This is a genomic window from Morganella morganii, assembly GCF_019243775.1.
Taxonomy (GTDB): domain Bacteria; phylum Pseudomonadota; class Gammaproteobacteria; order Enterobacterales; family Enterobacteriaceae; genus Morganella; species Morganella morganii.
The window spans coordinates 2,356,918-2,414,588 of sequence record NZ_CP069157.1; the positions used below are offsets into that span (position 1 = coordinate 2,356,918).

General features: G+C 49.0%; 50 protein-coding genes and 2 pseudogenes (2 of these 52 only partly in view). 19 read left to right on the forward strand and 33 right to left on the reverse strand.

The features are described from left to right. From JL661_RS11455 to purL, 6 genes are all read right to left on the reverse strand, one after another. Positions 1-664, reverse strand: the 5' portion of a protein-coding gene (locus JL661_RS11455; protein WP_004241960.1) for a sensor histidine kinase. The gene continues 776 nt to the left of window position 1, outside the view; the window shows 664 of its 1,440 coding nt (coding positions 1-664); its start codon is at positions 662-664; the stop codon falls past the left edge of the window. 622 nt (positions 665-1,286) lie between these two features. After that, the gene (gene tolA / locus JL661_RS11460; RefSeq protein ID WP_004236952.1) at positions 1,287-2,000 is read right to left on the reverse strand and encodes a cell envelope integrity protein TolA; all 714 of its coding nucleotides are present in this window, start codon (positions 1,998-2,000) and stop codon (positions 1,287-1,289) included. Between the two features lie 3 nt (positions 2,001-2,003). Then, positions 2,004-4,802 carry a M16 family metallopeptidase gene (locus JL661_RS11465; protein ID WP_062772459.1) on the reverse strand — a complete coding sequence of 933 codons (2,799 nt, stop codon included), beginning with the start codon at positions 4,800-4,802 and terminating at the stop codon, positions 2,004-2,006. Then, positions 4,799-6,469: an ABC transporter ATP-binding protein/permease gene (locus JL661_RS11470; protein ID WP_223302377.1), complete on the reverse strand. Its 1,671-nt coding sequence runs from the start codon at positions 6,467-6,469 to the stop codon at positions 4,799-4,801. The genes JL661_RS11465 and JL661_RS11470 overlap by 4 nt, the downstream gene beginning before the upstream one ends. A gap of 65 nt (positions 6,470-6,534) precedes the next feature. Further along, entirely contained in the window at positions 6,535-8,886 is a 2,352-nt protein-coding gene (locus JL661_RS11475; RefSeq protein ID WP_062772457.1) for a TonB-dependent receptor plug domain-containing protein, read from the reverse strand. Between the two features lie 374 nt (positions 8,887-9,260). Beyond that, on the reverse strand, positions 9,261-13,148 hold the full coding sequence (gene purL / locus JL661_RS11480) for a phosphoribosylformylglycinamidine synthase (RefSeq protein WP_062772643.1): 3,888 nt from the start codon (positions 13,146-13,148) through the stop codon (positions 9,261-9,263). A gap of 261 nt (positions 13,149-13,409) precedes the next feature. Here purL and mltF point away from each other — a divergent pair. Further along, a pseudogene (mltF, locus tag JL661_RS11485) lies at positions 13,410-14,850 on the forward strand (membrane-bound lytic murein transglycosylase MltF). Here the strand turns inward: mltF and tadA are convergent. The 3 genes from tadA to JL661_RS11500 form a co-directional block, all read right to left on the reverse strand. Next, the gene (gene tadA, locus JL661_RS11490; RefSeq protein ID WP_004236960.1) at positions 14,851-15,336 is read right to left on the reverse strand and encodes a tRNA adenosine(34) deaminase TadA; all 486 of its coding nucleotides are present in this window, start codon (positions 15,334-15,336) and stop codon (positions 14,851-14,853) included. A gap of 107 nt (positions 15,337-15,443) precedes the next feature. Then, the gene (gene leuE, locus JL661_RS11495; RefSeq protein ID WP_004236962.1) at positions 15,444-16,082 is read right to left on the reverse strand and encodes a leucine efflux protein LeuE; all 639 of its coding nucleotides are present in this window, start codon (positions 16,080-16,082) and stop codon (positions 15,444-15,446) included. A gap of 98 nt (positions 16,083-16,180) precedes the next feature. Continuing rightward, complete coding sequence (locus JL661_RS11500; RefSeq protein ID WP_062772454.1) at positions 16,181-17,659, reverse strand: MFS transporter; 1,479 nt, start codon at positions 17,657-17,659, stop codon at positions 16,181-16,183. 144 nt (positions 17,660-17,803) lie between these two features. Between JL661_RS11500 and JL661_RS11505 the strand changes: the two genes are divergently transcribed. Next, on the forward strand, positions 17,804-18,397 hold the full coding sequence (locus tag JL661_RS11505) for a TetR/AcrR family transcriptional regulator (protein ID WP_004236965.1): 594 nt from the start codon (positions 17,804-17,806) through the stop codon (positions 18,395-18,397). 67 nt (positions 18,398-18,464) lie between these two features. On the opposite strand, the gene map is transcribed toward JL661_RS11505, so the two are convergent. The 3 genes from map to trpS all read right to left on the reverse strand — a co-directional run bounded on the left by map (position 18,465) and on the right by trpS (position 20,571). Beyond that, a complete protein-coding gene (map, locus tag JL661_RS11510; RefSeq protein ID WP_004236966.1) occupies positions 18,465-19,241 on the reverse strand; it encodes a type I methionyl aminopeptidase in 777 nt (258 codons plus the stop codon). Beyond that, a complete protein-coding gene (locus JL661_RS11515; RefSeq protein ID WP_004241949.1) occupies positions 19,234-19,440 on the reverse strand; it encodes a ParD-like family protein in 207 nt (68 codons plus the stop codon). The genes map and JL661_RS11515 overlap by 8 nt, the downstream gene beginning before the upstream one ends. Before the next feature lie 117 nt (positions 19,441-19,557). Continuing rightward, complete coding sequence (gene trpS, locus JL661_RS11520; RefSeq protein ID WP_036418495.1) at positions 19,558-20,571, reverse strand: tryptophan--tRNA ligase; 1,014 nt, start codon at positions 20,569-20,571, stop codon at positions 19,558-19,560. Between the two features lie 449 nt (positions 20,572-21,020). On the opposite strand from trpS, the gene JL661_RS18740 reads away from it, so the two are divergent. Next, positions 21,021-21,098: a hypothetical protein gene (locus JL661_RS18740; RefSeq protein WP_463844058.1), complete on the forward strand. Its 78-nt coding sequence runs from the start codon at positions 21,021-21,023 to the stop codon at positions 21,096-21,098. 871 nt (positions 21,099-21,969) lie between these two features. On the opposite strand, the gene JL661_RS11525 is transcribed toward JL661_RS18740, so the two are convergent. Continuing rightward, a complete protein-coding gene (locus tag JL661_RS11525; RefSeq protein WP_004236972.1) occupies positions 21,970-22,182 on the reverse strand; it encodes a hypothetical protein in 213 nt (70 codons plus the stop codon). Between the two features lie 616 nt (positions 22,183-22,798). Further along, a complete protein-coding gene (locus JL661_RS11530; protein ID WP_004241939.1) occupies positions 22,799-23,698 on the reverse strand; it encodes a DMT family transporter in 900 nt (299 codons plus the stop codon). A 133-nt stretch (positions 23,699-23,831) separates the two neighbouring features. Here JL661_RS11530 and JL661_RS11535 point away from each other — a divergent pair, with 133 nt between their 5' ends. Continuing rightward, positions 23,832-24,347, forward strand: coding sequence for a type VI secretion system baseplate subunit TssF (locus JL661_RS11535; protein WP_225310101.1), 516 nt, complete (start codon positions 23,832-23,834; stop codon positions 24,345-24,347). A 147-nt stretch (positions 24,348-24,494) separates the two neighbouring features. Here JL661_RS11535 and JL661_RS11540 read toward each other — a convergent pair whose 3' ends face one another. After that, a complete protein-coding gene (locus tag JL661_RS11540; RefSeq protein WP_004236976.1) occupies positions 24,495-24,833 on the reverse strand; it encodes a hypothetical protein in 339 nt (112 codons plus the stop codon). Between the two features lie 561 nt (positions 24,834-25,394). Here JL661_RS11540 and JL661_RS11545 point away from each other — a divergent pair. Continuing rightward, on the forward strand, positions 25,395-25,775 hold the full coding sequence (locus JL661_RS11545) for a VOC family protein (RefSeq protein ID WP_036418490.1): 381 nt from the start codon (positions 25,395-25,397) through the stop codon (positions 25,773-25,775). Positions 25,776-25,819: 44 nt separating this feature from the next. On the opposite strand, the gene JL661_RS18430 is transcribed toward JL661_RS11545, so the two are convergent. Both JL661_RS18430 and JL661_RS11550 read right to left on the reverse strand, forming a co-directional pair. Continuing rightward, on the reverse strand, positions 25,820-25,981 hold the full coding sequence (locus JL661_RS18430) for a DUF1240 domain-containing protein (protein ID WP_311409808.1): 162 nt from the start codon (positions 25,979-25,981) through the stop codon (positions 25,820-25,822). Then, positions 25,914-26,240: a hypothetical protein gene (locus JL661_RS11550; protein WP_062772451.1), complete on the reverse strand. Its 327-nt coding sequence runs from the start codon at positions 26,238-26,240 to the stop codon at positions 25,914-25,916. The genes JL661_RS18430 and JL661_RS11550 overlap by 68 nt, the downstream gene beginning before the upstream one ends. Positions 26,241-26,526: 286 nt before the next feature. Between JL661_RS11550 and JL661_RS11555 the strand changes: the two genes are divergently transcribed. Continuing rightward, on the forward strand, positions 26,527-26,787 hold the full coding sequence (locus JL661_RS11555; RefSeq protein ID WP_015422607.1) for a YfhL family 4Fe-4S dicluster ferredoxin: 261 nt from the start codon (positions 26,527-26,529) through the stop codon (positions 26,785-26,787). 31 nt (positions 26,788-26,818) lie between these two features. Here JL661_RS11555 and acpS read toward each other — a convergent pair whose 3' ends face one another. The 7 genes and pseudogenes from acpS to lepA all read right to left on the reverse strand — a co-directional run bounded on the left by acpS (position 26,819) and on the right by lepA (position 33,315). Then, positions 26,819-27,205, reverse strand: coding sequence for a holo-ACP synthase (acpS, locus tag JL661_RS11560; RefSeq protein WP_004236981.1), 387 nt, complete (start codon positions 27,203-27,205; stop codon positions 26,819-26,821). Further along, on the reverse strand, positions 27,205-27,936 hold the full coding sequence (pdxJ, locus tag JL661_RS11565) for a pyridoxine 5'-phosphate synthase (RefSeq protein ID WP_004236982.1): 732 nt from the start codon (positions 27,934-27,936) through the stop codon (positions 27,205-27,207). The genes acpS and pdxJ overlap by 1 nt, the downstream gene beginning before the upstream one ends. An 89-nt stretch (positions 27,937-28,025) precedes the next feature. Further along, positions 28,026-28,730: pseudogene (recO, locus tag JL661_RS11570) on the reverse strand (DNA repair protein RecO); the annotation flags it as partial. A gap of 7 nt (positions 28,731-28,737) precedes the next feature. Continuing rightward, a complete protein-coding gene (gene era / locus JL661_RS11575) occupies positions 28,738-29,646 on the reverse strand; it encodes a GTPase Era (protein ID WP_004236984.1) in 909 nt (302 codons plus the stop codon). Continuing rightward, entirely contained in the window at positions 29,643-30,323 is a 681-nt protein-coding gene (gene rnc / locus JL661_RS11580; RefSeq protein WP_004236985.1) for a ribonuclease III, read from the reverse strand. The genes era and rnc overlap by 4 nt, the downstream gene beginning before the upstream one ends. A 178-nt stretch (positions 30,324-30,501) precedes the next feature. Then, on the reverse strand, positions 30,502-31,494 hold the full coding sequence (lepB, locus tag JL661_RS11585) for a signal peptidase I (protein WP_004236987.1): 993 nt from the start codon (positions 31,492-31,494) through the stop codon (positions 30,502-30,504). Positions 31,495-31,521: 27 nt separating this feature from the next. Further along, entirely contained in the window at positions 31,522-33,315 is a 1,794-nt protein-coding gene (lepA, locus tag JL661_RS11590; RefSeq protein WP_032098592.1) for a translation elongation factor 4, read from the reverse strand. A 530-nt stretch (positions 33,316-33,845) separates the two neighbouring features. Between lepA and JL661_RS18435 the strand changes: the two genes are divergently transcribed. From JL661_RS18435 to JL661_RS18455, 5 genes are all read left to right on the forward strand, one after another. Next, positions 33,846-35,084, forward strand: coding sequence for a Tc toxin subunit A (locus JL661_RS18435; RefSeq protein WP_247718661.1), 1,239 nt, complete (start codon positions 33,846-33,848; stop codon positions 35,082-35,084). 146 nt (positions 35,085-35,230) lie between these two features. Further along, positions 35,231-37,162, forward strand: a complete 1,932-nt coding sequence (locus JL661_RS18440) for a neuraminidase-like domain-containing protein (RefSeq protein WP_247718662.1) — start codon at positions 35,231-35,233, stop codon at positions 37,160-37,162. Further along, positions 37,065-37,907, forward strand: a complete 843-nt coding sequence (locus JL661_RS18445) for a neuraminidase-like domain-containing protein (protein WP_247718663.1) — start codon at positions 37,065-37,067, stop codon at positions 37,905-37,907. Before JL661_RS18440 ends, JL661_RS18445 begins: the two co-directional genes overlap by 98 nt. Further along, on the forward strand, positions 37,891-38,175 hold the full coding sequence (locus tag JL661_RS18450; RefSeq protein ID WP_247718664.1) for a hypothetical protein: 285 nt from the start codon (positions 37,891-37,893) through the stop codon (positions 38,173-38,175). The genes JL661_RS18445 and JL661_RS18450 overlap by 17 nt, the downstream gene beginning before the upstream one ends. Before the next feature lie 346 nt (positions 38,176-38,521). Then, positions 38,522-41,260 (forward strand): Tc toxin subunit A-related protein, encoded by a 2,739-nt coding sequence (locus JL661_RS18455; protein WP_247718665.1) that lies wholly within the window; start codon positions 38,522-38,524, stop codon positions 41,258-41,260. A 96-nt stretch (positions 41,261-41,356) separates the two neighbouring features. Here the strand turns inward: JL661_RS18455 and JL661_RS11600 are convergent, their stop codons facing one another. From JL661_RS11600 to JL661_RS11625, 6 genes are all read right to left on the reverse strand, one after another. Continuing rightward, a complete protein-coding gene (locus tag JL661_RS11600) occupies positions 41,357-41,731 on the reverse strand; it encodes a hypothetical protein (protein WP_004241910.1) in 375 nt (124 codons plus the stop codon). A 396-nt stretch (positions 41,732-42,127) separates the two neighbouring features. Continuing rightward, entirely contained in the window at positions 42,128-42,595 is a 468-nt protein-coding gene (gene rseC / locus JL661_RS11605) for a SoxR-reducing system protein RseC (RefSeq protein WP_004241908.1), read from the reverse strand. Between the two features lies 1 nt (position 42,596). Next, positions 42,597-43,550: a sigma-E factor regulatory protein RseB gene (rseB, locus tag JL661_RS11610; protein ID WP_004241907.1), complete on the reverse strand. Its 954-nt coding sequence runs from the start codon at positions 43,548-43,550 to the stop codon at positions 42,597-42,599. Between the two features lie 2 nt (positions 43,551-43,552). Continuing rightward, complete coding sequence (gene rseA, locus JL661_RS11615) at positions 43,553-44,188, reverse strand: anti-sigma-E factor RseA (protein WP_062772445.1); 636 nt, start codon at positions 44,186-44,188, stop codon at positions 43,553-43,555. A gap of 31 nt (positions 44,189-44,219) precedes the next feature. Then, entirely contained in the window at positions 44,220-44,798 is a 579-nt protein-coding gene (rpoE, locus tag JL661_RS11620; RefSeq protein ID WP_004236997.1) for an RNA polymerase sigma factor RpoE, read from the reverse strand. A gap of 348 nt (positions 44,799-45,146) precedes the next feature. Further along, positions 45,147-45,890: a tRNA1(Val) (adenine(37)-N6)-methyltransferase gene (locus tag JL661_RS11625; protein ID WP_036414317.1), complete on the reverse strand. Its 744-nt coding sequence runs from the start codon at positions 45,888-45,890 to the stop codon at positions 45,147-45,149. Between the two features lie 150 nt (positions 45,891-46,040). On the opposite strand from JL661_RS11625, the gene srmB reads away from it, so the two are divergent. Continuing rightward, positions 46,041-47,387 (forward strand): ATP-dependent RNA helicase SrmB, encoded by a 1,347-nt coding sequence (srmB, locus tag JL661_RS11630; protein ID WP_004236999.1) that lies wholly within the window; start codon positions 46,041-46,043, stop codon positions 47,385-47,387. A 58-nt stretch (positions 47,388-47,445) separates the two neighbouring features. Here the strand turns inward: srmB and JL661_RS11635 are convergent, their stop codons facing one another. After that, on the reverse strand, positions 47,446-48,267 hold the full coding sequence (locus JL661_RS11635; protein WP_036416897.1) for a Tle-like phospholipase domain-containing protein: 822 nt from the start codon (positions 48,265-48,267) through the stop codon (positions 47,446-47,448). Positions 48,268-48,425: 158 nt separating this feature from the next. Next, a complete protein-coding gene (gene grcA / locus JL661_RS11640; RefSeq protein ID WP_004237002.1) occupies positions 48,426-48,809 on the reverse strand; it encodes an autonomous glycyl radical cofactor GrcA in 384 nt (127 codons plus the stop codon). A 344-nt stretch (positions 48,810-49,153) separates the two neighbouring features. On the opposite strand from grcA, the gene ung reads away from it, so the two are divergent. Beyond that, on the forward strand, positions 49,154-49,852 hold the full coding sequence (ung, locus tag JL661_RS11645) for a uracil-DNA glycosylase (protein WP_036416902.1): 699 nt from the start codon (positions 49,154-49,156) through the stop codon (positions 49,850-49,852). 219 nt (positions 49,853-50,071) lie between these two features. Here the strand turns inward: ung and grpE are convergent, their stop codons facing one another. Further along, complete coding sequence (gene grpE / locus JL661_RS11650; RefSeq protein ID WP_004237004.1) at positions 50,072-50,650, reverse strand: nucleotide exchange factor GrpE; 579 nt, start codon at positions 50,648-50,650, stop codon at positions 50,072-50,074. A gap of 100 nt (positions 50,651-50,750) precedes the next feature. On the opposite strand from grpE, the gene nadK reads away from it, so the two are divergent. From nadK to JL661_RS11680, 6 genes are all read left to right on the forward strand, one after another. Next, positions 50,751-51,650: an NAD(+) kinase gene (gene nadK, locus JL661_RS11655; protein WP_004237006.1), complete on the forward strand. Its 900-nt coding sequence runs from the start codon at positions 50,751-50,753 to the stop codon at positions 51,648-51,650. 88 nt (positions 51,651-51,738) lie between these two features. Beyond that, positions 51,739-53,400: a DNA repair protein RecN gene (gene recN / locus JL661_RS11660; protein ID WP_062772442.1), complete on the forward strand. Its 1,662-nt coding sequence runs from the start codon at positions 51,739-51,741 to the stop codon at positions 53,398-53,400. A 122-nt stretch (positions 53,401-53,522) separates the two neighbouring features. Further along, positions 53,523-53,909: an outer membrane protein assembly factor BamE gene (gene bamE, locus JL661_RS11665; RefSeq protein WP_004241898.1), complete on the forward strand. Its 387-nt coding sequence runs from the start codon at positions 53,523-53,525 to the stop codon at positions 53,907-53,909. Positions 53,910-54,337: 428 nt separating this feature from the next. Continuing rightward, complete coding sequence (locus JL661_RS11670; RefSeq protein WP_004241895.1) at positions 54,338-55,609, forward strand: MFS transporter; 1,272 nt, start codon at positions 54,338-54,340, stop codon at positions 55,607-55,609. Positions 55,610-55,840: 231 nt separating this feature from the next. After that, positions 55,841-57,235, forward strand: coding sequence for a DNA translocase FtsK (locus tag JL661_RS11675; protein WP_151298170.1), 1,395 nt, complete (start codon positions 55,841-55,843; stop codon positions 57,233-57,235). A 39-nt stretch (positions 57,236-57,274) separates the two neighbouring features. Beyond that, positions 57,275-57,671, forward strand: partial view of a DUF6896 domain-containing protein gene (locus tag JL661_RS11680; RefSeq protein ID WP_062772436.1) — the beginning only. The gene runs 599 nt beyond the window's last position; 397 of the gene's 996 nt are visible here — the first part of the coding sequence; it begins with the start codon at positions 57,275-57,277; its stop codon lies off the right edge, out of view.

Here is a 57,671-nt window from a genome sequence, read left to right on the forward strand (position 1 = left end):
GTATCAGGTTGCGCCCTTCCCCCAGGCGGTTAACCATCCGCTCAATCACTTTTACCGGCCCGATAATCATGCGGGTAAACAGAATGATAAGGCCGGTGCTCAGGACAAACACCAGCAGGCTCTGCCAGCCGAATGACTGGCCTTTGCGGGCGATGGCATTCTGAAGTTCCTCACCGCGCCGGAAATTCGCCTCACGGATAGCCTGCACCAGATCAGCGTTACTGCGGGCAAAGGCTTCCAGGTGAGTGGTCATCGCCGCAACCGGCTCGCCGTTTTCACACTGCAGGACAGACAACTGTCCGAGGCTGCCGGCGATATCATCAGTATAACGCGGATCCGGGGTGGATTGTTTCTGGCGGGCGAGATAGTCCTCATAGCGGAGATACTGTTTGTGCCAGACATTTTTCAGGGTTTCATTACCCAGCACACAGTACTGGCGGTAGCTGCGCTCCATTTCCAGCGCCAGGCTCGACATTTCCTCACTGCGCCGCGCATCCTGTACAGTTGAGATACTGATTTGCGCCGCCTGATTACTCAGCTCATCAAAGCTCTGATACGCCTGCCATGCCAGTCCCAGCAACGGCAGCAATACCAGACAGAATGCCACCACAACCAACTGACGCAGCGAGCGCGGAAATAATCGCCATTTTTTCAAGATTGTCATCTCTTAACCTGTTGTCATGTGCATGATGCTAACCGGATCCGGGATAAGAGAAAAGGATCAGGATGCATCTGTGCGAAAAAGAGAACAGAAAGAATGCAGGGAAGGTATAAAATGATGACGGGACGACAGTTTCCTGCCGTCCCGTCAGTGAGATTAAGGTGGTGCCTCACTCAACGTGTCGCCCTGTGTCTGATAAAGCTTGCGCAGTTATCGGTATTAACGGACGGTAGGCACCTTACTCTGGCATCATTCCCGGGCTTATGTGGCATGTTTCCGCCATATTGCGGGCCGACATAAAAAATTGAATGAGCAACTGCAGAAGATATTGCAACTGATGTGCCAACTTTGAAAAATAAAATTCAATACACTGTTATTAAAGGGAAAATATTTTTATCTCCTGATAAAAATAGTCCGGAATACCGTTATCAGTGTATTACCTTCCGGTTTATTCCCTGTTTTACAAAAAAACGTCTCTGATTTGCGACAGTCTTTTTTGCTCTTTTTTACCTCTTTAAATATCAATGCATTAGATGTCTCCTTTTGGAGACATTAAAAATGATGACTGTCGTTATTTTATGACACAGGTGATTTTTTATACCGGACATGCAAACAAACACGCAGTTTACTTAATAAAATCCACCGTCAGGACAATGCTTTTGTCCAACCCCGGCGGCGGAATTCCTACCGGCTGATATTTACTGACCGCACTGAGCGCAATTTTATCCAGTATCCGGTTCCCCGAACTTCTGATCACCACGGGGTCAGAAAGTGTACCGGTTCCGGAAATACTGACATTAATATCAACGGCTGCGCTGACCTTTCTGATTCTGGCAGGATAATAAATATACCGCAGGATCTCTCTGCGCATTTTTTCCCGGTATAACCACAGCTCGTCGTCACTCCGCTGCCCGGCAACGGTATCGGCTGTTGTCAGGTTATGATTTCCGGCCGACAGAGATGACTGTAAACCGGTATCCGGAACCTCTGCCGGTTTATGCACATCTTTATCATGCCGCGGTGCAGTAACCGGCTTTTTAATTTTCTGCCGCAGTTTATTCTCACGTTTTTTTCTGTTTTTTTCCGCCTGCCATTCTGATTTTTTATCCGCTGCCGGGCTTATCACCGGTAACAGGCTTTTCTCGCTCTGTTCCGGTATATCCGGAGAGTGTTCCTCCGCCTTTTCCGGCGCAGGCAGCAATAACATGGCACTGCGGTTATCCGTCCTTATATTGCCGTTTTCCGCATAATCAGTCTGGCTGATACAGAATAAAAAAATAAGCAGTCCGCCGTGAAGACACAGAGAAAAGAATAAACCGGCCAGTTTGCAGCGATTCATTGATTACTCCGCAGGCAGTAATACCGCATGGAATTTTCCGGCATGACGTAAAAAGTCCTGTAAAACCATTTCAGTCTCTTCCGGAGATGCCTTTTCATTTGCCCGCAGTGAAGCGCCGATTAATAACGGGCCGCCGGTCAGCATATAACTGCGTTCAATATCTTCCAGTATGCCGGTCACCGAATTATGGGTTCGCTCAAGAATATTGCGGCTCTGAACGATTTTATTTCTGAATACCTGCCGATCAATCCCGTTGTGCTCAAATTCCGTCAGTACGCGTTCACTCAGGGCAATCAGTTCATCCACCCGTTCCGGTGCACAGGTGAACATGATCCGTCCCTCATCCTGTATTTCAGACGGGTTGTGCCAGAACCATGCGGTGACACTGTAAACACCTGATGCTTCCTCACGTAATTTTTCCCGCAGTTTTTCCTGAATCACCTCACCGCCGATCTCCAGATAATAGGCATTATCCGGCCGCCAGCCATTTTTGCGGACAAGATAGATCTCCACTTCAGCCCGCGGCTCCTGCAATCCCCTGACAATTAATGGTGTTTCCGGTGTTCCGGCTTCAATCGCAACGGGTTCTCTGCCATCCTTTTTTACACCAACAGATGCCAGATATTTTCCTGCAATTTTTTCCGCATCGCGGGGCTGAATATCACCGGTAATAAAATACGTAAAATCGGTTTTATTACTGATATAACGTTCATACAATTGCGTCAGTTTTTCCGCACTCAGTACGTCAAGATCCTGCTGTGTAGCATCATATATGGTATGTTTACCCGGATAACGCAGTGATGATATTTTCTGCATAAAGAGATGCTGACTGTCTTTATTATTCTCAGCCAGCTGTTTATCCATTTCCGATTTATATTTACGCCATACTTTTTCCGTTACCCGGCTTTCATTTAATTTCAGATGAAAAAGCGTCAGAATTTTTTCAAGATTATCCGTCTCTGCCCAGCCGGAAAAACCCTGCTGATGCTCATCCAGTAATGTTGACATTACCACCGGACTCTTATTAAAAACAGCCTGTAATGCGGATAGCGGATAACGGCCAAAACCGGTTTCATCCGTCAGGCTGACGGCAATCCGCAGCGCATGATAATCGTCATCCGGTACTGACCGTAATCCGCCGGGTGTCAGCGCCTTAAAGAACACTTTTCCCGGATTATCATTATTGTACTGATAGATTAACCGGCTGCCGTTACTCAGCTGATATTCCCTGATATTATATTCTTCAGCCGTTCTGATAAGTTTCACACTACCGGCCGTGACATTAATATCCGGTAGTTCTGTTATTTGTTCTGCGGCCGGGTCCCATTTTTTCTGTGGTAGCCGGTGACTTTCAATCCAGTTTTTTTCCAGTGCTGCCGCATCCATGGCCTGCGGCTGTATTTTCTCCGGATGCGTTATCATCACCAACCGGGATTTCACGGCTGTCATAGTATGAAATGCGCTGTTCACATCGGCTAAGGTGATATTTTTCAGATAATAGCGATTGAGAAGAAATTTATCATTCTGCCCTGCAAGCAGCTGATGACTGGCTGCCGCCGTCATCATATCCGCCGCAAGATCAATACTGTAAATGGTTTTATCTTTCTGTTTTTCATTAAGGCGGGTTAACCGCTTAAGCTCTTCATCCAGTTCAGCCTGTGTAAAACCCTGCTGCTCAACAGTAGCTAGAAAATTAAAAATACTCAGTGTGGCTTCATCATATTTTTCATCTGATAATTGCAGGGAAAATACAGATTGTATGGTTTCCCGTCCGGTCGCTGAAGAGTAATAATTCGCGGTACTGATAAACTCATCATTCTCTTTTTCCAGGTGTTGTAACCGGATATTTATCAGCCGGGTCATAATCTGATTAACCAGATCATCCTTATAACGGGCCAGTGAATAATCCTCCTGATAAGGACTGAAAAAACTGATTTCCACCGCCGGTGTCCGGATTTCATCTTCATGAACAAAAGCCGTACGCCAGTGTTCCGGCAACGGTACAGAATAATCAATCATCTCAGGCGGATCTGTTCTGACCGGAAGCATCGTTAATTTTGTTTTCAGCAGAGACAGGATGTGTTGTTTATTAATATCCCCGGCGACTACCAGAGACATATTATCCGGTCTGTACCAGCGATAATAAAAATCAGCCACCCGTTTACGGCTGACATTCTGTATTGTTTCCGCATCCCCGATAGGGTCACGTAATGCATAGCGCGACCCCGCCATCTCAATGGCGCTCTTTTTATCCCCCAGCCGCAGCATAGCTCCCAGTCTGGCGCGCCACTCTTCCAGAACAACGCCCCTTTCTGCATCCAGGTCCGCCTGATTTATGGTTACCCGCCCTGCCCAGTCAGCAACAATATCCAGCGCAAGGTTAATTTTTACCGGGTCATTGTCCGGCAGATTTAATGTGTAGACCGTATTTTCAAAATCCGTGAATGCATTAATATCAATACCGAATTTTAATCCCGCTTTTTCCAGGTCACGGATCAGCTTATTACCGGGGAAATGCGTTGTTCCGTTAAATGCCATATGTTCGACAATATGTGCAACGCCTCTCTGGTCATCATCCTCATTCATTGATCCGGCATTAACAACCAGCCGGATATACACTTTTTTCTCCGGTGTACTGTTTTCCGCCAGAAAATAACGAAATCCGTTATTCAGCGTGCCGGTTTCTATTGCCGGGTCATACCGGAGTGTTTTCATTTTCAGCAGGTCATTAACCTGTGTCTGCTGACCGGAACAGGCGGACAAAATAAATAACATGCCGGTTATCAGTAGTATTCTTTTCATAAAATCAACCCGGGCTTATCATTTCTCACGTCTTCCCTGTGAGATATTTCGATAATATGACTGTGAGCCAGTTTTTCCCTGAGTAACCGGCTCAGTGTTTTATAATTTTCCTCATCGAGTGCGGATAAGGCCTCATCGAGAAACAGCCAGGCCGGTTTTTGTATCAGACACCGCGCCAGCATTATTTTCTGAAGTTCTCCGCCGGATAATGTGTGCTGCCAGTTTTTCCCGGTATCCAGTTCAGGAATAAAATGACTGAGTCCCACATCCGTTAATGCACCGGCCAGCAATGCATCGTCATATTCCCCGTGAATATGGGGATATATTAAAATTTCCCGCAATGTGGCTTCCGGTAAATACGGTTTCTGGGGAATAAACATGCAGTTATTATCCGGAGGCATGGATAATGAACCTTTATAATGCGGCCATAATCCGGCGAGTGTGCGCAGGAATGTACTTTTCCCGCATCCCGACGGGCCTGTTATTGAGCTGCTGTCCGGAAAGGCACCGGACATATTTTCCTGAACCGGGCGGTTATCCGGTAAAAATACTGATAACTCAGACCATTCGGGAGAATCAGACTGACGGATTGTGCCGGTGCCGGTAATAGAATCCAGCTGCGAACTGAATGTCACCAAGCGCCCGGTGACTGCCCGCCAGTTTGCCACTGACTCATAAGAATCGACAAACCAGCTGAATGCTTCCTGTACCCGGTAAAATCCGGTTGCGGTCTGCATCATATCCCCGAGTTGCAGGCTGCCGCTCATCAGCCGCGGCGATGCCACCAGATACGGGAAAATGCGGGCGACCTCATTATATCCGCTGTTAAAGGCCTGATATTTCATTTTCATTCCGGTCAGATATTGCCAGTTCTGCCATATTTTCCCGAATAACCGTTTTGATGAGGATAATTCCGCCTTTTCACCGCGCAGAAAACTGATCGATTCCGCGTATTCTTTTACCCGCATCAGATGAAAACGAAAATCGGCTTCACATTTTTCCTGCTGAAATGTCAGCGGGATCAGTTTTCTGGTAATTTTATGGGTGAGCCATGTACCGATAACGGAATACAATATTGCCACCCATACCATATATCCCGGTATTACCCATGTCATTCCGCCCAGTTCAAATGTCAGTGTTCCGGAAAGATTCCATAAAATAACGGTAAAAGACACCAGACTGGTGATAGTCCGCAGTAATCCCAGTCCCAGCTGCAATGTCTGATCGCAAAATTCTTTTATATCCTGAGCAATACGCTGATCCGGATTATCACTCTCTTTGTATAAAAGCTGATGCCGGTAAATACGCTTATGGCTCAGCCACTGCGTAAGAAACCGCTCTGTCAGCCAGCCCCGCCAGCGGATACGTAATGTCCGGCGCAAATATTCTTCAATAAGATCGACAGAAGAATAAACCACCATGATCAGAACAAACTGACTCAGCATCGGCCAGAAATTATCCCAGTCCTTATTCTGCATAAGATTAAAAAAATCACGGTTCCAGTCGCTGTATTTCACTGCAATTTCAACAACAATATAATTAAGTGCAATAACAGAAATAATCAGCGGCCAGGCTATTTTCCATTCCCGGCTTTTCCAATACGGACAGGCCAGGCTCCAGACCTGTTTGATAAATTTATTTTTATTTAATTCAGATTTACTATTCATACTGTGTTTTGTCATGGGCTGCCGGCAGAAAACAGAATTTCCGCCGGCAGTTTCTTATGTCTCAATTAAAATTCATAACCGACTTCAAGCCAGAATTCACGTCCCGGAGTATAAATTCCGTACTCATTTGAACTGTAGCCTTTATTTTCCATTTTCCTGACCTGGTTCAGCACATTGAGTACTTCGGCACGGAAATAAAGCTGATGTGAACCGTAAATAGCCGGCTGCCAGCTCAGGCTGGTATCCCATTGAGTATGTGTTCCGAAGTTCTGCGTTTTATAAACAGTAATATCATCCGTACTGTTGGTTTCTGCATAAGAATGGACCGGTGCTTTAATATAAAATTTATTCGACCAGGTAATATTATTATCCGGGATCTTCATATCAACACCCAGACGGACCATCCACTCCTCTTCATTATTATTGACTTCTTTTTCCATCTGAGCACGGGACATCAGACGTCCATCAAGAATAACCGCCTCATCCGGATCTAATGTTTTCTCAAGATCGGCTCTGCCGGTATTCAGCCAGTCAGCACCTAATGTGGTATTCCACTCTGTCGCACCAAGAGTCCACGGTGTTTTATTGGTTATTTGCAGCGTATAAATCTGAGCATTAAAATCATCGCCGTTGGTGAATGAATCAACTTTCTTATCATCCTGAGTACTGCGCTTAACCACAATCCGCTGCTTATACTTTCTGTATGTATAATCTGCGGAAATACGCCAGTTATTCCAGTCCTGATTAACCCCGAAGTTCAATTCATCGGAATGCGGCGTACTTAAATGTGTCAGTGAACGGTAATCCCGGGTACGATCCTGATTCAGTTCCAGTATTTTCCCGGATAACTTCATCGTGGCAAATGAACGTCCGTAATAACGATTAAGTCCGAACTTAAACCGGGTATCCGGTAATGCCTGCCAGTAAGCCGTAAAACGGGGAGCGATATTTGTGTTACTTAAATAATTATCCCGTTCCAGGCGCAAACCGGGACGGAATGTGAAATCACCGGTTTTAATCGTGTCCTGAGCATAAAGTGCATAATTCTGATGAGAGGTATTTACGGTTCCTTTTGACGCGGTCAGTTCACTTAAAAGAACATCCCGGCCGGTACTGTCAATAAATGATACCGTTGAGTGAACATCTTCATCCCGCTTAAACGCATATGCCGTATGATGGTAATCTGCCCCTGTATTGAAAACGTGCTCTGTATTTCCGAAGAATACGGGGTCAGCATTATAATCCAGAATTAAATTGATATTTTCCTGCGTCAGCTGACTGTTACCATAACCGCCTTCTTCAAAATCAAGACCGGTATCCAGGTCAGTCACCACACTGGCTTCGGTACTGTTGGAACGGCGTTTATCGGAAAACTTGTCATATGCTGCCGTTGATGTCAGTTTACCGCCCGGCACAGACTGAATATACCGGATCGTCGTACCGTAAGCCTGATGGGTATCATTGACGTTATTATCAATATTATTGGCGTAAAACTTACCCTCTTTATAATCTGACATGCGGAACCCGGCTTCCAGTGTCCGGCCGGTATCCGGTGTCCAGTTAAAATTGACCAGCATATTATCGGAACGGCGGGTGTGATTACGGTTATCCGTCTCTCCTTTCGAATTCAGCATCCGGGTCTGGCGGATATCAGAATCACGGCGGCTGAAGCCGAATACCATACCGGTATTCTCCGTTAATCCGTATTCCGCCGTCAGATTAAAGAATTCCTTTTTATAAACGGGCTGAAATTCTGCATTCATTCCGTTGGGGACTTTTTTATCCAGCGCGTCTTTTACAGCCTCATCCGCTTTTAATGATGCCCAGGAGGACCGGGTGGTACGGTAACTGACTGATGCGTGATTTTCCCCGCTGTACTGCCGGGTTTCCGCCACAACTGCCCCGCCGGTAAATCCGCCCAGGTTTGCCGGAACGTTATTACTGTAAACCGTTATTCCCGAAAGTAGTTTCGCATCAAAGAAATAAGCCTGCTCTGAACTCTTATTCGGATTGACGCCCATGGTGCCATCAAATAAGGAGGAAGCCGGGTCAATATCGTTATTAATATTCACCCCGTCTATCATATACGCCGTCTGTTCTAAAGGCGCACCGTTAATGGAAACAGAGAGCGGTTTAATTTCACCATTGGTAAATCCTGTTTCTGATTTACTCTCCACACGGGCACCAGGGACGGCTTTCAAATAATCACTCAGGTTACTATTAGATGATGGTGAATCCTTTATTTCCTGCTCTGTTATCGTTTGAGACGACAGAGGATCATCTGTCTCTGCGTGTGCATCCGATTTAACCGCAACCTTAATATGGTTATCGGGGTTATATTGAGCTGCATGTGTATAAAAACTACAAAATGAACTGCCTGTAATAGCTGCAATAAGTAATTTGTCTTTATTTTTCATTTGGTTAACTTTATTTGAAAGCAAATGATATCTATTCGCATTATCATTATTGTTTGCAAATGCTAACATGGTGAAACTACGTATTCAACGAAAAAAATGATAATGAAACTATGTTTCATCACATTACTGATAAAATCATTATTGAATATAATTGGATGGCAATATCGATACAGTGGAATTTTAAACTGGCTAAAATACTATTTTTAAATAGATTATCTTATTATTTATGTTTGTATTCAGGCGGGAACTAATTAATAACGATTATCAATACTGTTCAGCAACTGACAGAAGCAGAGAGGATTTATTATTGCGGTAATATTATTGTGGTAAGTAAAAAAAGCGGGTAAAACTGAAAAGTTATACCCGCGTGTTTATCAGCCTAATTGTTTGCGGGCATTACGGAAGATCCGCAACCACGGTCCGTCCTCTCCCCAGTTTTCCGGATGCCAGGAGTTGCTGACGGTACGGAAAACACGCTCCGGATGCGGCATCATAATAGTGGTACGTCCGTCATCGGTCGTGACTGCAGTGATACCGTCCGGTGAGCCGTTCGGGTTGGCCGGATAGCGTTCAGTGACCTGTCCGTAGTTATCCACATATTGCAGCGCCACCAGGCCGCGTTCCGTCAGCGCCTGCTGATGTGCTGCATCACGGAATTCCGCCAGCCCTTCGCCGTGAGAGACCGCAATCGGCATCCGCGAACCGGCCATGCCGCTCAGCAGCAGTGACGGGCTTTGTGCCACTTCGACCAGACTGAAACGCGCTTCAAAACGTTCAGAGCGGTTACGGGTAAAGCGCGGCCATAAATCCGCCCCCGGAATCAGATCCCGCAGGTTTGACATCATCTGACAGCCGTTACAGACCCCGAGTGATAAGGTATCCGGACGCGCAAAGAACTGCGCAAATTCATCCCGTACCTGCGGATTGAACAGAATCGATTTCGCCCAGCCTTCACCGGCACCCAGTACGTCCCCGTAAGAGAAGCCGCCGCAGGCAACCAGCGCCTGAAAACTGTCCAGCGGAAGATGCCCGTTCAGCAGGTCGCTCATATGCACATCGATGGCATCAAACCCGGCACGGTGGAAGGCCGCCGCCATTTCCACATGGGAGTTAACCCCCTGCTCACGCAGCACCGCGACACGCGGACGCACACCTTTTACAATATACGGCGCGGCGATATCGTCATTCTGATCGAACGTCAGTACCACATTAAGGCCGGGGTCTGTCAGATCCTGCTTGGCTTCATGCTCTTCATCCGCACAGGTAGGGTTATCACGCTGACGCTGCATCTGCCAGGTGGTTTCCGCCCACATGATCCGCAGTTCACGGCAGGACTGGTGATAGACTTCTGTATTATGGCTGCGGACAACAAAATCATCCCCCGGTACAGCTTCACCGAGAACATGCAGCATATCTGCCAGACCGGCATCGGTGAAGGCCTGCACTACACCATCCAGATCTGCTTCACGCACCTGGAGCACAGCGCCCGGCTCTTCGGTAAACAGTGCGCCAAGGATATCCTCATCAAATGCACTGATATCCGCATTCACACCACAGTGTCCGGCAAAGGCCATTTCCGCCAGGGTGACAAACAGGCCGCCGTCTGAACGGTCATGATACGCCAGCAGTTTTTCATCCCGCACCAGGGTCTGCATGGTGTCAAAGAATGCACGCAGTGCCTGCGGATTGCGCAGATCCGCGCCTTTCTGTCCCAGCTGACGATATACCTGCGCCAGCGCGGTTGCGCCGAGGGTATTACGGCCTTCCCCCAGATCCACCAGCAGCAGACGGTTCGGCACATCACTCCGCAGTTGCGGAGTAACGGTCCGGCGCACATCATCCACACGGGCAAATGCCGTGATCACCAGCGACAGCGGCGAGGTCATCTCGCGCTCTTCGCCCTGCTCGTTCCAGCGGGTTTTCATCGACATGGAATCTTTACCGACCGGGATCGTCAGGCCGAGCGCCGGACATAACTCCTCACCCACCGCTTTCACCGCCGCGTATAACCCGGCATCTTCGCCCGGATGTCCGGCTGCGGCCATCCAGTTGGCGGATAATTTAATCCGCTTAATATCGCCAATCTGCACACCGGCAATGTTCAGCAGCGCTTCCGCCACCGCCATACGCGCTGAAGCGGCAAAATCAAGCAGAGCAACCGGCGCACGTTCACCGATGGACATTGCCTCGCCGTAGTAACTGTCGAGGCTGGCGGTAGTCACCGCGCAATCTGCTACCGGGATCTGCCACGGACCGACCATCTGATCACGGGAAACCATGCCGGTTACCGTACGGTCACCGATGGTGATCAGGAAGGTTTTTTCCGCTACCGCCGGTAAGTGCAGCACGCGTTTTACCGCTTCATGCAAATTAATATCACGGCGGTCAATCGGTGTGCCATCCGCAGTCAGTGTGGTGACATCGCGGCGCATTTTCGGGGTTTTACCCAGCAGGATATCCAGCGGCATATCAATCGGCTGATTATCAAAATGGCTGTCATTCAGGATCAGGTCACGCTTTTCTGTCGCCTCACCAATCACGGCATACGGCGCGCGCTCGCGCTGACAGAGTGCCTCAAACAGCGGCAGTTGCTCAGGCGAGACTGCCAGCACATAGCGTTCCTGGGATTCGTTACACCAGATTTCCAGCGGGCTCATACCCAGCTCATCACTGAGGATATCGCGCAGCTCGAAACGCCCGCCGCGCCCGCCGTCACTGACCAGCTCCGGCATGGCGTTGGACAAACCGCCCGCACCGACATCATGGATAAACAGAATCGGGTTGTTATCCCCCAGTTGCCAGCAGGCATCGATCACTTCCTGGCAGCGGCGCTCCATTTCCGGGTTATCGCGCTGCACAGAGGCAAAATCCAGGTCCGCATCCGACTGACCGGATGTCATGGAAGATGCCGCACCACCGCCCAGGCCGATATTCATCGACGGGCCGCCTAATACAATCAGTTTCGCCCCCGGCGGGATCTCTCCTTTCTGCACGTGATCAGCACGGATATTACCGATACCGCCCGCCAGCATAATGGGTTTATGGTAACCGCGCAGTTCCTCGCCGTTGTGGCTGCTGACTTTCTCTTCATAGGTCCGGAAATAGCCGAGCAGTGCCGGACGGCCGAATTCGTTATTAAATGCCGCGCCGCCGAGCGGACCTTCAGTCATGATGTCATAGGCGCTGACAATGCGGTCCGGTCTGCCGAAATCCTGCTCCCAAGGCTGAGTAAAGCCCGGGATACGCAGGTTGGAGACAGAAAAACCGGTTAATCCCGCTTTTGGCTTGGCGCCGCGCCCGGTCGCGCCTTCGTCACGAATTTCACCGCCGGAGCCGGTTGCCGCCCCCGGCCACGGGGAAATGGCGGTCGGGTGGTTATGGGTTTCCACTTTCATCAGGATATGGGTTTCTTCCTGATGATACTGATAACTGCGGTCTTCCCCCTGCGGGAAGAAACGCCCGGCAGAGGAGCCTTCCATCACCGCCGCATTATCTTTATAGGCGGACAGCACATGATCCGGTGTCTGCTCGAAGGTATTTTTAATCATCTTAAACAGGGATTTCGGCTGTTCTTCGCCGTCAATCACCCAGTCAGCATTAAAAATCTTGTGGCGGCAGTGCTCAGAGTTTGCCTGGGCAAACATATAGAGTTCCGCATCGGACGGATTGCGGCCGAGTTTCGTGAATGCATCCGCCAGATAATCGATTTCATCTTCCGCCAGCGCCAGCCCCAGCGAAATGTTGGCTTTTTCCAGTGCCGCGCGGCCCTGACCCGCGAGGTCAATCACGGTCAGCGGTGCCGGTTCATGACGGGCAAACAGCGCCTGTGCCTGTGACAGTTCACTGAAAACCGTTTCTGTCATGCGGTCATGCAACAGCGCACTCAGTTGCTGATGTTCATTCTCTGTCAGCCCTGTGGTAGTAATATAGTAGGCGATTCCCCGCTCCAGCCGGGTAACGGCTGACAGACCGCAGTTATGCGCGATATCCGTGGCTTTCGATGACCAGGGAGATAATGTTCCCGGGCGCGGCGTGACAAGAAACAGGATCCCTTCCGGCGCATGTTCCGCCAGCGACGGGCCGTAGCGGAGCAACTGCTGTAATTTGGAGTGCTCATCGTCGGTCAGGGGTGCGGAAAGATCAGCAAAATGCACATATTCCGCATAGATGTTGGTCACCGGCAGGTGGTGTTCAGTGAACGCGCTGATAAATTTTGATACGCGAAACGCAGATAACACAGGTGAGCCACGCAAAATTTCCATAGTTGTCAGTTCTCTCTTTTTAACACGCAGAGCCATCGGCCCGGAGGGGAAACGGGCACATTATAGAGCAATACTGACGCCGACGAAACCGTTTGCGTGACGTTTTTTCCCGGGGGGATTTTTTCCGGATTTCAGCCCCGGAAAACGGAATAAAGTTGCACAGTGACAAAATGTTGAGCAAAATGTCCGATTACTGGAAATATAACCATGGTAATTTATGCCTCAGAATGAATCCTTTTGTGTAACCGGTGAGATGCGCCTTTGGTACATAAAAAGCTAAATTATGTCGTTATCGTCGTCGTCGCGCTGTTCGCGGCGGCGCTGATCGCCATCAATATCAGCTGGCCATCGCAGCAGCCGCAGCTCAACCGTATTCTCGCGCGGGGGGGAACTGCGTGTCAGCGCAGTGGCATCACCGCTTATCAGCTTTAATAAGCAGGGACAGGCCAGCGGTTTTGATTACGAACTGGCGCAGCGTTTCGCGGACTACCTCGGGGTAAAACTGGTGGTGCGGGAACGCGACGGTGTCAATGACCTGTTCAGCGACCTTGCCAATAATGATGCCGATCTGCTCGCCGCCGGGCTTATCTATAATGAAGACCGCCTGGACAACGCGCTGAGCGGCCCGACATATTACACCGTCGCACAGCAGCTTCTCTACCGCATGGGTAACAAACGTCCGCGGGATTTGGGCGATCTCGGCTCTCCGGTCTGGGTCACAGCCGGCAGTGCTCACGCCCGCCTGCTCCGCCAGCTCAAAGCAGATAAATATCCGGATCTGGATATCCGTGAAATTGCCGATAAAAACAGCAGCCATCTGCTTCAGCGACTGGCAAAAGGTGAGATTGATTATGTCGTCAGCGATTCTGTCAGCGTGGCACAGGAACAGCATATTCATCCGAATGTCACGGTGGCCTTTGAGGTCACAGAAAACCAGCCGCTGACCTGGTATCTGAAACGCAGTGAAGACAGCAGCCTGAATGCCGCCCTGCTCGATTTTTTCAACCAGACACGGGAAACCGACACCCTGGCGCGTCTGGAAGAGAAGTATTTCAGCCACATGAATCAGTTTAATTATGTGGATACCAAAACCTTTATTAATGCCATCAACACCCAACTGGCCACTTACCGCCCGCTGTTTGAAAAGTACGCGGGGAAAATGGACTGGCAGGTACTGGCTGCGATAGCCTGGCAGGAATCACACTGGAACCCGACCGCCACCTCACCGACCGGCGTGCGCGGCATTATGATGCTGACCCGGCCGACGGCGGATTTCTTCGGGATTGAGGATCGCCTTGACCCGGAGCAGAGCATCAAGGGCGGCGGGACATATATAAATTACCTGATGGACAAACTGCCGGATTCCATCCCCGATGATGAAAAAATCTGGTTTGCCCTCGCCGCTTATAATATGGGCTACGGTCATATGCTGGATGTCCGCAAACTGACCGAGATGCAGGGGGCGGATCCGGACAGTTGGCTGGATGTGAAATCCCGTCTGCCGCTGCTGAGCAAAAAAGCCTATTATCAGTCTCTGCCGTACGGCTATGCGCGCGGTTACGAAGCTTACCGCTATGTGGAAGGGGTGCGTCGTTACCAGCTCAGTTTACAGGGCTATCTCGATTTACATCAGGAAGAGCTGCTGTTACAGCAGCCGCAGGAAGAAACGGCAGAGATTCTGACCTCTGCCGCACCAAACTGATCACTCATTCTCTGATTTCTGACTTTCCGCATGCTGTTTTTTCAGGGCTTTTTTCTCCGCACGGCGGTGGCGGAAAAATTCACTGAGCATTGCCGAACACTCCTCCCCCAGCACGCCCCCTGTCACTTCCATATAATGATTGAGACGCGGTAAGGTCAGCAAATCAATAAATGACCCCGCAGCACCGGTTTTCGGCTCTGCCGCGCCGTACACCAGACGTTTGATCCGGCTGTGGATCAGTGCCCCGGCACACATCATGCAGGGTTCGAGGGTGACATACAGTGTGGCATCGGTAAGACGGTAATTTTCCAGCACCGCCCCGGCCCCGCGCAACGTAACAATTTCAGCGTGGGCTGTCGGGTCATGGCTGAGGATCGGCTGATTGAAACCACCGGCAATGCGCTGATTATCTTTCACCAGCACAGCCCCGACCGGGATCTCTCCGGCCAGCGCCGCCTCTTCTGCCAGCGCCAGCGCCTGCCTCATCCAGAATTCATCATTATTATAAGGTGTTGTACTGTCAGTCACGTGGATACCTGCTTATTTAAAATCAGGCACAGTATAGCGTCACTTTTGTCAGGCAGGCAGTTTCTTTACGCCGTAAACAGCGCCAGTTTGGCGGCAAAGCCCATAAAAAACAGTCCGATGGTGCTGTTGCCCACTTTTGCCGCCTGTTTTTTGTGGCGGAAGAACTGTGATAATTTAGTGCCGCTGTAAATTAAAAAGGAGAGATACAAAAAACTGACCGTTTCCAGAATCAGCGCCAGCACGCCATAACTCACCGCCGGATGAGAATAATTAAAATCAATAAACTGGATAAAGAAAGAGACATAAAACAGAATCGCTTTCGGGTTTGTCAGGCTCAGGATCAGGGCTTTATTAAAGGCATTTTCCGCTTTCAGCGGCTTATCCTCATGATGCCCCTTCTTCTGCATAAAAGTGGCATAGAGGATTTTCAGTCCCAGATACAATAAATACGCAGCACCGAGGTAACGCACGGCGGTAAATAATGCCGGAGAGGCTTTAATCACTGAGGCCACGCCCAGAAATGACAACATGATCAGTACCGCATCACCGGTAAATACGCCCAGTGCGGCCTGGTAACCTTTTTTATATCCGAATGTCGCACTGGATTTAAGGACATACAGTGAGTTCGGCCCCGGCACAAGGATAATAAAAATAACGCCGATAATATAAGTACCGATATTCAGTATGCCCAGATTTTCAAACATAACGCCTCCGTGGTGTGTGCAAATTTACTGCTGATTTTTATTATTTTGTGTTCAGATTAATAAATCACAAAATACATGCCACGGATATACCCACTCTGTTATAAGGTTATTTTCCCGTTTTCCTGCGGCATTTTGCGGCCGCGGGGATAAAATATCAGGATAAATACCCATACTGCCGATAATGCTGCGCCTGCCATTGCCAGATTAAACCCGCCCGCAAAGGCTTCATAAACTGTATTCTGCACGGCAACTGTCAGTTCTCCGCTCAGTGCGCCGGTAATAAGCTGCTCTGCAGACGGCAGCTGACGGTGCTGCGCAATACTGACCGCCCGCTGTATCATCAGTGTACCAAGCAGTGCCACCCCCAGCGTCATACCGGTCTGGCGCATCATATTCAGTGTCGCCGATGCCACGCCGGAACGCGCCGGATCAGCGGCATGCATAATCAGCGCCCCGGTGGCGGGAATCGATAATCCCATACCGGTGCCGAGCATAAACAGCATCAGCCCTGTCAGCGGATACGGCGTATACGGCGTCAGTAAAGTCATCAGCCCGCAGGCCGCTGCGGTCAGCAGCAGACCGGTGCCGAGGATCAGCCGGATACTCAGTTTGCGGGCGATCCGCCCGAAAGAGAATGCAAACAGCGCCATGGCGATAAATTCCGGCGACATCCGCCATCCTGCTTCAAGGGCATTCCAGCCCTGCGCTTTCTGTAAAAACAGCGCGATAAAAAACACATTGGTGTAAGCCGCAAAACCAATCACAAACGAGGCCAGATTATAGTGCAGATACTCGCGGCGTCCGAAATCCGCCAGCGGCAGCAGCGGTTTTGCCACCCGGCTTTCGGTGTACAGAAATAATAAAAGAAAAATAATTCCGCCGGTGACAGTTAACAGCGTCAGCGGATGCAGCCAGCCATGAATACCCGCCTCTGTCAGCCCGTATGTCACACAGCCCAGCGCTGCGATACTGAGTAACTGCCCTGCCGGATCAAACGCCGCTTTCTCCGGATCCGCACTTTCACGGATGCCGTACTGCCCGAGCAGAAACGTGATTATACCAACCGGAATATTGATCAGAAAAATGCCTTCCCAGCGGGTGGTATGCACCAGCACGCCGCCGAGGATCGGTCCGGTAATCAGTGACAGCGCACTGACCGATGACCAGATACCAATCACACGGATCCGCTGCTGATTATCCGCAAAAGTATGCGTGATCAGCGACAAGGCTCCGGGGATCAGTAACGCCGCCGCTATCCCCTGTACCACCCGTCCTGATAGCAGCAACGGCAGCGTATCCGCCAGTGCACAAAGCAGTGAGCCAAAGGTAAAAATCAGTACTCCCGCCAGCCACATCTTTTTGCGCCCGTAACGGTCACTCAGCGGACCGGCGGACAGGATAAGGGCGGATAAGCACAATGTATAAGCATCTATCAGCCACTGTAATGACACCATCGGTGCATCCAAATCATGCTGAATGGCCGGCAGTGCCACATTCACGATACTGATATCCAGCGTTGCCATAAAAGTACCCAGGCAAATCGCGGTAGTAACGGCAAAATAACGAAGTCTGTTCATAGTGTTCTCCTTTCACAGAGGCAGAATACACATTGACTGACCGACGGTCAATCAAAATGAGAACGTATTTCATTTGCGCATTTTTTTCGCCTTCATACCCCGGAAATGGCATAATGAGGGTTTTCCGTTATACAAGGCACGTTTATGACTCAGTCAGCAGAACACAAACCCCGTTTTAAACCTGCCGATGTCCGGATCAATGAACTGATGGATGCCGCCGAATCACTGTTTCTCGAAAAGGGATTTGATGCCACTACGGTCAGTGACATTGTGGCGCGGGCCGGTGTCGCCAAGGGAACCTATTACCACTATTTTGCCGCCAAACCGGACATTTACGAGGCATTACGCCACCGTTATATGGACTGGTTTCTGTCACAGACTCAGCAGGCGATGGATGCCTGTGCGGCAGGTGATGCGGATGCCAGACTGGCAGCCTGGTGTGATCGTTCTGTCACGGCCTATACTGAAAAACAGGAACTGCATGATGTCCTGTTCCATCAGGGATTTCACCAGCAGGGCAATGACCATGAAAATGCAGTGCTGAATCAGCTGCTTGCCCTGATTGCGGAAGGTGAGAAGCACAGTCACTGGCGGGTGGCACATCCGGATATCACGGCCATGATTATTTATCACGGTATGCATGCGGCGGTGGATACCCTGCCGCAGTCCGGACACTACACCGCACAGACGCTGGGCGGCGTGCTGTATGAACAGTTTCTGCGCTTTCTGAAGGCCTGATCTGCTCTGATAAAAAAAGCCGGTCGCAGCCGGGCTTTGCACACTCTGTTGTTTATACAGATAAAAATCAGCGTAATGTTTCATCCGCACGCAGAGTTAACACTTCATAGCCGGTCGCGGTCACCAGAATGGTGTGTTCGGACTGCGCGGATAATTTTTTATCCCGCGTCACCACCGTCCAGCCATCTTTTTTGGTTTTGATTTTCGCGCCGCCCTGGTTAATCATCGGTTCGATGGTAAAGGTCATCCCCTCTTTCAGTTCCGTTCCTTTACCGCGCACACCATAGTGCAGCACCTGCGGGGCTTCATGCATCTCACGGCCGATACCGTGACCGCAATACTCGCGCACCACGCTGTAGCCGCGTGATTCCGCGTAATGCTGAATAGCTGAACCGATATCCCCCAGCGTCGCGCCCGGTTTCACCTGCTGAATACCTTCCCACATGGCATCATAGGTGGTTTTCACCAGTTTACGGGCCAGCGGCGATGCTTCCGGCATCACATACATTTTACTGGAATCGGCAATAAAGCCGTTCTTTTCCAGTGTGATATCCACGTTAATGATATCTTTATCTTTCACCAGTTCGTCCGCTTTCGGAACGCCGTGGCACACCACTTCATTCAGCGAGGTATTCAGCACATACTGAAACCCGTACTGTCCTTTACTGGCAGGGCGTGACTGAAGGGTATTCACAATATAATCTTCAACTTTGTCATTAATCGCCAGCGTGGAAACACCCGGTTTAATGAAATCGTCCAGCATGGCAAAAACGCTTGCCAGCAGACGGCCTGATTCCCGCATCAGCTCAATTTCTTCAGGTGTTTTTATAACGATACTACTCATGCTGTTCTCCTTTCCGGCTGACAGACTCTTTTTCCAGCATTTCGCTGACAAGCATTGTGAAGGTTTTATCCGGATTCATTTCAGCCTGCATTCCGATTTTGATCCAGAATTCTGCCTGAGCATTGATAGAGCGCGACATCACTGTGCTCGCCCGGCGCAGATATTCATGTAATTCATCGGAGATTTTAACAATACCCACGTGAAATCCTTAACTGATAAACCATATATAAAACAGATATGGTTCATATAGTAGACCTCCCGCAAACGGGAATCAATCGCATCCTGCTTATTCAGCATAATCCGCAAAAAATGCGGTTCAAAAAATAAGCAGCCCCATTCCTCTTTTTACCTGATCCAGCGTCTGCTGTGTCACTTCCCGCGCTTTTTCTGTCCCGCGGCGGATAACCGAAAGCAGATAAGGTTTATCCGCCATCAGCCGCGCCCGCTCCTCACGGATCGGTGCCAGCAGTGCCTGCAGGCATTCGTTCAGCACTGATTTGCACTCCCTGTCGCCTAAACCGCCCGCCTGATAACGGGCTTTCATCTCAGCAACCAGGGCTGTATCCGGATGAAACGCATCAAGATACGCAAACACCACATTGCCCTCAATCCGGCCGGGATCAGACACCCGCAGATGCTGCGGATCGGTAAACATAGCATTGACGGCACGCGTCAGGTCATCCGCACTGACAGAGAGATTAATGGCATTTCCCAGTGATTTGGACATCTTACCGTTACCGTCAATCCCCGGCAGGCGGCCGGTTTTACCGACTTCAGCACGGCAGTGAACCAGTAATTCCTGCCCGGTAACATGATTGATTTTGCTGACAATCTCATTGGTTTGTTCAATCATCGGCAGTTGATCTTCCCCGACCGGCACCAGATCAGCTTTAAACGCAGTGATATCCGCCGCCTGGCTGACCGGATAAATCAGAAATCCGGCCGGCAGTGTACGGGAGAACTGCTTCTGAATGATTTCCTGTTTAACCGTCGGATTCCGCTCCAGCCGGGAAACGGTCACCAGATTGAGATACAGCAGTGTCAGTTCAGCCAGTGCGGGCAGCGCCGATTGCAGACAAATCACCGAACGGGCGGGATCGATGCCTGCCGCCAGGTAATCCGCCGCTACATCATAAAAATAACGGTTTACTTTTTCGGGTTGCGCACCGTTATCCGTCAGTCCCTGCATATCCGCCATCAGAATATACTGCACGGCAGAATGCTGAAGTCTGACCCGCTGTTGCAGCGAGCCGGTATAGTGTCCGAGGTGTAACGGCCCGGTGATACGGTCGCCGGTCAGAATAACGGATTGGGTGTGATGAACAGACATACGATTTCCTCTTTTATTGTGATCAGAGGCCGCCGGGGTGAATGCAATATGTCTGAAATGAAATCGCCGCACTCCGGCGGCGATTTTTGCAATTAAAACTGAATAACAAAACCGGCGCCGCATGTTGTGCGCCACCAGAAAGCATTGTGTGATAAACAGCCTGGAATTTTATTATTCATCATGCTGACAATGTACAACCTTTATATCTTATTGCCACTCTTTTTTTTGCTGCGACGGATATTTTCATTTCTGCTGTTTTTATTTACATACTTTATTCTTTGTCAGCACACCCCGGACAAAGATGACAAATCATGACAATAAATCAGTTTTCTTTCATTGAGTTACCGGCTTTATCAGGTAGAATCAGTCAGTGAAGACACATTATGATTTATTACCTTCCGCCGGAGAATGTTTATCGGATCAGACTAAAGTTATATTAAGGAGAATATATGTTTTTACTGACACTCGGATTTATTATCTTATCCTGTCTGTTTGCCACCGTCATGAGCCCGAAATGGGATGATTAAATGAACGCAGACGTATTGTCTCTCTGAACGCCTTTCAGTGTTATATCAAAACTGAAAGGCGTTTTTATTTATGATGCTGTGCAATACTCTGTTCTCCCTTTCCTTCCCGGCAAAAGTACATTTTTTTGATCAGTCATTTTTTGACTAATTCATATAATTTAACTATCTTTAAGATGTTACCAAGCTGAAAGTAACGCCTGACGCCTCTGAACCGGTTTCGTTTGTTCAGAGAATTTTTTATTTCCCGCGAAAAAACCTGATCAACACCCTGTCAATATATTGTATTTGCTGGATAAATCACGTCGCAACACATAAACCCGGCCTGATATAAACAACTACGTGTAAATACTAAAAATAACCGTAAATACATTTTTATGCTGTACATCTTCCGTACAGCGACTATATTGATAAGCAATTTTAATTAATTGATATTCACATTACTGACCTGCTCCTGACTGTGCAGGTACACGTTCTGACATGATTTACCCGCACACTAACCTGTGCGGGTATTTTTTTATCCCCGGACGACTGACAGCAGCAGGATTTTTTCCCCGTCAGCGCGGCTTCCTGTACCGGCGGACAAGCCACCGTGCCGTAAGAACAAAATACACAGCAGTCTCCCGGAAGCGGTTATGGTGTGACACCGTATAAAACAACACCTGCCACCAGTTTCCCTGTAACGGCCTTGTGTTGTGCTTTTGTTTAGACAGCTCCCTTTATTATACACACATGAACTTTCCATACTGTTCATGATTATCATACCTATATCCTTTCCGCCCGGTCACGTTTTGTGTCCGGGTTTTTTTATTCTTTTCACTTTCTTCCGGGCACAAAAAAGGTCACCGCAGTGACCTTATTTATTATCTTTGTATCAGCGGGGAATTTTAATGATCCCGCCAATGAAAACACCGACGATAAACGGGAATCCCCCGAAGCCCAGACCGATTCCCCCGCCGATAATCAACTGACCACCGGTTTTTTCCGGTGTTACCGACGGAGAAACATCACCGCTTCCCGGCCGGAGAAAATCAGCGATTCCGCTGCCGATGACAGCGTCACACTCACGAACAGATAATTCTTTCATACGGATATCCTTATCAATAAAAAAGTCATATAGCGACACACAGGTTTACAGATAACGTCATGGTATGTGCATATATACTCCATATTATTTAAATCTTAATCAAGAATTCCTTTTTTACATCATGAAAAACAGAGAATAATCCGTATATACCGGTATTCATGCTAACTAATCCGTGGTCTTATTTATTATTCACAGCGACAATATAATCAGACATTACCTATCACCCCTCTTCAATAAAAAATAATTTCATTATTTATCTTACACTTCAATTTTAATTACTGACTGTTATTAAATAACACATTACTTACACGGACTGAATCGTTCTTTATTAGCCTGAGACAGTTCCAATGCCGCAAAAGCTTTGGCTTTTTCATCATACTGATCACTTTTCAGTACATCAGAGGCCAGAGTTTCAATATCGCTCTGGTTTGTTTTTTAGTATTTGATTGTACCAGTACCGATGTGGCCAGTTTCTTTATCATAGGAGATGGATTTTTATGTCCCGGCACCCGGCCGCCTGTGATATTAATTTTTAAAATAATCGGGATTAATGACACTCCATTATTATTTACCAATGGAAATAAATAAAAAATAACAAGCATCATCCCCCTTTACTTTACCCCTGTTTTTTCGCAGAAGAACAAAAATAAATTCCGGAAATAATTAAAGCACCACTTAAAAAATGGAAACTGTGTAATTTTTCACTGAGGAAAAGAACACCAAAGAAACCGCCACTCAGTGGGATCAGGTGAGAGAAAATCTCCCCTCTTGTTGCACCGATAGTCAGGATACCTTTATTCCACAGCAGGTATGATAGCCAAGACGGAAAAATAACCAGATAGGCAAGCCCGGATATAAACAGCGGCGAGGCATAATTTCCCATATTGCTGATCTGAAAATCATGTGAAAACAGATAAATAATCAGTATTGGTAACATCATCAGGCTGCCGGTCACCGAGCTGATGGCCACAAATGCATTACCTTTCACCTCACGGGGTTTCAGTCTTAAAAAAGCACAATACAACGCCCAGCTGATGGCGGACCCCAGTGCCCACAAATCTCCTTTATTCAGATGACTGATCACTTCTGAAAAATTCAGATTACCTTTAAATATCAGATAAATCACACCTAACGTACTCAATAATACGCCGATATAATTTTTCCCCTGAATTTTTTCTTTAAACACCAGCGCATTGATCAGTAAAACAATTGACGGCGTTGCCGACATATAAATAGCAGCATTAAGTGCTGTGGTATATTGCAGACCAATATACAATGTGACCGGGAATAAAACCTGTCCGCATAATGACAGAAACAGAATTATCCCTTTTGCCTTTTTCATGAATTCCCACTGCTGTTTCACCTGACTGAAATACAGCGTCATCAGTAAAACCGCCGTCACCAGCCAGCGCAGTTGCGATAAAATCACCGGGTCGGCTTCTGTCACCAAAAGATGCCCGACAACATAGTTCCCGCCCCAGAAACACGCCGCCAGCGTTAAGAATAAATAAGGCATATCCCGCTCCCGCCTGGCCAATATTTATCCGACCGTAACATGGTGACCACAAAGCAGACTTGTTATTTATCAAAATAGTTATGGTTTTTAAAATAATTTTTAATGAATGTGGCCAGGAGTGGCCGCCGGTTCTGTGCCCGGAGATGTCATAATCATATTCCGCCCGCTGCTGCCGGATCTGCTGGAAGCCACCGGCATCACACAATGCACGCCGTGCTACCCGCCGATAACGGATAATCACGCTTACTGGAATCTGCTGTCACACTACAGTGCCAACAGCTTTATGCTGTCGTCAGTGGATTCGGTAAAACAGCTGATCAGCGACTATGTGCTGTATCAGGATACAGACCGGCAGCGCTGCAAACAGATAAACCAGCTGCTGAGCGGTATTCACGCGGTTGATTCAGTACTGGATGACCGCCTTGTCCGGGGAAAACCTTACCGCTGTCTGGATCTGACAATGACTCTTGATCCGCATAAATATGACAATACCGGCGATGCCTTTATGTTTGTCATGCACTTATATCATTTCTTCCCGTTCTGCCTGTCAGAAAATATGATGCTGAAAATGAATGTGCAATTTACCGATAATGATACGGTCTGGCATTTGGCGCCTTATTTACTGAACGGGTATAAATCACTGATTTAAACATGTGCATCTGAGGGAAGTAGCTGAAATAAACGGGCCGCTATCACAGATTAACAGCCCGTTTTCAGAGGCAGGAATTAACAGCGTATTTATTCGTCAACCGCCAGCGCCGGCGCTGAAAGAAGCAGGCACAGAGGTAACAGTAAATTAATTTTTATTTTCATCATCATCCGTACTGTTATTTGAGTAGTTACTCCGGACATCTGCCAGCATTTTTTCCTTGGCAAAATCTTCTTCCAGCGCATTCATGCAGTAGTTGATATAGAAGTATTGAAATAAAAATGTCCAGAATCCGTTAAGACGCAGAGAAATGCCGAATTCTTTTGCTGCATAATATTCTAAAGCGCTCTTCATCTTAAATGCCCAGACAATCCAGAAAACAGTCATCCCGATTGTGATGATAGTACCCAATATATCATAAATATTGTTTGATTCAGCGATATACCCGTAATTATAGGCATCACTCATAAAGCTGAATACATCCATAAAGACACCCCCATTGCAATCGCCAGATAAATGAACACTGAACTTTCAAATGGTTTCATTTTCAGCTCTGAATTAAAGGCATCAGTATTTTTTCAGGCCCACATTATCGGATAAATACCCGCAGTTAATATGCTGAGCAATACAAATTTACCGGTTCCCTGATTTGTGATTGACTTCAATGTGTTGATATTTTTCATTGCATACCTGTTGCTTTGAGTGAAGAATATACAGGAAGTCCCTGTTCTGTTGATTCATACCGATATAAATTGTGTCAGCAATTCCTGCCACAACTGTGCAAGATAATTTTTTCACTGTTACAATATATTTTATTCTGCAAATGTTACACTTCCGGCAATAAATAATAAAGCCACAGCAATACTTCGGCCCTTTATTCCGGAAAAACAAATAACATCAAAATAATGATTTACCAATCACATCAGATCATTATTATTTTTTTATAAAAATACACAGGTAACCCCGGTGGCACTATTCCGGATTTATCACTGCTGACAATTTCTGTCATTCAACGGGGCTATGATATGAAAAACCACAGGAGGCAGCATGTTTAAACCAAACAGCATTATTCTGTACGTCAGCGACGTTGAGAAAAGTACCCGTTTTTACACCAGACTTCTTAATGCAGAGCCTGTTGAACAATACAGTGAATTTTCTGTTTTTGCCTTATCGGACGATATGATATTAGGACTTCAGGCAAAATCCGGTATCGACCCTGCACCACAACCACATATTGGCGGTACGGAAATATGCATGTCAGATATCAGTAACCGGGAAGTTGATGTGATTTTTCGCAAATGGAGTGAACTGGATGCGAAGATTATTATGAAACCCGCAATGCTGGATTTCGGCTACACTTTCGTGGCAACCGACCCCGACGGACATCGCCTGAGAGTCTGTGCGACTGACACCACAAATATTGATTGATGATAATCTGTGATCTGAAAAAATAACAGGGAATACACTCCCTGTTATTTTTTGCACAAACCAGTATCAGCAACATAAACCGTTGATGACCTGAATGAGGCTTTCGGGCATTCGATATATCCCTCAGATATAAGTTTTTTATCCATGTACATCGGACCGATTATTAATAAAATAAAATGAAAAAATAGCCAAAGAAAGGAATATATAAAATAACACTTTGAAAAATTTATGCTTTTTAAGAAATTTTTCTTTATTTAAAAAAATCATGATACTGCCTGATGCAAAGTACAGTAACAATGGTACAGAAAGTATAAAAAACTGACCAATATGAACCTTGATAATATCTTTTTTATTTATATAGTCTGAAAAGTACACTACCGATAACCATATATAAACAGCAGATAGCACAATCAGCAATAATACCGAGAACGCTATATTATATTTTTTCTTCACCAGCTCATCCATGTCTCTGTTCCCTGAAAATGTACATCTATGATGAAAATCATGTCCTGACTCAGTATACCGGTACATTAATTTAATTCTGTGCACAACTCAGCTTTTAAGGCCACTTTATCTCCGTTCCGGAAATTTTTGGGCATACTGTCATCTGTAACAGCTTTACCGGGTGTTACCAACCGATAAAAGCCGCTATAATCAGTTCCGGGAACACTGCCGGAAGCGGCAGAGAGTAACGTATAAGTGCAAGATATAAGTTACTGAATTTTAAATAATTTATATGGTGATAGCGACTATGGCGTTACTGATTACCGAACGTTGCATAAACTGCGATATGTGCGAACCTGAGTGCCCTAATGAAGCAATTTCAATGGGGGATTCTATCTATGAAATTAATCCTGATTTATGTACTGAGTGTGTCGGGCATTATGATAAACCGACCTGCCAGTCAGTCTGTCCGATTACCAACACCATTATTATCGATCCTGAGCATACCGAAACACAGGAAATGCTGTGGGATAAGTTTGTGCTGATGTATCACGCCGATAAGATTTAAGCGTAATGATGCGCCCGCAGAGGGCGCAATTTCAGGTGTTTGTTTCGAGAATAACCGTAGCACAAGCGTAATGACGCTCGTCGGCAATAGAGACATGGTAGTGTGTGACTTCACGGGCGGCAGCCAGTTCTCCGGCATAGCCGAGAAAGGTCAGATTAGGTTTGCCGAGTGAATCATTACTGACTTCAAACTGGTTAAACGCCAGCCCCTGACGGATCCCGGTGCCCAGTGCTTTGGATGCCGCTTCTTTAACCGCAAACCGCTTGGCCAGAAAGCGCACCGGCTGTTTATGCTGCCGGTACACGTCCCATTCCGCGTCACTGAGGATCCGTTTTGCAAAGCGGTCGCCGGAACGCCCGATAACCGCTTCAATACGACTTATTTCAACAATATCTGTACCAATGCCGACAATTGCCATTAACGACGGGCTTCCCGCAGCAGGGTTTTCATATCCGCAACAGCAGCAGCCAGTCCGCTGAAGACCGCACGGCCGATGATCGCATGGCCGATATTCAGCTCATAAATCGCCGGCAGTGCCGCAACACGCTGGACGTTGTGATAGTTCAGACCGTGTCCGGCATTCACTTTCAGGCCCTTACCAGCCGCATAGGCAACCGCATCTTTGATACGGATAAATTCTTTGTCTTCTTCCTGAGACGTTTCCGCGTCCGCATAAGCACCGGTGTGGATCTCAATAAACGGCGCGCCGACATCGTCCGCAGCATCAATCTGGGTATGGTCAGGGTCGATAAACAGGGAGACTTTAATTCCGGCTTCAGTCAGACGTTTCACCGCACGGGCGATTTTTTCTTTCTGACCGGCAACATCCAGACCGCCTTCCGTAGTAACTTCCTGACGCTTTTCCGGTACCAGACAGCAGAATGCCGGTCTGATACGGCAGGCGATATCGACCATTTCATCAGTGACCGCCATTTCCAGGTTCATACGGGTCTGAATGGTTTGTCTCAGCAGTTCCACATCACGGTCGGTGATATGACGGCGGTCTTCGCGCAGATGCACAGTGATACCTTCCGCCCCCGCCTGCTCTGCGACAAATGCCGCCTGAACCGGGTCAGGATAGTTGGTGCCGCGTGCATTACGGACAGTTGCAATGTGGTCAATGTTTACACCCAATAAAACTTCACTCATTTTTTATCATCCTCCGGGTAACTTTTGTTATTCAGTTTAACCTTTTTCAGACGAAGAGGAACCACTGCGGCCATTTCCTTTGAAACCAACGGCGGGCGCACAAATTGACGAAATAATTCGCGGCTTTTCAATGGCTTTCCGCCGAGATAGGGTTTTAAAGCGATGCGGGTGAAGCGTTTGGCGGCACGTAAAGTTTCCGCATCCGGGAATTCCCTGGCGGCAAGTGCTTTCAGTTCACGGCCGGTGAAACTGCTGTTATCCATCACCAGGCTGGCGATAAAGCCTTTTTCCTCACGGTAGCGGTACGTCATGGTATCAGAGACTTCCTGTCCGCTGCCCGCACAGTGGAGAAAGTCCACGCCGTAGCCGATATGGTGCAGCAGTGCCAGCTCAAACTGACGCAGTGCCTGCTCCGGTGTGGTGTCACTGGCCGCGAGATACTGAAGGCAGCGCAGATAATCAAAAAACAGGGCGGAATAGGTGACGCCGTTAGCCAGCACACGGGAGAGCAGCTCATTGATATACAGGCCGCTGTAAAGGACGGTACCGCTCAGAGGTAATGCAAGGGAGATAGGATCCGCATCACGCAGGGTTTTCAGTTCCCCGCGCCCGCCCCAGCGGATCAGAAGCGGCGTAAAGGGCTGTAATGCCCCTTTGAGACCGGAACGGCGGCGGCGTGCCCCTTTCGCCAGCAGGCGCTGCCGCCCTTCCTGTTCAGTGAACACATCCAGCATCAGGCTGGTTTCACTGTAAGGGCGACTATGGAGTACAAATGCGCGCTGCCAGCCGTCCATTGGTGCGTTACTTCAGGTCGTCAACATAACCCAGGCTGCGCAGAGCACGTTCATCATCTGCCCAGCCGGCTTTGACTTTCACCCACAGTTCGAGGTGAACACGGGCATCAAACAGGCGTTCCATATCAATACGGGATTCAGTCCCGATCGTTTTGATACGGCTGCCTTTGTTGCCGATAACCATTTTTTTCTGGCCTTCGCGCTCAACGAGGATCAGACCGTTGATCTGAAATACGCCGTTGTCCTGCACAACAAACTGTTCGATTTCCACAGTCACCGAGTACGGCAGTTCATCGCCGAGGAAACGCATCAGTTTTTCACGGATGATTTCAGAGGCCATAAAACGCTGTGAACGGTCAGTGATGTAATCTTCCGGGAAGTGGAACGGCGCCTGCGGAATATGCTGACGCACAATGTTCGCAATGGTATCGACGTTCATTTTCTTCTCTGCACTGAGCGGCACCACGTCGAGGAAATCCATCTGCTGGCTGAGGAACGCAATATGCGGCAGCAGTTTGGTTTTATCTTCCACGTTGTCCACTTTGTTGATGGCAAGCAGTACAGGGCAGCGCAGAGAGCGGACTTTATTCAGTACCATCTCATCATCCGGCGTCCAGTTGGTACCTTCAACCATGAAAATCACCAGCTCAACATCACCGATGGAGCTGCTGGCCGCACGGTTCATCAGGCGGTTGATTGCCCGTTTCTCCTCAATATGCAGCCCCGGGGTATCCACATAGATAATCTGGTAATTATCCTGTGTATCGATCCCCATAATGCGGTGCCGCGTGGTCTGCGGTTTCCGCGAGGTAATAGAGACTTTCTGCCCCAGTAACTGGTTCAGTAAGGTGGATTTGCCCACATTGGGACGTCCGACTATCGCGACAAAGCCGCAATAGGTGTTTTCTTCGCTCATTCAAGCTCCAACAAAATTAATGCTTGTTCCGCCGCGGCCTGTTCGGCTTTCCGGCGGCTGGAACCGGTTCCTTTTACCGGCTGTTCAACACCGCTGATTTGGCAGTGAATGGTGAACTCCTGATCGTGAGCTTCACCTTTTACCTGAACAACCAGGTAGTTCGGCAGAGGCAGATGCCGCCCCTGAAGGTATTCCTGTAACCGGGTTTTCGGGTCTTTTTGTTTATCCCCGGGCGAGATTTCGTTCAGTCTGGATTCATACCAGCTGAGGATAATCCGCTCAATTGTCTGAATATCACTGTCGAGAAAAATCCCGCCAATCAGGGCTTCGACGGTATCCGCGAGGATCGATTCACGGCGGCTGCCGCCGCTTTTCAGTTCCCCGGGCCCCAGGCGCAGACATTCGCCGAGGTTAAATTCGCGGGCCAGTTCCGCCAGGGTATTTCCGCGCACCAGTGTGGCGCGCATCCGGCTCATATCCCCTTCATCCACTTTCGGGAAGCGGTGATATAAATCATTGGCAATAACAAAACTTAAAATAGAATCGCCGAGAAATTCCAGGCGTTCGTTATGTTTGCTGCTGGCACTGCGGTGAGTGAGTGCCTGCATTAATAAGTCCTGACGGGTAAAAGTATAGCCGAGTTTTCGCTGCAGCTGGTTTATCACTATCGGGTTCATGTGCGACCAAAAATTAGGATGTTTATAAAACGCACACGCAACAGACCTGTAGCCGCGAAAAGCCGCGATACAAAACTGTTGCGTTTGCACTGGCTCCCCGTATACCGGGGAGCCAATCATTTTGCGGGGCATATTCTACACTGTGATTACAGGTAATGCTCAGCAAATTCTGTTTTTTCTATTCTATCCGTCCGAAACGGCTCAGGCGCAGACCGGTAGGCCATTCACCTTCCTGTTTTTCAAGGCTTAACCAGATAAAGCTTGCACGGCCGACCAGGTTTTGCTCAGGCACAAATCCCCAGACGCGGCTGTCCGCACTGTTATCGCGGTTATCACCCATCATAAAGTAATGCCCTTCCGGCACCACCCAGGTGTACTCCGGTAATCCCGGCTGACGGAACAGGCGCTGCCCGCTGATGCTGTCCGGGGTGATTTCCGGAACAGTCAGAATATGGTGAGCAACCGGCCCCAGGTTTTCAATCCGTTCCGCCTGACGACGATAACCGACTTCCATATCATCTTCGATAGGGAACTGACGTGCGCCGCCACTCATAAAGGAGCCGCCCAGCGGGGATTTTTCCCAGCGGATAGCCCACTCGCTTTCATACTCCTGACCATAGGTGACCGGCAGGGTTTCACAGCTGCTCTGGTCTTTGGTACAGCCCGGATAGACCTGTAACTCTTTGGCATACGGGTCATAAACAACTTTATCGCCCGGCAGGCCAATCACACGTTTGACATAATCGACACGCGGATCTTCCGGATATTTAAACACGACAATATCACCGCGCTTCGGCTCCCCGGTTTTGATCAGGGTGGTCTGCGTGATCGGGTCTTTTAACCCGTACGCGTATTTTTCCACCAGCATAAAGTCGCCGATTAACAGCGTCGGCATCATGGACCCGGACGGGATCTGGAACGGCTCATAAATAAATGAGCGCACGATCAGGACAATCGCCAGCACCGGGAACAGGGATGCGGTACCTTCCACCCAGCCCGGTTTGGCCACAGTCTCAGCCAGATGGGCCTGATCCATGGTTCCTTCAGTCAGCTCCGCCATGCGCGCCAGTTTTTTCTTACGGGCCGGCTGAATTTTAAATTTATTCACCGCCCAGATGATCCCGGTAACCAACGTTGCCAGGGTCAGGATCAGCGCAAAGGTGTTCGCCATTATGTCTCCTTACAACCTGCTGAATGATTAATCTTTGCCGACATGGAGAATGGCTAAAAACGCTTCCTGCGGTAACTCAACGTTACCGACCTGTTTCATGCGTTTCTTACCGTCTTTCTGTTTCTGCAACAGTTTCTTCTTACGGCTGACGTCACCGCCGTAGCATTTCGCCAGAACGTTTTTACGCAGCTGTTTCACTGTTGAACGCGCAATAATATGCATACCGATGGCAGCCTGGATCGCGATATCAAACTGCTGACGAGGGATCAGGTCTTTCATCTTCTCCACCAGCTCACGGCCGCGGTACATAGAATTATCGCGGTGCGTAATCAGTGCCAGTGCATCCACCCGCTCACTGTTGATAAGGATATCAACACGCACCATGTCAGACGCCTGGAAACGTTTGAAGTTGTAATCCAGTGATGCGTAGCCGCGTGAGGTGGATTTCAGGCGATCGAAGAAATCGAGCACCACTTCCGCCATCGGAATTTCATAGGTCAGAGCAACCTGATTACCGTGATAAACCATATTGGTCTGCACACCGCGTTTTTCGATACACAGGGTAATCACGTTACCGAGGTATTGCTGCGGCAGCAGCATATGACATTCCGCAATCGGCTCGCGCAGCTCTTCAATATTGTTGAGCGGCGGCAATTTGGACGGGCTGTCGACATAGACGATTTCACCGCTGGTGGTTTCCACTTCATAAACAACGGTCGGCGCGGTGGTGATCAGATCGAGGTCATATTCACGCTCCAGACGCTCCTGGATAATCTCCATATGCAGAAGACCCAGGAAGCCGCAGCGGAAACCGAAGCCCAGTGCGGTAGAGCTTTCCGGCTCATAGAACAGGGAAGCATCGTTGAGGCTCAGTTTACCAAGTGCATCACGGAAAGCTTCATAGTCATCAGAACTGACCGGGAACAGACCCGCATAGACCTGAGGTTTGACTTTTTTAAAGCCCGGCAGCGGTTTATCCGCCGGTGCGCGTGCGCCGGTTAACGTATCGCCGACCGGTGCCCCGAGAATGTCTTTAATCGCACAGACCACCCAGCCGGCTTCACCGCATCTGAGGATCTCTTTATCGACCTGTTTTGGTGTGAAGATCCCGAGGCGATCGGCGTTATACACCTGACCGGTGCTCATCACTTTGATTTTGTCGCCTTTGCGCAGTGTGCCGTTTTTAATCCGGATCAGAGACACAACCCCTAAATAGTTATCAAACCAGGAGTCAATAATCAGTGCCTGTAACGGCGCATCAGGGTCACCTTCCGGCGGCGGAATATCACGTACCAGGCGTTCGATCACATCGGTCACGCCCACACCGGTTTTCGCCGAGCAGCGCACCGCATCGGCGGCTTCAATCCCGACGATATCTTCAATCTCTTCCGCCACCCGCTCCGGGTCGGCAGCAGGCAGGTCAATTTTGTTCAGAACCGGGACAACTTCCAGGTTCATTTCCATCGCTGTATAGCAGTTTGCCAGCGTCTGCGCCTCAACCCCCTGCCCCGCATCAACCACCAGCAGCGCCCCTTCACAGGCAGCCAGTGAACGGGAGACCTCATAAGAAAAGTCAACGTGTCCCGGGGTATCGATAAAGTTGAGCTGGTACGTTTCACCATTCTGTGCGGTGTAATCCAGCGTCACGCTCTGTGCTTTGATGGTAATGCCGCGTTCGCGTTCCAGATCCATTGAATCCAGAACCTGCGCTGCCATTTCACGGTCGGATAAGCCGCCGCAAATCTGAATAATGCGATCTGATAACGTGGATTTACCGTGATCGATATGAGCAATAATGGAAAAATTTCGTATATGGTTGATTTTCAAGATAAAATTCTTCTTTGTAATGCCCTATAAAACTAGCTTTGGACACCTGTAAGGACTCAAAGCCAACACTCTATATTGCTGGTTAATAGACTTATTGGCAGCATTCTACATGCTACAGACACTCAACTCAAAGAAACGTTCATTTTACCGCAGAAAAAACCGGGCCCGGCGAATAATCCATACGGATCGCATTCGTTTTGTCATTTCACCGACACCACTTTTTATATAAATAAAATTGATGATAAAAGCAAAACAATAAAATCAGCTCATTACTCCCGCTCGCGTAATATCTTTTTTTATGATTAATAATCATATAGATAATTAATTTCCATCAAAATCAGCACATCATGCTAATCGTTCTGATTGACTATCCTCATTCCAAAACCGACACTCAATTTCAGTAATATATATCAATGATTTCATTTTTTTAGAAATATAACACCGGTAAACAATGAATTTAAGGAGTACTACAAGGTACACACTTATGTCATTAACTAAATTTCATATTTAGGAGGCCATTATCAATGGATCAAATAACCCGAATTCTTGAAAAACTGAATCAGCAACGCAGCGGTGAAACAACCGTGACACTGGCAGATTTTATGCCGATGTCCCTTGCAGAGATCCGCAGCCAAAACACAGGCCGGTTATCGCGTGAAGAAGCACAGTTACTACACCGTGCAGCGCAAAAAGAAAAGCAAAACAACATTCTCTATACCGCCCGGATGCTGACCCGCGCTAACCCGCTGCTGAAAAAAGAAATGAATACTGCCCGTTATTACGGCGCCACCCCATATGGCTATGATGATATTATTCCGCCGCGTGCAGAGAAATTTGTCGCACCCGGCGCCGTCTCTTCCATGTTTTCCCCTGCCGGTTATCTGACTGAGCTGTACCGTGAAGCACGGGGACTGCATCCAAAAGACAGTGACCGTAATCTGGATAAGCGCCGTCAGGACCTGGCAAAACTGGTGCTCTCTCAGGACAATCTGGATAACGAAATCTCTGCTCTGTCACTGGCTAATGAGCAACTGGAAACGGCGCTGATGGCGCAAACCGGTAAGACAGACAAAAACAAATATTATGAAACCCTGGCGACCTCCCGCCGCAGTGGTGTAACCCCGTATAACGCGCCGTTTGAGGGAATACATAATGCCCTGGCACAGCGGAATTTTGTCCTGCCGGATAATATTCTCAGCAACCCTGCGAAGTTTGCCATACTGGCGGCATACGACGCCGGTATCTCACCAAAGTTATATAACATACTGACAGAAGACACAGAGTCATTAACCGGCTCCGATCTGGAAAACTCTCTCAAAAGAAACTTCCCGAAGGTTAAGATTAAAGACCTGATGACTCTGGATGCGCTGGCCAATTATTATGAGCTTCCGGCAGATGACATTCAGGCCCTTATTGCTGCCGAAATAACAGGCCGGTTACCAACACCGGATGTATATAACGACGATAATAAACTGGTAATACCGGCAATAAACACTGGCGGAAAAATTACATTCAGTGAACTGGCCAAAACACAGAGTGATGAAAAACAGGCTGACTATATTGATTTAATTCCGCAGGGCGGTAATCAGTTTTTAGTTAATTTTAGTGTAAAGAAAACCAAAAAAGACGCGACGCATTTTAGTATAGGCTATAATAAATCGTTTAATAATCTGGCAGATAAAAATGGTTTTGTTCCTCTGGCCGGGGAGCACTACAGTATCCCCGTCACACTGGATGCTAAAATTTTAGAAAAAAAAAACTAAAATCGGCATCACCAGAAAAAAAACCAGAACCTGCCAGCGACGAAAATCATTACACCTCAGCCACCTTCACCATCCATCCCAATGCAGAACCGGGTATATGGCTCCTCAGACTCAACAAAACACTGCGTCTGGCAAAAGTCAGCGGTATGACCCCGCACGAAACACAACATGCATTAATCCACGTAAGAAATGATTCAAGCGAATACGAATTACGCCGTTTCACCGAAACGCTGCTTTACCGTAAACGTTACGGTATTGATACTGAAACAGCATTAATGCTGTGTAACGCCGGTATCAGCAGAATCAGCTATGACGGGCAGCTCAGCCATTTTGACCGCCTGTTTAATAATCCGCCGCTGAATGGTGTAACTTACACTTTAGGTGGTGATGATATTCTGATGGAACCGGATGCCGGAGACCCGCGTCGTGAAGTCCTGAAACGCGCTTTCCGGGTAGATAATACCGGCTTGTGGCAACTGCTTGTTATCACAAATCGTGAAAACAAATCCAAAACTATCGAAAACAAGACAGAAAAACTTCGTGGTCTGTTATTTGTTCGTCTGCTGGCGGATGTGCACAACCTGACAGTAGCACAACTGGATGCCCTGCTGCAGATTTCCCCTTACAATTCAATGAACGTTTACGCTTTAGATGGCAAAACACGCCAGAAAATGCTCTCTTTTCTGTCCCGGATCACCCAATGGCTGAATACACAAAATATCACGGTTGAACAACTGATGCTGCTGCTGGATAAAATATCTCCGGCGGCGCCGACCAAAGAGATGCAGGTCCTGCTGGATCTCCTGCGCAATGGTGGTATTGACAAAACCAATACAAAAACGCTGTATACCACCATGGCACCGGTGATTACTGCGGCTATGCAACTGGACATCACGGAATCAGGGGAAGCTCTGCTGCGCTGGCTGGATAACAATCATCCCGCAGGGATACTCACCACCAGTGAGGCCAGGAAGCTTATTATCAAAAAAGGGCAGACGGCCGGCGACAAGGAAAAATTGGCGGCATGGTGTCAGGCACTGGCACAGCGTGTATTGGTCATTCGCACCTTTACACTCAGTAATGCCGAACTTCAGACATTGTCACAGGGTGCACCGGCCGGAACCATTACTGAACTGTATAACATCAGTGATTTCCATAACCTGATTAACCGCTGCGGTGAACAGGCCGGTACGGTACTGGATGCACTGCAAAGCGGGACACTGACAGTTAAAATTCTGGCACAAGCACTGAATCTGTCAGAAGAGGTGATTACTCAGGCACTGACACTGGCCGGACAAAAACCGGAATTGACCACATGGGCACAGCTGGCCGTATTGCCGCCACGGCTGGATTTGGCAGATACCCTGCATATCACCCCGAAAGATATCACTACTCTGCTGACGGTATCTGAAAATGTGAGACCTTTTTATACAGACCTCTCCGCACTGGCCGGATTGTTACAGGCCGGTCTGAACGAACAACAGACCAAACAACTGCAAAATCAGTCTGAGCCGCGCCGCAATGAAGCCCTCAGCGGGGAGTACCGCTCTCTGGTTATGAACAACCCGGTGGCAGACCGTGATGATATCTGGCGTAATCTGCTGGTGGACGGAAAAGTCAGCGCTGAAATCACCACCACCCTGCTGGCAGATGCCATCGCCGGTATTCAGCTCTATATTAACCGCACTATTGCCGGTGATGAGCCGGGTGCTGACAGTGACGCTCTTGAGCGTCAGTTCTTTAAAGACTGGGATGCCTGTAATAAACGCTACAGTACCTGGGCGGGTGTGTCTCAGTTAGTCTATTACCCTGAAAACTTCGTTGATCCGACCCTCCGTACCGGTCAGACCGGGATGATGAACACCATGCTGGAGCAGCTTTCACAAAGTGAGCTCAACAAAGATACCCTGGAAAACGGCTTCCGCCAGTACCTGACCGCCTTTGAGCAGGTCGCTGACCTGAAAGTGGTCAGCGGTTATCATGATACGGTTAATATTAATCAGGGTAACACCTGGTTTATCGGTACCAGCCAGACTGAGCCGAAAAAAATATTACTGGCGCAAAGCCGATCACAGTAAATGTCAGAATGGCCGTTTTGCCGCCAATGCCTGGAGTGACTGGAAAGAAATTACCTGTGCGGTGAATCCTTATGGGGATATGGTGCGTCCGGTGATTTTCCATTCACGTCTTTATTTGTTATGGATTGAAAAACAAGTACAGAAAGATAACACCGGTAAAGATACGGCATCTTTTACCCTGAAGCTGACACATGTCAAATATGATGGCAGCTGGGCTTCGCCGTTCAGTTATGATATTACTGAAAAAAACATATCCGGTGGAAAAAAAACGGGTCTGTACTGTGCCGCCAGCCAGGAAGATAATTCACTGCTCATTGCCTGGTATCAAATAGAAAAGGAAACACAGCCCAATAGCTTCGGGCTACATATTCAGCCGGACATGAGCTGTAAAAAAGAACCGAATATAGCAGGAATATTAGCCACGGTTACCCATCAATTAGATACAGAAACTACCGTCAGGGTAAACACCCTCCTGAATCGTATATCCTCTTTCGAATTTACCCTGGAAAAACAAGAGGGGAATAAAGAAATTGATCTGGTCATCTCCCATGGCGACTATACTGTCAAAACTGAAAACAGTATATCTGCACTGATATTGAACCCTACTGCTTATATTAACATCACCCCCTATAAATTATTTAGCGATATTCCTGATTTTTATCGCGAGAAATATATTACTCATCTTAACTCTCATTCCGGTACGGTTTATGCTCCGGAATCAAAAAAAAATGGAGCCTGCCAATAATGCTATATCCGATAAGGTTAATGCTTGTGCTGTATATACTTATAATAACAAGCCACCGAAAAAACACATTTCTCTTTCCATTGGTAAAAATTATCCGCTAATTACTCCTCTTGAGCTGGTAGGGCGTAAACTTGAGAGTTTCTTTATAAAGCACAAAGAAACATCAGCGTTGTATTATACATATGGAGATGCTACCGACGATAGGTTAACGTTGGAGGAAGATAAATATACTATCAGCACTGGTGAAAAAAAAACTGGGCACGCTTAGCTTGGGCAAAATGATAGCACAAGTCAAAACAATCAGTTCAGATGATATCTCCATGGAGATTGAACTAAATAGTACGAAATTTGAAACAATAACAGGTAGTGACGTCGGACTCCGGCCACCATTATACCCGACAGTCTCAAGAGAAACACTGGCATTCCCGTTTGGGAAACTGTCTATAACCATTCCCGCTGGTGCAGATATTAATAACCTGGATTGTACTATAAAAGTCAGGTTCAAGAATACAGATGTTCTTGCAGCTACTACCACTTATAAACTGGTTATAAAAAAAACTGATCCAGTTCAAAAAGTCATCTCCCTGTACACCACGCCGGACGGCGCTCAATATATGGAATGGGATGGTTACCGTACCCGGTTAAACACACTGTTCACCCGCCAGTTAATTGAGCGTGCCAATAACGGAATTGACGCAATATTATCCCCTGAAACCCAGTATCTGCCTGAACCGAAACCGGGACAGGGCACCTATGTCACACTGACACTGAAACCGTATGACAAAAATACCCACGGCACTAACCGGGCATTTACGATTTATTACAGCAATGATGCCACAGGCTCCGGCAAATTTCCTGTTTACAGTGGCTCACTCAGTGTTACCGATAATACAGAAGTAAAATTATTTATTCCGCTGATTAAACCCGGAAAAAATGCGGTGAGTCAGTCTGCTGGTGCGCAGCAGGATACTTTATATCTCAATGCTACATACCAGAAAGAAGCAACAAAACAAATCCTGCTGTTCCGTACCGATAATAATCCTGAAGGCTGGACATTGGATAAAAGCGTTAACAACGGCACCTTCGCCGGCCTGGCAGAAAACGGCGTCACCGGTTTATTACAATCCGGTGAACCGATGGATTTCAGCGGTGCCAATGCCCTTTATTTCTGGGAATTGTTCTATTACACTCCGATGATGGTAGCAACACGTCTGTTGCAGGAGCAAAACTTTACCGAAGCTAACCGCTGGTTAAGCTATATCTGGCAGCCTGCTGCAAGCGGTGCCGGTGACTGGCGCGTGCGTCCGCTGAAAGAAGACACGTCCTGGAACGCCGACCCGCTGGATTCGGTTGATCCCGATGCGGTCGCCCAGAATGATCCGATGCATTACAAAGTCAGCACCCTGATGAAACTGCTGGATCTGCTGATTGCCCGTGGTGACAAAGCTTACCGCATGCAGGAACGCGATACCCTTAATGAAGCCAAAATGTGGTATATGCAGGCGCTGGGGCTGCTCGGGGATAAACCTGTCAGCATTTTCAGTAATGGTTGGGAAAATCCGTCACTAAGTAATGCAGCAGATAAAACTCAGGCAAAACAGTTTCATGACGAAATCAGCCGTATCCGCAGCGGCGGTCTGCTGCCTGACGTCCGCACTGCTAATACCCTGACCGGATTGTTCCGGCCACAGCAAAACGAAAAACTGCTCGGCTACTGGCAGATGCTGGAAATGCGCCTGTTTAACTTGCGTAATAATCTCTCCATTGATGGTCAGCCGTTATCACTGCCAATTTTTGCCGCACCGGCAGACCCGGCCGCACTGCTCAGTGCCGCAGCCGCAGCCTCCGGTGGCAGCAAACCTTTACCGTCTGCTGACATCCCGGCAATGCGCTTCCCGCAGGCACTGGACAGTGCACGTTCACTGACCGGGCAGCTGATGCAGTTCGGTTCCACCCTCCTGGGGCTGATTGAGCGCCGGGATGCGGAGGCGATGAGTGAACTGCTGCAAAACCAGGCCGGTGAGCTGATGCTCTCTTCCCTGCGTATGCAGGAACAGGCTCTCACCGAACTGGATGCCGAGAAGAAAATACTGGAACAGAGCCGTGCCGGTGCACAGTCCCGCGTTGACAGCTACCGCGCCCTGTATGATGAAAATGTCAGTGCGGAAGAAAAACGGACCATGGATCTGTACCTCTCTTCCGCAATACTGAGCACCTCCATTGGCGTGCTGGATATGGCCGCCGCCGCTGCCGATATGGCTCCGAACATCTTCGGCGTGGCCGTGGGGGGCAGCCGCTGGGGCGGTATCCCGAAAGCAATTGGTGCAGGTATGAGCCTGGCAGCCTCCGCCACCAAAATTACTGCGGATAATATCAGCCAGTCTGAAGCATGGCGCCGCCGCCGTCAGGAATGGGAAATCCAGAAAAATAATGCCGAATCTGAAATCAGACAGATTGATGCCCAACTGGAAGCCCTGGCTGTCCGCCGTACCGCCACAGAGATGCAGCGCGAACACATGGAAATCCAGCAGGCGCAGACTCAGGCACAACTGGAATTCCTGCAGCGCAAATTCAGTAATAAAGCGCTCTACAGCTGGCTGCGCGGCCGTCTGGCATCCATCTATTACCGCTTCTATGACCTGACAGCGGCACGCTGCATGATGGCGGAAAAAGCTTACGCATGGCAGACCAATGATACGGCTACCCGCTACATCAAATCAGGCGCATGGCAGAGCAATAACGCCGGGCTGATGGCCGGGGAGTCTTTGCTGCTGAACCTGGCAGAGATGGAACAGGCATGGCTGAAACGGGATAGTCGCTCACTGGAGGTCACCCGTACTGTTTCTCTGGCGGCAGTGTACCGTACTGACAATGTGACTCTGGCAGAAGGAATTGCTGACCTCCTGAAAGGTAATGGCAGCGGGAATATACCGGCATCAACCGGGCTTTCAATGACCGCCGATAACCAATTGCATGCTGCGTTCAACCTGAAAGCACTGAACATTAAAGATGACTACCCTGAGGCTCTGGGCACAACACGCCGTATCAAACAGATCAGTGTGACATTACCGGCACTCGTAGAGCCCTATCAGGATATGCGGGCCATATTCCGCTATGGCGGTAACTCGTTGCCGGCCGGCTGCAAAGCCATTGCGCTATCCCACGGTATCAATGATGACGGCCTGTTCCGGCTTGATTTCAATGACGGCCGCTGGCTGCCGTTTGAAGGTATCCCGGTGGATGATGATAACAGCCTGACCCTGAGCTTCCCGGACGCAACCGGTGAGAAGCAGAAACCACTGCTACTCAGCCTGACCGACATCATCATTCATATCCGTTACACCATTTGTTAATTTTTATCCTGGCGACAAGCTGCGGGTATCAGATTGTCGCCAATAAAAACAACCCGCAGTGATCAATAACAGCCTGTCATTCAGGCTGTTATTTTTTTATTCATACTGCAGACGGGTGACTTTACCCGGCGTGCAGTCAAAATTGATCGCGCGGGCGATAGCCTGTCCCTGCTCCTGAGAAAATGCCGGATTCGTGACCGGGCTGAACATATCTGCATAATCAAGACTGACTTTGCCGTAAATAAACCCGCCTATAAGGGGATTATTCACTGAATACATTTGCGGCAGCATTGCCATCATTGAGGATACCGGCACACCGATAAGGTGCTTTTCAAGATCACCTTCCTGTATTGTGTCCTGAGGATAAAACCACAATGGCGTACTGATAAAAAAGCGGGCATTATCATTCATGTTGGTCAGGATATATCTGACCAGCTCAATGGCGGTATCTCTGTCCAGATGCTCAATCACATCCGGCAGACAAATAACATCATATTTGGCAAATAATTCCTGCGGGATATCCTGTGCCAGTCCGTGCCAGACATTCCGGTACCAAAACCGATATCCAGCACATTAACGGAAAGCTGTGTCATCAGGTCAGTTAACTGAAAAATCAACTCCCGGGGAGAGGCAGAGTTCCCGGCACTGATCCCCTGAAACATTTTTTGTCTGCCTGAAAAACGGTAATCCTTTACTGTCTGTACCAGCATTACTGCCCTCACTAATCAGGATATTTTCTTACACGGAAGTTCCTCATGCTACCTGAGCAGCATAAGAAAAATATAGGAATCACTGACATTCCCGCGGTAAAAAAAATGCCGGTCAAATCATGACCGGCATACTTCACAACAGGAGAGCCCTGATAAATCAGGACTCACACATATCAATGCTGAGCTCTGACGGCGGCAGGCCGATTTGCAGGATAACCGGCTCATAATCCGCTGAGCCGCTCCAGTGGCGGGCAATTTTACGCGCCAGCAGGAACCCTGCTGCGCCGCCCAGCAGACCACCCGCGAGAACCGCAGACTGACTTTCCGTCAGTGCCTGCACCAGCCCCGCACCGGCAAATAAACCCAGCAGCGGCGTGAGATACACCAGCATTGCCGAGCGCAGCAGGCTGCCTTCCGGGATCCCGACTTCCACTTTCTGACCGGTCACCAGCGGTTCACTGACCGGAATTTCAAGCTGATGCTCCGCTTCCGGCCCCAGTTTATTCAGCAGATAAGAGCCGCATGCCGCCCGGGCTTTGCAACTGCCGCATCCGGCAGATGACCCGTAACGCAACACCGCACGCCCGTCCTGCCAGCGCACCACGGTTGCCCACTCTTTTACCATATTAACCTCCGCTGAATGTCACACCGTCAGCTATCTGCCGGGCTGTCGCCGGGGGCAGTTCGCCAAAGACAGTGATCTCATTATCACCTTTACGTATGGTGTACAGCGTACGCGAACCCTGGCGCATTGTCTGTTGATTTTCTGGTGTCTTCACCGCTTTGGCGACATTCACGGAAAATGAGAACAGGCCATCGCTGAACATGACCGTCTCCACCCATTCCTGTTCCCCCACCTGGCGGCGGTTGCGGGTCATTTCTTTAAAGCCGTTAGGCAGACGCATTACATCCCAGTCAAATTTGATCTTTTCCGGCTGCGGAATAGCCAGTACCGGTGGCATAGTGACAGACTGTACCGCTTTCAGTGCTTCTGTCACACTGCTGTTATTCACGGAAGCAGAAACCACGCGGAACTGTTCGAGTGAGACATTATTCTGATCCAGCAGGTCCACCTGTAACGGCAGGCCGGTTTCTTCATCTGCGACCACAATATAATTGTAACGTGAGTTATCTTTTGAGGTGATGCGCACGACCCGTCCCGGATGATCGCCGATATGGATCCGTCCGACATCAATAAAATTGTAATAGGCTTTCAGCGCACTGAAGTCCGCGAAAATAATCGACGGCAGATAATCAACAATGTGATTACCGCTCAGGCTGAATGAATCCAGCCCCGGCTCATAGTAGCTGATCTCCTGACCACGCTGGACAATTTCCCGGCGGGAGCTGTCCATCTGCATAATCTGGGCGACAGGCTGACCATCCATAACCGCATAGCGGTAACGGACCGGCGTGATACCTTTCGGGGAGATGGTGATAAAAGAGAGTTCATAACTGAGTGTGCGGGAAGCGTTACCCATATTCTGCAGCAACGCCTCAGCACTTTGTTGTGCTGAGGCCGGTGCTGCGAGTAACAGGCTGCCCGTCAGAAAAGCAACGGATAACCAGATTCGTTTCATTACTACTGCTGTGGTTGTGAAGACGCGCGACCCTGTTCCGGGGTGGCTGTCTGTTTAACTTCAGGCTGACCATCCGTGTGTACACGGCGATCCAGTTCATACTGCTGGAAAATCGCATTCAGACGCGCACCGCGCTCCTGATCAAAACGGGTCTGCGGGGCAAGACCGGCGCCGTTTTTCAGATCGAGGCTGACAGGTGACGCACTGCCCATAAACGGAACGGTATTGAATGCGGATGCATCACCGTTAACCACGCTCTCTGTGCCGTCGGTATTATAGTGCTGAACACCGATAATCACGGCCAGTGACACGCAGGCTGCCATACTGATTTGTGTTAACTGACTGGCCCACGGGCGCAGTTTTGCCACAAATCCGTAATCACGCCATGTTTTCGGTTCAGGCTGAGACTCAGGGATCGCCTGAGGTGCGATATAAACCGGCTCCTGCGCCAGTGCTTCAGCTACCCGTGACGCAATATCAAAATGCATAACATCCGGCAGGTCGCCGCGCATGGTATCACGGATAAGGTGATAACCAGCCCATTCTGCCTGCAGATCTGCATCCTGTGTCAGTGCGGTAACCACTTCACTGTCAAGAGTTTCTCCGTCCATCAGTGCGGAAAGTATCTCTTTTTGCATGCCTACGTTCCCTTCAGTGTGATTTAAGTGCTCACTGATTTTGTATCAGTGGCTGAACTTTATTATCGATGGCTTCGCGTGCGCGGAAGATACGGGAACGAACCGTGCCGACCGGGCAATCCATAATCTCAGCTATTTCTTCATAGCTCAGACCATCGAGCTCACGCAATGTAATCGCCGTTTTCAAATCCTCAGGTAAGGAATCGATCGTGCGGAAAACCACCGCTCTTAATTCTTCAGACAACATTAAGTTCTCAGGGTTCGAAATTTCTTTTAACGCCCCTGAGGATTCAAAATTCTCAGCATCTCCGGCATCCACATCACTGGACGGCGGACGGCGCCCCTGAGCAACCAGGTAATTCTTTGCTGTATTGACCGCAATACGGTACAGCCAGGTATAAAATGCACTGTCACCGCGAAATGACCCGACTGCGCGGTACGCCTTAATAAAGGACTCCTGCGCCACATCCGGAACATCACTCTGCGGAACATAACGGGATACCAGACTCGCCACCTTGTGCTGATAACGTACCACCAGCATATTAAAGGCTTTCTGATCCCCCTTCTGTACCCGATCAACCAGCATTTGATCCGTTAACTGCTCGCTCATTCGCAGTGTTATCTCCCGAAGCTCAGCTTCACCATTCTCTTTCCTGTTTCGCTTCACTTCATCATGAGCAAGCGATACTTTGAGTCAGCTAAAATAGCGAAGTTCATTTTTCTTTTAAAAAAATTACAAAAAAGGATCCTTTTTGTGATCCTCACTGCATATTTTCCGGATAAATCCTGCGTATTTGTCCGCAGCCTGTTTTTCCGGCGATTAACGTTACAGATTACCACGTTTTCAGCGGTAATCCCTCTGATAATCACGGAAAATTGCCGCAGGACAGTGTAAATATCCTGTAAAATCCGCTTTTGACTGAAAAAAGCACCGCCGTAACCGCCACAGTGACGCAGTTCAGTATTTCAGATAAAAACCGGTGATAAATGATTTGAAATCAGCGCTGTAACGGCCCTCTTCCGTTTTAATACTCATCGTTTTGTGCAGCGCACTGACCGGACGGCGCGATAAGGCGATTAATGTCCGGTGAAAAGGGGTATCCGGTTTATCTGACACGGCAATCTGTGTGTGCAGAAACCAGTTCTGCTCACCGGCGGCAGCGATAAAATCCTGTCCTGTGGTGTACGGCAGCACCACACAGAGCAGACCGTCCGGCGTGATAAGCTGTGCCGCATGCTCCAGCAACTGAGGGTGATCCAGTGATGTGGTGTAACGGGCGGTTTCCCGGGCACTGTTACGGCAGGCGACCGCCGGGGCGAAATACGGCGGATTACTGACGATAAGCTCATAACGGGATTGCGGGCAGGCAGCGGTAAACTCACCGATATCCTGATGAAACACCTTCATCCGGCCACCCCACGGTGACGCGAGGAAATTCTCTGCGGCCTGCGCTGCGGCGTCAGCATCAATATCCACCGCATCAATCCGTGTATCCGGCAATGACCGCTGCGCCAGCATCAGCGCCACCAGCCCGCTGCCGGTACCGATATCCAGAATACGGCGGGCATTTTCACACGGTGCCCAGCCACCGAGCAGCACCCCGTCGGTACCGACTTTCATGGCACAACGGTCGTGGGCCACAAAAAATTGTTTGCAGGCAAAACCACGGCGGCGCGGAGGTTGTTTTTCGTTTGTCATCATCACGGAACTGTTTGTCTGTTAAAATAAAGAAAACCCGGCGACAGGATACGGACTTCTGCCCGCAGAAGAAAGTCCCGCACGCTGACAACTATTTTTGATGAAGATCCTGTCCAAGCCGTTTATAATCAGCGGTCCAAACAGAGGTATATAATGACTGCAACTACTTTTTCTGAACTTGAACTGAACGATGAACTGATCCGCGCACTGGATGCCAAGGGCTATGAGCGTCCGACCGCCATCCAGGAAGCCACTATTCCGGCTGCGCTGGATAATCGTGATATTCTGGGTTCAGCCCCGACCGGCACCGGCAAAACTGCCGCTTATCTGCTGCCGGCCATTCAGCACCTGTCTGACTTCCCGCGTAAAAAATCCGGGCCGCCGCGCGTGCTTATCCTGACTCCGACCCGCGAACTGGCTATGCAAGTGGCGGATCAGGCCAGAGAATTCTGTCAGTTCACCCATCACGATGTCGCCACCATCACCGGCGGCGTAGCTTATATGAACCACGCCGAAGTGTTCAGTGAGAACCAGGATATTGTTGTCGCGACCACCGGGCGTCTGCTGCAGTATATAAAAGAAGAGAACTTTGACTGCCGCGCGGTTGAGATCCTGATCCTCGACGAAGCTGACCGCATGCTGGACATGGGCTTTGCCAACGATATCGAAACCATCGCCGGTGAAACCCGCTGGCGCACACAGACTATGCTGTTCTCCGCCACCCTCGAAGGTCAGGCTATCCGCGATTTCGCCAAACGGATCCTGAACGAGCCGGTTGAGATCGAAGCTGACCCGTCACGCCGTGAGCGCAAAAAAATCCAGCAGTTCTACCTGCGTGCCGATGACCTGGAGCACAAGAAAGCCCTGCTCGCACATTTGCTGAAACAACCGGATGTCACCAAAACGGTGGTGTTTGTCCGCAAACGTGAGCGCGTGCGTGAACTGTCTGACTGGCTGCGCACACAGGATATTGTCTCCTGCTATCTTGAAGGCGAAATGGTTCAGGCGAAACGCAACGAAGCCATCAGCCGTATGACTGACGGCCGTGCTACTGTGCTTATCGCCACCGATGTGGCCTCCCGCGGGATCGACATCGAAGATATCAGCCACGTATTTAACTTTGACCTGCCGCGCACCGCGGATGTCTACCTGCACCGTATCGGGCGCACCGCCCGTGCCGGACGCAAAGGGGTGGCTGTTTCACTGGTGGAATCTCACGACCAGCCGCTGCTCGGCAAAATCATCCGTTATATTGAAGAGCCGGTTAAAATGCGCGTGATTGATGAGCTACGGCCGAAAACCCGTGCGCCATCGGAGAAAGCGACGCACAAGCCGTCGAAAAAAGTGCTCGCCAAGCGCAAAGAGCAGAAAATCGCTGAAACTGAGAAGAAGAAAAAAACCAAAATCCGTCATCGCGTCAGTAAAAATATCGGAAAACGACGCAAGCCAGGCGCAGATCACGCGGGACAAACTCCTGCGGCCGCTGAGCCACAGGAATAAACGGAACTCCTTCTCTCTGATAAAAGAAAACGGACTGTCACAGTCCGTTTTTTTATGCTTACTCCCGGATTTCATCCATCTGTTCCATCGCGGTAACCACCTGCGACAGGGTATGTGCCTTCACGCCGAGAACCAGTTTCTGCAAAACGGAATGCGCATGCTGCGGCGGATAATACTCCAGCGCTATCCGCTGCCCCAGTGCTTTCGGAAGATCCAGCCCGTCCTGGATATGCGTGAGCCAGTCATGCTCCAGCACATAATGACGGATAAGCTCTGCCCCGCGCGCACGCGCCGTCACCAGAGAAACGCCCTCTTCCGCCAGCGTATTTTCCGCCAGCCCCGCCGCATTGAATATCACCGCCGGCTGCTGCAGCACCACAGCACAGAATGATGCCAGCCCGCCGCCGAGAGAATGCCCGACAAACAGCCACGGACAAACGGATTGCGACAACAGATGTGCTGCCAGTGACACCGCCTCCTGATACTGCCGGGCCGGTAATCCGTGCCCCTGGCGGATATTGGTCATCATATCTGACATATCATTACTGCCCGCAAACGCCAGAATACCGGTATCACGGTAATGATAAATCATACTCTGCAGGCCGGACGGGCTGCTTAACTGCTCTTCCGTCAGCGAGAGCGAGGCCAGTGTCTGCGCATCAGAACGACTGACCCCGCCGATATCACGGCTGCCGGGCTGATAACTGTCTGAACACAGCCGGGCCAGGGTAATATCATCGGGAAAACCATCCTGCCGGATCCCGGCGGGTGCCGGCAGCAATAAATCCGCTGCGGTTAAATGCTGCCGCTGCAAAAGGGACTGACAATGCGGCGTGGATGAGAAAGCCAGTAACTGCGAAAAATAGTGTTCAATCAACATAAGTATACCTCCCCGGATACAGAAGGCTTCACTTAACGCTATTCATCACACTGTAACAATATCATTTTTTATCAGTGAGTTACCATATCCTTATCCGTCAGACATAAAAAAACCACGCCGGAGCGTGGTTTTCGGAACAAGGACTATTGCCGGAACGATTACAGGCTGGCAGTAAAAGTACGGGCAATAACGTCGCGCTGCTGTTCAGGAGTCAGTGAGTTGAAACGCACTGCATAACCGGAAACACGGATAGTTAACTGCGGGTATTTTTCCGGATGGTTAACAGCATCTTCCAGAGTTTCACGACGCAGAACGTTCACGTTCAGGTGCTGACCACCTTCAACACGGACGGTAGGCTGAACCTGTAAATTCACTTCGCGGTACTCGAAAGGACCTAATGCGGCACGGGAAACAACATCACCGTCTGCATATTGTTCTTTTGCACAGATGCAGCGTACTTCGTCTTTGCTGTCATCCAGCAGCCAGAAAGAGTTAACCAGTGCAGCGTTTTCGGATTTAGTAATTTGAATACCAGTAACCATGATGACCTCCGGGTGATTCGTTATCAATTTATTGATTGTCATTTAACTTGGAATATTGGTCTAACCAATGTCTCTGCATCTTATATACCAAGAATACAGGGGTGATTCTTTGACATATATCAATAAAAATCATATCAATTTTTAACCGCTATGGTAAAAGTCTGTTTTAAATCAAAATTTCATTTTTGCTATTTTCAGTTTTTTTTGTAAAAAATCAGCCATTTTCGCCCTGCCACTGCGGTTATCAGAACCGGCCCGCAAAAAAATCCCTTCTTATTTCCTAACAACGGATAAGTCAGGTAAGCTGAATGCAACTCTTGTAATAAATGAAGGATAACGACACGATGTCTGCATCACTGACCTGGCATGATGTCATCGGCCATGAGAAAACCCAGCCCTATTTCATTGAAACACTCCGTGTTGTCGCTCATGAACGAGAAATTGGTAAGACCATTTACCCACCACAGAAAGATGTCTTTAACGCATTCCGTTATACGGAGCTGTCTGATGTGCGGGTCGTGATTCTGGGACAGGATCCGTACCACGGACCGAACCAGGCACACGGTCTCTCTTTCTCTGTGCTGCCGGGTATTCAGCCGCCGCCGTCGCTCGTAAATATGTATAAGGAACTGGAAGCGGATATCCCGGGATTTACCCGGCCGAATCACGGCTGCCTCGTCAGCTGGGCACAACAGGGCGTGTTACTGCTTAATACCGTGCTGACGGTTGAACGCGGCCAGGCACACTCACACGCCAAACTGGGCTGGGAAACGTTTACCGATAATGTGATTGCGGCCGTCAATGCCCATTGTGAAGGTGTGATTTTCCTGCTCTGGGGCGCACATGCCCAGCGGAAAGGCCAATACATTGATCAGCAAAAGCATGTGATACTGAAAGCGCCACACCCGTCACCGTTATCCGCACACCGTGGTTTCCTGGGCTGCGGTCACTTCTCAAAGACCAATGCGATACTGACAGAGCGCGGTCAGGCACCCATCGACTGGCAGCCGGTGATCCCGGCAGAGCTTCAGCCCGGCGCATAATACTGAGACAAAAATGCCGCCCTTGCGGCGGCATGAGATTGCAGACAAAGCAGGATAAAACGGGATTTTTCCTGCTTTGTGTTATCAGCCGAAAATCAATAAATTGATTTTCCTGGTTTATTTTTACAACCTCTTTCGGCCGCCGCCAACCCCTGCGGGTTTGTCAACGGCCTGATGCCGCCTTTGCGGCGGCATTCCGTTGTTGCGTGGAAACGATCCTTATTTGGAGACCATCACCATCGCCGGACGCAGCAGGCGGCCGTTTAAGGTGTAGCCTTTCTGCATCACTGTCACCACATGGTTGGACTCGTGATCCGCAGCATCCACCATACTGATGGCCTGATGCACATCCGGATTGAACGGCACTTTTGTCTCTTCGACCACTTCGATACCGAATTTTTTCACGGCATCCAGGAAGGATTTCAGTGTCAGTTCCAGCCCTTCCAGCATACTTTTCTGTGCTTCATCTTCCGGATTCACCGCACTCAGTGCACGCTCCAGGTTATCAATCACAGGTAATAATTCATTAGAAAAACGTTCTAATGCAAACTTATGGGCTTTTTCAACATCCTGTTCCATACGGCGGCGGTTGTTTTCAATCTCCGCTTTGGCGCGCAGCATCGCTTCGCGTTCCGTTTTACGGGACTCTTCCAGCTCATGCTCCAGTTCCGCAATACGGGCCTGTGCTGCTGCGGCGGCATCCGCCTGCTCCGTTTCCGGCTGCTCTGCTGCCGTGTTCAGGGTCTCCGCTGCATCTGCAACAGGTTCTTCGTGCGTTTTTTGTTCGTGACTACTCATAAAATCTCCGCGTATTTCGCAATAATCCTGATTCTTGTTTATTATGGGGATCAAACTCAGAGATTCAAGGGAATGGCGATTAAGTGAGGCTAAAACGCACATGCTGACGGACAATACCGCAAAAAACAAATCGTTCCGCTGTATCGGAATTGTCGGCCATCCGCGCCATCCTGAAGCGCTGGCAACACACGAACTGCTGTATCACTGGCTGTTGAAAAAAGGTCTGCGTGTGATTGTCGAAAGTGATGTTGCCGCTGAAATGCGGCTGACCGATGCTGTCACCGGCACACTGCCGGATATCGGGCAGCAGGCCGACCTGGTGATTGTGATCGGCGGGGACGGCAATATGCTCGGCGCCGCCCGTGTGCTCTCCCGCTATGGCGCGGATGTGATCGGCGTAAACCGGGGAAACCTCGGCTTTCTGACTGATCTCGCGCCAGACAATGCACTCCAGCAGCTCGACCGCGTGCTGACCGGGGAATACCACGTCGAAAAACGGTTTCTGCTCGATGCCGGGGTACTCAGCCCCAACGGCAAACTGCGCCGCAGCACCGCGCTCAATGAAGTGGTACTCCACCCCGGAAAAGTCGCCCACATGATTGATTTTGAAGTCTATATTGATGAGCGCTTTGCCTTTTCCCAGCGTTCTGACGGCCTGATCATCACCACCCCGACCGGCTCCACCGCCTATTCACTTTCAGCGGGCGGGCCGATCCTGACACCCAATCTTGATGCTATCGCCCTGGTACCGATGTTCCCGCACACCCTCTCCTCGCGGCCGCTGGTGATCAGCAGTCACAGCACCATTACCCTGAAATTCCCGCAGACCAATATTGACTATGAAGTCAGCTGTGACAGCCAGATAGCACTGCCGATACAGGAAGGGGATGTGGTCAGGATCAAACGCAGCAGCAAAACTCTCGATCTCATACACCCGATTGATTATAACTATTTCAATACGTTAAGCACAAAACTCGGCTGGTCTAAAAAAATGTTCTGATTTTTTTCATTCCGCCTCTTTACCGGATACAAATCCTGATTATACTGTATGTAAAAACAGGTATGTGTATATCCACAGGAGAGGCGGCATGTTAACCCAGCTCACCATTAGTCAGTTTGCCATTGTCCGCGAGTTAGAAATCGACTTCCGCGCCGGTATGTCCGCCATCACAGGTGAAACCGGTGCCGGTAAATCCATTGCCATTGATGCACTGGGATTGTGCCTCGGCAACCGCGCGGATGCCAATATGGTGCGTCCCGGCGCTAACCGCGCTGATATCTGCGCCCGCTTCTCTCTGAAAGATACCCCGGCTGCCCGTCTCTGGCTGGAGGAACACCAACTGGATGATAATCAGGAATGCCTGCTGCGCCGCACTATCAACAGCGACGGGCGTTCCCGTGGTTTTATCAACGGCACAGCCGTACCGCTGTCACAACTGCGTGAGCTCGGCACACTGCTGATCCAAATCCACGGACAGCATGCCCATCAGCATCTGCTGGAAAGCAGTCACCAGAAAATTCTGCTGGATACCTATGCCAACCAGGGCTTACTGCTCGGTGAAATGAAAAAAGCCTGGCAACAATGGCACAACGCTTGTCAGGCACTGGCGCTCTATCAGCAGCAGGCACTGGAGCGGGAAGCCCGCCGGCAACTGGTTGATTATCACCTGAAAGAACTCGGTGAATTTGAACCCCGTGAAGGGGAATTTCCGGATATTGATGCGGAATATAAACGCCTGGCGAATGCCGGTCAGTTTCTGAGCCTGAGTCAGGGCACCTTAAACATTCTCAGTGAAAATGATGAAAACAACATTATCAGCATGCTCAATCATGCCCGTCATGAACTCAGCGAACTGATCTCACTGGATGAAAGCCTGTCCCCGTTACTGACCATGCTGGAAGAAGCCGCCATTCAGGTGGATGAAGTCAGCAATGAACTGCGTCACTACAGTAACCGCGTGGATCTCGATCCAAACCGGCTGTATGAACTTGAGCAACGAATCTCCCGTTACATCAGCCTGAGCCGTAAACACCACACCACGCCGGAAGAATTATATGTTCTGTATGCACAGTTGCAGGAAGAGCAGCAGATGCAGCAGGAGAGTGAACAGCACAGCGAAGAACTGAGTCGCGAAGCGGAACAATATTATCAGCAGGCGCTGACAATCGCACAGCAGTTACATATGGTCAGAGAACACTACGCCGCTGAACTGAGTGAGCTTATCACACAGAGCATGCACCATTTATCCATGCCGCACGGCCGCTTTACCGCTGATGTGATTTTTACCCCGGAACAACTGAGTATGGACGGCGCGAGCAGAGTTGAATTTAATGTCACCACCAACCCGGGACAGCCTCATCAGGCACTGGCGAAAGTGGCATCCGGCGGGGAGTTATCCCGTATTGCCCTGGCAATTCAGGTGATCACCGCGAAGAAAATGGACACTCCGGCACTGATTTTCGACGAAGTGGATGTGGGGATCAGCGGCCCGACAGCCGCTATCGTCGGGAAACTGCTGCGTGAACTGGGCGAATCCACACAGGTCATGTGTGTGACTCACTTACCACAGGTTGCGGGTTGCGGACATCAGCACTACTTTGTCAGCAAACACACCAACGGCACGGAAACTGAAACCGCCATGCAGTTGCTGGATAAAAAAGCACGGGTACAGGAACTGGCCCGGTTACTTGCCGGAACTGCCGTCACCAAAAATACCCTTGCCAGCGCAAAAGAATTGCTGGCAGCATGACAAACAAGCTGATTTCATCTAACTTTTATGCGATCCTGCGGTCATAGAAAAATGTAAAGGTTTTCAATTTGATTATTGTCGATTATCATCGTCACAAAGAATCCTAAAGGAATGAAATCACCATGCGTTGTAAATTGCTGATTGCCGCAACGACATCTTTGTTGCTGTTAACTGCCGGTTGTTCCACTCTGGAGCGTGTCGTTTACCGCCCGGATATCAACCAGGGTAACTACCTGACACCGGCAGACGTGGCGAAGATCCAGAAAGGAATGACCCAACAGCAAGTCGCCTATACACTCGGTACCCCGATGTTACGTGACCCGTTCGGAACACAGACCTGGTATTATGTCTTCCGCCGTGAACCGGGCCATGAGCCGGTGAAACAGGAAACACTGACACTGGTCTTTGACTCAGCCGGTACACTGAGCCAAATCACGAACACCAATTACAAGCCTGACGGCGGTGACGAAACAGCAAGTGAAATCGCCAGTGAGACTGTCACTGACTGATCACCTGTTGTCACGCTGAAACAACGTGTGGTTAACAACAAAAAACCCGCTGATATATTACAGATCAGCGGGTTTTGTTCATTTATCTGTTCCGGTTTGGTGTTACTGACTGGTGTCACCGGCCAGCCCGCCGCACACAATCCATTCATTGGATTTATAACGAATAATTATTCATCACCATGATTTATCACTCTCCGGTATTTTATCTGTTCCATCCTGGTAATAATCATGATACTCAAACATTACTTTCCTTATATTTCCGCCAATTAGCCGGAGATATATTATTTACCAGGGTAACCACACTATAAAAACGGATATAAATCATTAGTATAATTAACTTTTCAGAAATATCTCACTGACCGATAGTATCGTGCTAGTATTCACGATTATTTTATTTTCACGCATGTTTAATAAGTAAGGTTAATGGCATGTCTAATCGCTTAAAGCTACAGGACGGAAAAACGCTGACTCTTGCGTCTTTGGGTGGTGCGCTGGAATTTTACGATTTTATCGTATTCCTCACCTTCGCACCCTTTTTGCAGACACTCTTCTTTCCGAGTGACTCACCGCTGCTTTCGAGTATCATGACCTATCTGACCTATGCGGTCGCTTATTTTGTCCGCCCGCTCAGCGGCGTGATAATGGCACATTTCGGCGACCTGATTGGCCGCAAAAAAATGTTTATGCTCTCCCTGTTCCTGATGGCGATCCCAACCCTGCTGATCGGCCTGCTGCCGACCTATGAGCAGATTGGCTATGCCGCGCCGGTCTTGCTGCTGATTATGCGTCTGTTACAGGGCATCGCATTAGGCGGAGAAGTGCCGAGTGCACACGTCTTTGTCACCGAGCATGTCCCGCAGAACCGTATCGGTCTGGCGAACAGTATGATTGCCAGCGGCCTGACATTCGGCGTGGTTATCGGCCATTTCGCGGCTTACCTGATTTACACCAATTTCAGCAATGACCAGATCTTAAGTTTTGCATGGCGTTATCCGTTTATCTGCGGCGGGGTTTTAGGCCTGATTGCCGTGTATTTACGCCGCTATCTGCGTGAAACACCGGTATTCCTGGAGATGAAAAAGCGCAAAGAACTGATTGATATGCCAATCAAAGAGGTATTGAAGAGCTACAAACCTGCCACGATGATCTCTATTCTTGCCACCTGGCTGCTGACCACCGGTGTGGTTCTGGTCGTCCTGGCACCAAACCTGATGAAATCCGATATCTTTAAAATCGACCCGGAATTTGTCAGTAAAATTGCCATCCTCGCCACCGTCATGAACATGGTCGGCAGTATTATTGCGGGGATTGTGTCCGATAAACTCGGCATCCGCAAAACTGTTGTGATATACAGCATCCTGCTCGCCGCCACCAGCTATGCCTTCTTTAATTCCCTGGGCAGCGGTGACCACACCACGATCGGCTTCTTATATTCCCTGGCCGCCCTGTTCCTGGGTCTGGTTGCCTGTGTGCCGATTATTATTATCAAACTGTTCCCGGCCAATATCCGCTTAAGCGGCATCGGGTTCTCTTATAACATCGGTAACGCCCTGTTCGCCGGACTGACCACCTTCACCGTACCGGTTATCGCTGAACACGTTAACCCGATGTTTATCGCCTACTATATTCTGTTCCTCTGTGCTCTCGGCCTGTTTATCAGCTTCTGCCTCGGCAAAAAATCGATGAAGTTTTATGTCTGATAACGATATCTGATAACAAAGCGCAGTAATAAAAAAACAGGGAATACTCCCTGTTTTTTTATCTCTCCGTATATCGTTTTACTGCATATTTTCCGGATATATAACGATATATCATTACACTGTAGTGCCATTTTTATCTTAATTATTCTCTCGGTTATAGTGTCTTGCCTTTCCCCAAAAAGGATGGAACGATGACTGTCAGTGAATATTCTCTCTGATTAAGGATAAACAGTGACACAATCACCGGCTGTTGCAGAAAAGACCGCAGCGCTAATCGCATCCTGCTTATTAAAATATCGTCTTGAATCGGCAGTAGTGGATTATTCAGAAGGATCGATATTTACACTCTTTCGGTTAGCCCCTTCCCCCGGAATACGCAGTTCACAAATTTCCGCCCTTATCCCTGAATTATGCCGCTCTCTGAATGTAACCGAAATCCGGATGATTGATTTTATTCCCGGAACACCGTACATCGGATTGCTTGTAAAAAATGAATCCCGGAAAACCGTCTCCTTCAGCCACTGTTTTACTAAATGGACAGAAGACAAATCACTGCCGCAACTTTCGGTAATGGCGGGCGAAAATATAACCGGCGAACCTGTCAGTCTGGATTTAACACAATTACCGCACCTGCTGATCGCCGGAACAACCGGCCCCGGTAAATCCATGCTGATGCATTCCCTGATACTGAGCCTGCTGTACCGGACATCTCCTGCGAACGTCCGGCTGGTGCTGTGTGATGCTCACCACCCTGAACTCAGCCTTTACCGCAATACGCCACATTTACTTTTTCCTGTTCTGTCTGACAGCGCTGAAATCACCGAAGCCCTGCATTTTCTGACCACAGAAGCCGAAATACGACGCAAACAATTCTCCGCAATAAATGTCCCTGACCTCCGGCGTTATAATGAAAAAATTGCCCTGGCAGAATCATTCGGAAGACCTATTCCGGATCCTTTTTGGCGGCCGGAAAACTATATGGCGGAACATCCCCGTCTGAGTCATAAACCGGCTATTATTATCTGTATCGAAAATGCCGTTCAGCTGATTAATGATAACAGCAATATTGAAGATTTAATTTTACCTCTGCTGCAACAGGGAGGAATGACCGGCATTCATTTATTGCTCACAACACGCAGTCCGCTGCCGACAAAAATAAACCAGCAACTTAAATTTTATATCCCTGCCCGCATTGCAATGACAGTGACTTCCAAAGCGGACTCTCATTTTATTATCGGGCAACATGGCGCTGAAATATTATCCGGAAATGGTGATATGTTGCTTATCACCGCTGATTCCGCAGAACCTCAGCGCATTCAGGGAGCATATATCAGCGACAGTGATATACATAATGCCGTTGATTACTGCAAAAAATGGGGAGATGTTAATTATCTTACCACCGGAAGAACAGTTGTACCGGGCGCCTGTGATTTGGATCCCCTATTTGACCGGGCTGTTCAGTTTGTCGCAGAAAAACAACGGGTTTCGATATCCGACATTCAGCGGGAATTCCGTATTGGTTACAATCGTGCAGCCAGAATCGTTGAGGAAATGGAAGAATCGGGAATCATCAGCGAACCATTTTCAGACGGAAGGCGGGAAGTTTTAGTTCCGGGGCTTTTGTGATTATATCATTTTTCAAACAGGATGAAGTGAGCTTGTGATATGAATGAAAATCTTTATCGCTTGATTGTTGAGTTTCAAAATAATGTCCGGACTGCTTTAAAGCTCATGTATCGGTCCGGCATTAAAATGCCGTCAAGTCGCTATGAATGGATTCAATATAGTATACCCGGCGCTGGGGAGTTAGATGGTGGTATTAAATATTATAAACATGGCGCCGGATGCCTCGTAGAACTGAATTCCGGGAATATAGATTTTGATTTCGGTGAGCAAGGAGAAATAGGAGGTTTTAATTCCTGGTGGTTAACCTGCTTTGCCGAGAAGAATATAACAGCTTACGGTTTCAGAAATTATGATGATGTTGCTGAGCATCTGAACAAAGCGTTAAGTGACGGAGAACTGATTCGTCCGGATCATGATCTTTGCTATATTGCCAATG

Excerpts from the sequence above, each read along its gene's own strand:
- map (WP_004236966.1), bottom strand. The coding sequence starts at position 19,241 with ATGAGTAGTATCGTTATAAAAACACCTGAAGAAATTGAGCTGATGCGG.
- JL661_RS11530 (WP_004241939.1), bottom strand. The coding sequence starts at position 23,698 with ATGCCTTATTTATTCTTAACGCTGGCGGCGTGTTTCTGGGGCGGGAAC.
- rnc (WP_004236985.1), bottom strand. The coding sequence starts at position 30,323 with ATGAACCCGATAGTGATAAACCAGCTGCAGCGAAAACTCGGCTATACT.
- lepB (WP_004236987.1), bottom strand. The coding sequence starts at position 31,494 with ATGGCGAACACCTTTGCGCTGATCCTGACCCTGGCAACGTTGGTTACC.
- acpS (WP_004236981.1), bottom strand. The coding sequence starts at position 27,205 with ATGGCAATTGTCGGCATTGGTACAGATATTGTTGAAATAAGTCGTATT.
- trpS (WP_036418495.1), bottom strand. The coding sequence starts at position 20,571 with ATGTCTGTTCATCACACCCAATCCGTTATTCTGACCGGCGACCGTATC.
- rseC (WP_004241908.1), bottom strand. The coding sequence starts at position 42,595 with ATGGTAAAAGAGTGGGCAACCGTGGTGCGCTGGCAGGACGGGCGTGCG.
- grpE (WP_004237004.1), bottom strand. The coding sequence starts at position 50,650 with ATGAGTAGTCACGAACAAAAAACGCACGAAGAACCTGTTGCAGATGCA.
- JL661_RS11545 (WP_036418490.1), top strand. The coding sequence starts at position 25,395 with ATGTTTAAACCAAACAGCATTATTCTGTACGTCAGCGACGTTGAGAAA.
- srmB (WP_004236999.1), top strand. The coding sequence starts at position 46,041 with ATGACTGCAACTACTTTTTCTGAACTTGAACTGAACGATGAACTGATC.
- JL661_RS18450 (WP_247718664.1), top strand. The coding sequence starts at position 37,891 with ATGGAGCCTGCCAATAATGCTATATCCGATAAGGTTAATGCTTGTGCT.
- JL661_RS18455 (WP_247718665.1), top strand. The coding sequence starts at position 38,522 with ATGGAATGGGATGGTTACCGTACCCGGTTAAACACACTGTTCACCCGC.
- purL (WP_062772643.1), bottom strand. The coding sequence starts at position 13,148 with ATGGAAATTTTGCGTGGCTCACCTGTGTTATCTGCGTTTCGCGTATCA.
- ung (WP_036416902.1), top strand. The coding sequence starts at position 49,154 with ATGTCTGCATCACTGACCTGGCATGATGTCATCGGCCATGAGAAAACC.
- JL661_RS11525 (WP_004236972.1), bottom strand. The coding sequence starts at position 22,182 with ATGAAAGAATTATCTGTTCGTGAGTGTGACGCTGTCATCGGCAGCGGA.
- nadK (WP_004237006.1), top strand. The coding sequence starts at position 50,751 with ATGCTGACGGACAATACCGCAAAAAACAAATCGTTCCGCTGTATCGGA.
- rpoE (WP_004236997.1), bottom strand. The coding sequence starts at position 44,798 with ATGAGCGAGCAGTTAACGGATCAAATGCTGGTTGATCGGGTACAGAAG.
- grcA (WP_004237002.1), bottom strand. The coding sequence starts at position 48,809 with ATGGTTACTGGTATTCAAATTACTAAATCCGAAAACGCTGCACTGGTT.
- JL661_RS11475 (WP_062772457.1), bottom strand. The coding sequence starts at position 8,886 with ATGAAAAATAAAGACAAATTACTTATTGCAGCTATTACAGGCAGTTCA.
- rseA (WP_062772445.1), bottom strand. The coding sequence starts at position 44,188 with ATGCAAAAAGAGATACTTTCCGCACTGATGGACGGAGAAACTCTTGAC.
- leuE (WP_004236962.1), bottom strand. The coding sequence starts at position 16,082 with ATGTTTGAAAATCTGGGCATACTGAATATCGGTACTTATATTATCGGC.
- JL661_RS11505 (WP_004236965.1), top strand. The coding sequence starts at position 17,804 with ATGACTCAGTCAGCAGAACACAAACCCCGTTTTAAACCTGCCGATGTC.
- tadA (WP_004236960.1), bottom strand. The coding sequence starts at position 15,336 with ATGAGGCAGGCGCTGGCGCTGGCAGAAGAGGCGGCGCTGGCCGGAGAG.
- rseB (WP_004241907.1), bottom strand. The coding sequence starts at position 43,550 with ATGAAACGAATCTGGTTATCCGTTGCTTTTCTGACGGGCAGCCTGTTA.
- JL661_RS11670 (WP_004241895.1), top strand. The coding sequence starts at position 54,338 with ATGTCTAATCGCTTAAAGCTACAGGACGGAAAAACGCTGACTCTTGCG.
- JL661_RS11555 (WP_015422607.1), top strand. The coding sequence starts at position 26,527 with ATGGCGTTACTGATTACCGAACGTTGCATAAACTGCGATATGTGCGAA.
- JL661_RS11465 (WP_062772459.1), bottom strand. The coding sequence starts at position 4,802 with ATGAAAAGAATACTACTGATAACCGGCATGTTATTTATTTTGTCCGCC.
- recN (WP_062772442.1), top strand. The coding sequence starts at position 51,739 with ATGTTAACCCAGCTCACCATTAGTCAGTTTGCCATTGTCCGCGAGTTA.
- JL661_RS11625 (WP_036414317.1), bottom strand. The coding sequence starts at position 45,890 with ATGATGACAAACGAAAAACAACCTCCGCGCCGCCGTGGTTTTGCCTGC.
- JL661_RS18435 (WP_247718661.1), top strand. The coding sequence starts at position 33,846 with ATGGATCAAATAACCCGAATTCTTGAAAAACTGAATCAGCAACGCAGC.
- JL661_RS18445 (WP_247718663.1), top strand. The coding sequence starts at position 37,065 with ATGATACGGTTAATATTAATCAGGGTAACACCTGGTTTATCGGTACCA.
- JL661_RS18740 (WP_463844058.1), top strand. The coding sequence starts at position 21,021 with ATGTTTTTACTGACACTCGGATTTATTATCTTATCCTGTCTGTTTGCC.
- pdxJ (WP_004236982.1), bottom strand. The coding sequence starts at position 27,936 with ATGAGTGAAGTTTTATTGGGTGTAAACATTGACCACATTGCAACTGTC.
- tolA (WP_004236952.1), bottom strand. The coding sequence starts at position 2,000 with ATGAATCGCTGCAAACTGGCCGGTTTATTCTTTTCTCTGTGTCTTCAC.
- JL661_RS11500 (WP_062772454.1), bottom strand. The coding sequence starts at position 17,659 with ATGAACAGACTTCGTTATTTTGCCGTTACTACCGCGATTTGCCTGGGT.
- JL661_RS18440 (WP_247718662.1), top strand. The coding sequence starts at position 35,231 with ATGACCCCGCACGAAACACAACATGCATTAATCCACGTAAGAAATGAT.
- bamE (WP_004241898.1), top strand. The coding sequence starts at position 53,523 with ATGCGTTGTAAATTGCTGATTGCCGCAACGACATCTTTGTTGCTGTTA.
- JL661_RS11550 (WP_062772451.1), bottom strand. The coding sequence starts at position 26,240 with ATGGATGAGCTGGTGAAGAAAAAATATAATATAGCGTTCTCGGTATTA.
- JL661_RS11470 (WP_223302377.1), bottom strand. The coding sequence starts at position 6,469 with ATGAATAGTAAATCTGAATTAAATAAAAATAAATTTATCAAACAGGTC.
- JL661_RS11635 (WP_036416897.1), bottom strand. The coding sequence starts at position 48,267 with ATGTTGATTGAACACTATTTTTCGCAGTTACTGGCTTTCTCATCCACG.
- era (WP_004236984.1), bottom strand. The coding sequence starts at position 29,646 with ATGAGCGAAGAAAACACCTATTGCGGCTTTGTCGCGATAGTCGGACGT.
- JL661_RS11540 (WP_004236976.1), bottom strand. The coding sequence starts at position 24,833 with ATGGATGTATTCAGCTTTATGAGTGATGCCTATAATTACGGGTATATC.